Origin of the sequence: Lactobacillus sp. ESL0260 (genome assembly GCF_003692935.1) — a bacterium.
Lineage (GTDB): Bacteria > Bacillota > Bacilli > Lactobacillales > Lactobacillaceae > Lactobacillus > Lactobacillus melliventris.
Genome location: NZ_REHO01000011.1, coordinates 57,672 through 115,342, shown reverse-complemented (window position 1 = coordinate 115,342; position 57,671 = coordinate 57,672). Strand labels below are relative to the sequence as shown.

Here is a 57,671-nt window from a genome sequence, read left to right as displayed (position 1 = left end):
CTACATCAGTGGTCATGACAATTGCTAATATTGGTACATTAGTTGCTCCATATACCGCCCAAGGCTTTGGGGCACTATTTAAAAATAACAGTGCTGAATTTACTTTCATTTGTGGAACTGTAATTTTTGGAATATTGTTAATATTTGTACTATGGATTGGCTTTAACTATAAAAAACTAGTTTATCATTCAAATAAATAGGGAGTAAAAATGATTAGTGAACAAGCAAAAAAGGCGATTGATTTCTCTAGAAATAATATTAAGCCTAGTCAAAATGAACCGCTAACACCAGAAGTTGTAAGAGTAGCAAGAGCAAATGCGGATATAGGGAATCAATACAAAATACCTGACGATGTAAAAGTTAAGAAAGTTAATAAAGAATTCGTAAAAGGTGAGTTTTATTTAATTCAAAATGCGCAAAACAAAAATAATGTTATTATGTTTCTTCATGGTGGTGCCTATGCTACAGGAACAGTTTTTTCAAGAAGAAAACTTGCAATAAGTTTGGGTAAAAGCAGTAAAGCAGATGTTTTTTCAGTAGATTACCGACAGTATCCAGAAGGAAAACATCCAGATGCTCAAATAGATGTCTACAATGCCTATATTTACTTAAAAGATAAATATGATAAAATTTTGTTGTTTGGTGAGTCAGCAGGAGCTACACTAGCTCTTACACTTACTATTCAATTGCGAAATGAACATAAAAATTTACCTGAAAAAATTTCAGTATTTTCTCCGATTATTAGTCAGCTTAATATTTTTCCATCTGAATATTATAGAAATGAACGAGATCCTATGCTCATTGGGGCAACTGCTCCCGTTCCATACTTTGATAATCCCGAAAAGAAAGATCCCTTAATCTCACCAATATATGACGACTTCCATGACTTTCCTCCAATTTTAATTAATTGTGGCAGTGAGGAAGTAAAATACGATAACTCAGCAATACTAAATTTCTTATGTCAAAAAGCTGGAGTTGATGTACAGTGGCATGTTTGGCAAGATCTTTTTCATGTTTTTGTTTTATTTGATTGTCCAGAAACCAAATTAGCAATAAAGCAAATAGGTGATTTTTTTAATTCGCATGTCAAATAGTTGTTTAAGGTGAGTATTTGAGATAATGTATTAAAGTTGTTTGCAGTATTGTCGTGATTTATATGGAAGAGATTTATGAAAAATTATTTGAGCATTGATATTGGCGGAACTGAAATTAAATTTGCTAAATTAGATTCTGCAGGAAATATAATTGAAAAAGATAAAATTGCTACTGATCAAGATAAAGCAAATTTTTTAGAAAGTATTGATAAAATTGTCAATCGCTATATTTCAGATATCAAGGGCATCGGCTTTTGTGCTCCTGGTAAAATTGAAAATACTAAAATAAGATTTGGCGGGGCCTTACCATTTTTAGATGGCATTGACTTTGCCGAAATATATGGTAAAAAGTATCACATAGCGGTTGCTGTTATTAATGATGGTAAAGCCAGTGTTCTAGCTGAAAACTGGTTGGGGAGTCTAAAAGGTGAACAAAATTGTGCCGCTATTACTTTGGGAACAGGAGTTGGCGGTGGTATAATTATTGATGGTCACTTATTAAGAGGAACACATTATCAGGCTGGTGAATTAAGTTTTATGATTAATGATTTGTCTCACCCAGATAATATGCAGGGCTCTTTGGGTAACATTGGCTCTGCCGTCAATTTTATTAAAAAGATAAACCACAAACTTAATTATCCTAAAGAAAATGATGGACTTCATGCTTTTGAGGCAATTAAGGAGAAGTCACCTGACGCGGTAAATATCTTTCAGAACTATTGTCTTACAATAGCTGGTTTAATTCTCAATATCCAAACCGTAGTAGATGTTGAAAAAATTGCTATTGGTGGTGGTATCAGTGCCCAACCAATTTTAATAAGTGGTATTAACAAAGAATATGACAAATTGGTACAGGAAAAGAACCCTATTATAGGAAATACTTTAACTAAGCCTGCCATTGTTTCTGCTCATTTTAGGAACGATTCAAATTTGTATGGGTCACTTTACAATTTATTGCTGCAAATTAATAGGGAAAATAAATATTAATTATATTTTGAAAATCTCGAAGTAGATAACTTTGAGATTTTTTGCTTTTCCCGTTAATTTTTAGTTCAAAGAATTTTTTTAAGAAATCCCTCTCTTTTATTTCTAAGTCCACATTTGCGCTTTTTATATGGTAGAATAACTAAAGTTAATAGAGGAGGCTGTCATGACTAAAGTTAAGTATAAGCGTATAGTTTTAAAAATTTCTGGTGAAGCTCTTGCTGGTGCTGAAGGAACTGGAATAAATCCCACGGTCATTAGTCATTTAGCAAAAGAAATCAAATCAGTTCATGAACTCGGTGTTGATATTGGTATTGTCGTTGGTGGCGGTAACATGTGGCGAGGTGAAACTGGTGCAAAACTAGGAATGGAGCGTTCACAAGCTGATTATATGGGTATGCTTGCTACTATAATGAATGGTTTAGCTCTTCAAGATGGCTTGGAACATGTAGGCGTACCTACTAGATTACAAACATCGATTGAAATGAGACAAATAGCAGAACCATATATTAGAAGAAAAGCAATTCGTCATTTAGAAAAAGGGCGAGTAGTAATTATGGGTGGTGGCACTGGTAATCCTTACTTTTCGACTGATACCACTGCCGCACTAAGAGCCGCTGAAATAGGCGCGGATGTCATTCTGATGGCTAAAAATGGAGTTGACGGAGTTTACTCTGCTGATCCGAAAGTTGATCCCAATGCCAAAAAATATAGTGCACTTTCTCAGTTAGATCTTATTTCTAAAAACTTAAAAGTCATGGACAGAACGGCAAGTTCACTTTCAATGGACACGAACATTCCTCTTATTGTATTCAACGTTAATACTGAAGGTAATATTAAAAAAGTGGTTTTAGGTGAAAATATTGGAACAGTAATCGGAGGAGAAAATAATGAATAATGATGCTATTAAAAAAGCACAAGATAATATGAATAAATCAATTACCGTTTTTGAAAAAAACTTGGGCTCTATTCGTGCTGGTGTTGCTAATGCAGCTTTACTTGAAGGTGTAAAAGTTGATTATTATGGTGCCCCGACACCACTAACGCAAATGTCCAGTGTCACTATTCCGGAGCCGCGAGTATTATTAATCACGCCCTATGACAAAAGCAGTCTTGATAACATTGAACATGCTCTTTTGGCTTCAAACTTGGGCTTAACACCTGCAAATGATGGTAAGGTGATCCGTTTAGTGATCCCGCAACTTACTGGTGAAAGACGACAAGAAATTGCCAAAGAAGTCAACAAGATGGCTGAAGAGAGTAAGATTGCCATTAGGAATGTTCGTCGTGATGCTATGAACAGTCTGAAAAAACAACAGAAAGACGACGAAATCACGGAAGACGAACAACGCAATTTGGAAAAGAACGTGCAGAAAGTTACGGATGATGCTACTAAAAGAATCGACAAAATTGCGGAAGAAAAGCGTAAGGAAATTACACAAGGCTAATTAAATGGCAAGTAAAAAAAATCAATTAAACCATTTAGCTATTATAATGGATGGTAATGGTCGTTGGGCAACTAGGCAAGGGAAACCACGAATAGCAGGCCATTACGAAGGCATGAATAATGTCGAAAGAATAACTTTGGCAGCAGATCAGCTTGGTATCAAAGTCTTATCACTATATGCATTTTCTACAGAAAATTGGGCCAGACCTAAGGACGAAGTAGCATATCTGATGAACTTGCCAGTGCGTTTTTTTGATAAATTTATGCCTACCCTGATGAAGGAAAATGTCAAAGTGAATATTATGGGCTACTTGGATGAGCTGCCGCCTAAGACTTATGATGTCGTCCAAAGAGCAATGGCGGAAACCGCCACAAATAGCGGTTTAATTTTGAACTTTGCTTTCAATTATGGCTCTAGAAGAGAGATTACGACTGCAGTAAAAGAACTTGCCACGCTCGTTGAAACAAATGCGATAACAAGCGAAGAAATTGATGAGGAAATGATTTCTCACAGATTGATGACTGCGAATTTTGGCGAATATAGCGATCCTGATTTATTAATTAGAACATCTGGTGAACAAAGGATTTCTAATTTTATGCTTTGGCAGTTAGCTTATTCAGAACTTGCTTTTAGTGAGAAAAATTGGCCAGATTTTACTAAAACTGATTTAGAAAAATTTGTTAATGATTTTCAGAATCGTCATCGTCGTTTCGGCAAACTTGATGAATCGGATAGTTAGGTATTTATATGAAACAACGTATAATCACAGCAGTAATTGCTTTAATTTTATTTATTCCTATTGTAATTATGGGTGGGCTCTGGATGGAATGGCTCACCGTCATCTTTGCAGCCGTTGGTATTAGTGAATTCTTTTTAATGAAAAAGCAAATTCTGGTTTCAGTCAATTTTTTATTGGCGTTACTGGCTACAATCACTTGGGCTGTACCAGATAATTTTATCCAGTCAATGCCATTTCACTGGACGAAATATGGTATTTATTTTGCCCTTATCATGCTAATGCTTACCTGGACTGTTTTAACTAAAAATAAAACCACTTTTGACGATGTAGCCGTTTATACTTTAGGCTCATTATATGTCGGCACAGGCTTTCATTATATGGCAAGCGTCAGAAATGCAAGTAATGGTCTTGCACTTCTTTGCTACGTTTTTGTCGTTGTATGGCTTACTGACACAGGTGCATATATGATTGGCCGAAAAATTGGTAAACATAAGTTATGGCCTGTGATAAGTCCCAATAAAACATGGGAAGGATCAATTGGAGGCACAATTTGTGCAGTGATTTGTGCGGCAATTTATGTTTATTTTGTCAACTTAAATCATTCTCAAGTTGAAATGATTATTTTTGCCTTTGTGCTATCAATTGTTGGCCAAATGGGTGACCTAGTTGAATCAGCTTATAAGAGATATTACGGGGTTAAGGATTCTGGCAAAATACTACCTGGTCATGGCGGTATTTTAGATCGTTTTGACAGTATGCTCTTTGTTTTGCCTGTATTTGCTGCTCTAATGGGAATCATGCACTAGGAGAATTCTTGTGAAAGGTATACTAATCTTTTTAGTTGTATTTGGAATATTGGTTTTTGTCCATGAGTTTGGGCATTTTATTGTTGCTAAAAAATGCGGCATTTTAGTGCGTGAATTTTCAATTGGGATGGGACCTAAACTTTTCCAAGTACGACGCAATCCTACTACTTATACCATTAGATGGCTGCCTTTAGGTGGCTATGTGCGTTTGGCAAGTAAAGATGATGAAACTACGTTAGCTCCTGGTATGAGAGTAGTTTTGCAACTTAATCAGCAAAATGAAGTAGTCAGGATTGATGCTTCTGAGTCGGATGTCCCGCTTGAAGGAATTCCATTGCAGATCACTAAGTTTGATCTAGTTGATAAACTCTTTATTTCAGGGTATGAAAACGGCGAAGAAGAAAAACTAGTAACATATCATGTTAATCATGATGCCACTATCATTGATCAATCAAATACTGAACTGATCATTGCTCCCCGTGACACGCAGTTTCAAGAAGCAAATGTCTGGCAAAAATTAGCTACTAACATTGCTGGCCCTTTGATGAATATTATTCTGGGTTTTGTTGTTTTTTTGATTTGGACCTTTACCGTTCCTGGACCAGCTACTACAGAAGTAGCAGAAGTGGCACCAAATTCGCCGGCTGCGCTTGCAAAACTTGAGCCTGGTTCAAAAATAACGGCTGTTAATGGTCATAAAATAACCTCTTTTGAACAAATATCTGCAGAAATTTATCAAAGCAAAGGCAAAAAAACTAATATTGCGGTGGTCAAAAATAATCACCAAAAAGTGATAAGTGTTCAACCACAAGTCGTTAAGGTGCAGGGGCAAAAAGTTTATCAAATTGGAATTAGAGCAAAAAGCGATGATAGTTTTAATGCTAAGTTTAAGCGTGGCTGGGATACAGCCGTTTCCACAACGGGGATGATTTTTAACGCAGTTGGTGGTTTATTCCGTCACTTCAGCTTAAATAAACTTTCTGGCCCAGTTGGGATTTATTCACAGACATCACAGGTTTCTAAAATGGGCTTCACCTATATTTTGGCTTTTTTGGCAATGATTTCTATTAACTTGGGTATTGTCAATCTAATACCAATTCCTGGCTTAGATGGTGGTAAATTTTTACTAAATATTATTGAAATCTTTCGTGGTAAACCAATTTCTGAAAATCATGAAGCTATAGTGGAATTAATCGGTTTCGGTTTACTGTTAGTTTTAATTATTGCTGTAACGGGCAATGATATCTACCGTTACTTTATTAAATAAAAAAATTAAATAAAAAACAATTTGGGAGAGAGAATTAATGCGTCAATCTAAATTATTTATGCCGACTTTAAAAGAGGCACCAGCTGATGCTGTTGCTGAAAGTCATAAATTAATGTTGCGAGGTGGATATGTTCGCCAAGTAACAGCTGGAGTTTATGCCTATTTGCCCTTAGGATATCGCGTCTTAAGTAAAGCCGAGAAAATAATGCGCGAAGAAATGGCAAAAATCAACGTGCCGGAAATGGCAATGCCAGATCTTTTGCCTGCGACTCTATGGGAAGAATCAGGTAGATGGCAAAAATATGGACCTGAAATGTTTAAATTAAAGGACAGACATGGCCGCCAAAGTTTACTGGGACCGACTCATGAGGAAACCTTTACTGATATTGTCGCTAAAGATTTAAAGAGCTATAAACAAATGCCAATTGCTCTTTTCCAAATTCAATCAAAGTTTAGGGACGAAAACAGACCTCGTTTTGGTTTATTAAGGTCTCGTGAATTTATAATGCTTGATGCCTATAGCTTTGCTGCCACTAAAGAGCAACTTGATCAGCAGTTTGAGGATGAAAAGAAAGCTTTTACGGCCGCTTATCATCGGTGTGGTTTAAAGGTTACCCCAGTAATTGCTGATTCTGGTACTATGGGTGGCAAAAATTCGACAGAATTCCAAGCTCCTGCAGCAATTGGTGAAGATACTATTGCCACTAATGAAACAGGAACATATTCAGCTAACTTAGAAATGGCTTCAAGTGTCGATACTTTCAAGCCAGAAGAAGAACAATTAAAGCAAGTTGAAGAAGTTGCTACTCCAGGTAAAGAAACTATTTCTGATCTTGTTCAATTCCTGCAAGTGCCAGCTACACGGATAGTTAAAAGTATCCTTTACCTTGCTGATGAAAAAGCAAAGGTATTGGTTTTAATTCGTGGCGACAAACAGATCAACGAAGTAAAATTAAAGCACCTGTTAGATGTAAATTCACTTAGAGTAGCTACAGATGATGAACTAGAACAGATAACTGGTGTCACTAAGGGTAGCGTCGGACCAATTAATGCTGACTGGGCAGATCAAGTTGTTGCAGATAACACGGTAAAAAACTTGTATAATGTTGTTGTTGGTGCTAATAAAACTGGTTTTCAATTTAAAAATGTGAATTTAAAGCGTGATATTAATCCAGACAAGTTTGGAGATATTAGGGTAGCCAATGAAGGTGAACCGGATCCGGTTGATCATCTCCCTTTAAAATTCACTACTTCTATTGAAGTTGGTCATATTTTTAAACTGGGAACATATTATACCAAAACCATGGGTGCAGACTTTTTAGATCAAAATGGTAAAGCCCAGCCCGTTATAATGGGTTCATACGGCATTGGCGTTACCAGAGTATTATCTGCAGTCATTGAACAACATTTAACCAAAAATGGTGTAGCCTGGCCCAAAGAGATTGCACCTTTTAGTCTTCATATCGTTCAAATGAAAATGAAAGATAATGATCAATCTGCTCTGGCTCAAAAACTTGAAGAAAAATACAGTGCTAAGTATGATGTATTATATGATGATCGTAATGAACGTGCTGGCGTGAAGTTTGCGGATGCTGACTTACTAGGCGCTCCAGTTAGGGTTACAGTCGGTAAAAAAGCAGCTGAAGGTGTAGTTGAAGTCAAAAGACCTGCTGACGAAAAAGCTACTGAAATGACACTGTCTGAATTAGATGATTTTGTTAATAAAGAGTTAGGATAATTTTCGTGACTGATAAAAATAAACTATTTTTAAGGTTATTGCAGCAAATAAAGTTTCCGCAAGAATTTGCAGATAATAAATTGTTGCAAAAAGGCGAAATTGAGAACGTGGATGTTTACGCTAGAGAACACAGGTGGGATATCCACGTTCTTTTTACTACACCGTTAAAATTTGCAACTTTTGATGCACTAAATAAGGCAATAACCGCTAATTTTTCTTCTTTTGTAAATACTCGCTTGTATATTCGTTCTCTGGATGGAGCAGATGACTACTTAACCGATTATTGGCACTATGCTGTCCAGAATTCTCAGGCTTTGCAGCCGGTGGCTCGAGAATTTATTTCCAGCCATAAACCTAAAAAGGAAGATGGACGCTGGATTATTCCCGTAGATAATTTGGTTGTTGATGGGCTGCTTGAACAAAAGATGCTTGATGAGCTAGCTGAAGAAATGAGGAATTATGGTTTCTTTAATTTAAAGTTTGTAACTGAAATCGATGATGAAAATTCTCTCAATAATTTAGCCAGTCTTCAAGAATTGCAGCAGCAGCATGAGCAAAACATGCAGGAAGAATATGATGCTGCTCCAACACAAGAGAAAGTCAAAACTCCAAGTTATCCTACTAAAAAAAGTCGTTATGGCAACCGTAAGCTTGATGAAAATCTGCCTATAACACAAATTAAAGATGTTATCGATGGCAGCAGAAATGTTGTAATAGAGGGAAATATTTTTAATATTTCCAGCAGAGAATTAAAAACCGGTTCAATTATATTTACTGGTGAAATAACAGACTATACTGATTCTATCTCATTTAAGAAATTTGTTTCTGATAAAGATCAAATTCAAAGTAAGAAAAACATAAAACCTGGAACCTGGGCAAAAATGCAGGGATCAGCTTCTCAGGACCAGTGGAGTCATGATACAGTTTTTAACATTTCGGCTTTGGAAATTATTGAGCATGTCGGTCGAACGGAAAAGTATCAAGGCGAAGAAAAAAGAGTAGAATTACATCTGCACACCAATATGAGTCAGCTTGATGCAACCAATACGGCAACAGACTTTGTCAAAGCCGCCAAAAAATTCGGTCAAAAAGCAATCGCGATTACAGACCATGCCGATGTTCAAGCCTTTCCAGAAGCATATAATGTTGGTAAAAAGAATGGCGTCAAAATTATTTATGGTCTTGAAGCTAATATGATTGATGATCATGCTCTGCTTGTTCTTAATCCTGCATCAATGACTTATAAAGATCGTGAATTTGTCATTTTTGACGTTGAAACAACTGGTCTTTCTTCTGTTTACGATACTATCATTGAAATTGGCGCCGTTAAGATGAAAAATGGTGAAGTTCTGGAAAGATTCGATAAATTTATTAATCCCCACCATCCATTAAGCGAACAGACAATTAACTTAACTTCAATTACTGATGAAATGGTTGGGGCTGCTGATGACGAAGCTGTAGTAATTAAGCAATTTCAAGATTTTTATGGCGATCGACCACTTTGCGGTCATAATGTGCAATTTGACGTTGGATTTGTTAATGCTGCATTAAGACGGGCAGACCTCAGCGAAATAACTCAACCGGTAGTGGATACACTTGAAGTATCGCGTTTGCTTCACCCAGAACAATCAAGACATACGCTTGATTCACTGGCTAAAAAATATAATGTAGTCTTAGAGCATCATCATCGAGCTAATCAGGACGCTGAGGCTACGGGATATTTAATGTTTAAGCTTCTGGAAGCTTTTACCAAAAAGTATCATGAAGATGATTTAGGTAAGATGAACGAATATGCTGCTCAAGGTCAAGTATTTAAGAGAGCACGACCACAACACATGACTATCTTAGCTAAAAATCAGACTGGTCTTAAAAACATGTATAGGTTGGTTTCAATCGCAAGTACAAAAGATTTTTATCGGATACCAAGAACGCCAAAGTCTGATTTGGTGAAAAATCATGAAGGCCTGCTATTCGGTTCAGGTTGTTCTGAGGGCGATGTTTTTGTCGCAATGATGCAGAAGGGCTACGATGAGGCTCGTAAAAAAGCCCGCTTTTATGATTATCTTGAAATTCAACCTCCCGCAAATTATTCCATTATGATTGAAGATCATTTGATCGCCGATGAAGCAGAACTTGAAGAAATTCTGACTAACATTTATAAATTGGGTAAGGAATTGAATAAACCAGTGGTAGCTACTGGTGACGCTCATTACATTGAGGAACATGATGCTATTTACCGTACAATTTTAATTTCGGCACAACGCAGCAATCCTGATAGAAACAAAAAGCAGCCTGATATGCACTTTTACACCACTCAGGAAATGCTGGACGCATTTAGCTTTTTAGGTGAAGATGTTGCTAACGAAATAGTCATAACCAACCCTAATAAAATAGCTGAATCAATTGAAGAAATTTCACCTATTAAAGATGGACTTTATCCTCCTCACATTGATAATGCAGATGAAGAAATGAAACGTTTGACTTATGACAAGGCTCATGAACTTTATGGAGATCCGTTACCTAAGATAGTTCAAGACAGACTTGATATGGAACTCAACTCGATCATTTCAAATGGTTATGCAGTTATTTACTTGATTTCACAAAGATTGGTGGCTAAATCTAATAAAGACGGCTACTTAGTTGGCTCCCGGGGCTCTGTGGGCTCCAGCCTTGTTGCTACAATGTCAGGAATCACTGAAGTCAATCCTCTGCCACCGCACTATCGTTGTCCAAAATGTAAATACTCGGAGTTCTTTGAAAATGGTGAATTTGGTTCAGGCTATGACTTGCCTGATAAAAAGTGTCCCAACTGTGGGGCAGAGTTAGTTAAAGACGGCCAGGATATTCCATTTGCAACATTTTTAGGATTCCATGGTGACAAAGTTCCAGATATTGATTTGAATTTCTCTGGTGACTATCAACCAGTGGCTCATAACTTTATTCGGGTAATGTTTGGACCTGATAATTCATACCGTGCCGGTACAATTGCCACAGTGGCAGATAAAACAGCCTATGGTTATGCTAAGCATTATGATGAAGAAAAAGAATTGAATTTGCGCGGAGCAGAACTAGATCGTCTTGCAGCTGGAGTCAGCGGCGTTAAAAGGACAACTGGTCAGCACCCGGCAGGAATTGTTGTGGTTCCCGATGATATGGATATTTATGACTTTACTCCGGTACAATACCCAGCAGATGATGTTAATGCTGCCTGGTTAACGACGCATTTTGACTTTCATTCCATTCATGATAATATCTTAAAATTTGATATTTTAGGCCATGATGATCCAACGATGATTAGGATGTTGCAGGATCTTTCAGGCGTTGATCCGTTAACAATTCCCCCTGATGATCCCGGAGTGATGTCACTTTTTTCAAGTCCCAAAATATTAGGCGTGACCCCTGAACAAATTCAATCAGAAACAGGTACCCTAGGGGTACCGGAATTTGGTACTAAATTTGTTAGAGGGATGCTTGAAGAAACCAAGCCAACTACTTTTTCTGAGCTGTTGCAAATTTCAGGTTTGTCACATGGTACTGACGTTTGGCTAGGAAATGCCGAGGAATTGGTTAATAATGGCACGTGTAAGTTAAAAGATGTTATTGGCTGTCGTGACAATATCATGATGGACCTGATCCACTGGGGTGTTAAACCTGAAGTAGCCTTTTCTACAATGGAATCTGTGCGTCATGGCCGCGGAATTAGTGATGACGATATGGCTGTTTTAAAGAAAAACGATAAGATACCTGACTGGTATATTCCGTCTTGTCTCAAAATTAAGTATATGTTTCCTAAGGCCCATGCTACCGCCTATATCCTAATGGCTCTTAGAATTGCCTGGTTCAAGGTTTATTATCCTGAAATTTACTATACCGCTTATTTTTCAGTCCGTGCCGACTTATTTGACTTGGTCGCTATGAGTCATGGTAAAAATACGGTCAAAAAGGCAATGGCAGATATTCAGAATCAGGGAAACGATGCATCGGCAAAGGACAAGAGTTTGTTAACTGTTCTTGAAATTGCTAATGAATGTTTGGAACGTGGAATTAAAATTAAAATGGTCGATATTAATAAGTCAGAAGCGACCAATTTTAAAATAATAGATAAGCATACTATTTTAGCACCGTTCAATGCTGTTCCCGGATTAGGAAACAATGCAGCTAAACAGATTGTGGCTGCTAGAACTGAGCAAGAATTTTTATCAAAAGAAGATTTGGCTAATCGGGGCAAAGTATCCCAATCGATCATGGATTATTTGGAGGATAACGAAGTCTTAGCAGGTATGCCAGATCAAAATCAACTGTCACTCTTTTAAAATTTTGCAGTATTAATATAAATGTGTTATACTTTCTAAAGAAGTTCGAATAAATGATTCGGAGTGGGCAAATTTGCTCACTCTTTTTATTACGGAGGAAAGTACTTGGCGAAAGTTAAAGATTCTGTTATCGAAGAGATCAAACCAATTATTGCTGCACGAAACGATGAGTTTGTTGATATGGAATATGTTAAAGAAAAAGGTCAGAATTATTTAAGAATATACGTTGACCGTGAAAATGGTATTGATATGGATGAAATTGCAGGGTTAAGTGAACTATTATCTACGAAACTTGATCAGTTGCAACCTGATCCATTTCCTGATCCATATATTTTAGAAGTTTCTTCACCTGGTATCGAGAGACCATTAAAAAATGCTTCCGACTGGCAAAAGGCTTTAAATGACTATGTACATGTTAACCTTTATCAAAAAGTTGAAGGCGAAAAGGAATATGAGGGAACTTTAAAATCTTATGATGATAACGAAATCAAACTTGAAATAAGAGTAAAAACAAGGAAAAGGGTTTTATCACTTCCCCGTAAATTAATTGCAAATATTCGTTTTGCAATTGAGTTTTAGAAAGGTTGATTTAGAAATTATGTCTAAAGAAATGCTTGAAGCGTTTGCTACTTTGGAAAAAACTAAAGGTATAAAACAAGATGTAATTGTTGAAGCAATAAAAGCGGCATTAGTTGCAGCATATAAAAAGAATTATAACCAAGCAACAAATGTCATAGTTGAATTCGACGAACGCAGAGGGGACTTCAAATTAATGACTGAAAAAACTGTCGTTGAGGAAGTTCATGATGAACGCCTAGAAATCAGTTTAAAAGATGCTTTGACAATTAACCGGGCATATGAACTTGGTGATAAAATTCGTTTTGAGGTTGCTCCCAAGAACTTTGGTCGTATTGCTGCTCAAACTGCTAAACAGGTTATTATGCAACATTTACGCGAAGCTGAAAGAAACCATATTATTGATGAATATTCTCAATATGAAGATGAATTGATAACTGGCACAGTTGAAAGACGTGATAATCGCTTTGTTTATGTTAAAATTGGTAATGTTGAAGCAGTAATGCCTCGCAATGATCAAATGCCAGGTGAAACTTATAATCCGCAAGATCAGATTCGCGTTTTAGTGACTCACGTTGGCTCGGATTCTAAGGGAGCCCAAATTACGGTTTCACGCACTGCCCCTGATATGGTAAAAAGGTTATTTGAACAGGAAGTACCTGAAATTTACGATGGAACTGTAGAAGTTGTTTCAATTGCACGTGAAGCAGGAGACAGAACCAAGATTGCCGTGAAATCGAATGATCCTAACATTGATCCAGTTGGTACTTGCGTTGGTCAAAGAGGTGCCAGAGTGCAAAATGTGGTCAACGAACTTGACGGTGAAAATATAGATGTAGTTAAATACGAAGAAGATCCATCAGATTATATAGCTAATGCTTTGAATCCTGCAGAAGTTATTGCCGTGCAATTTGGCGATGAAGACGATGAAAAAAGTGCTTTAGTAATAGTTCCTGATTACCAATTATCACTGGCAATTGGGAAAAAGGGCCAAAATGTTCGTTTGGCTGCACGGTTAACCGGTTATAAAATAGATATCAGACCAGAATCAGAAGTAGAATTTGTTGATGAAAGCAGTGATCAAGCTGAAAAGGAAAATAAAGAAGCTGAATCTGACAATTTAGTAGCAGGCGATGCAAGTTTTGCAAGTGATGTAACAGAAGATTCTGCTGCAGAAGAAGAACCTGAAGCAGAAACTTCATCTGATGAGACCAAAACAGAAGATGGACTTCAAGCTGAAGCTACTAACGGTGAAACGATAGATACTACTGAAGAGTAATGCAAGGGGTGAAACTTTTTGAAAAAAAGAAAGATTCCAATGCGAAAAGACTTGTTAACTAATACTATGCAGCCCAAAAAAGAATTGGTCAGAATTGTGGTAGACAAAGAAAAAAATATCGCAGTTGATCCTACTGGAAAGAAACCTGGTAGAGGAGCATATGTCTCACTTGATCCAAGTCAGATCAAAAACGCTCAGAAAAAGGGATTGATTGAGCGCAGCTTAGGAACAAAAGTGCCTGAAGAGTTTTACCAAGAGCTTTATTCATATGTTGACCATCAAAAGGCAAGAAAAGAATTGTTTGGTGATAAATAGGTTTGCAAAATAGACAAAAAGCATTAAATTTAATAGGACTAAGCCAAAAGGCAGGTAAACTGGTTTCAGGATTTGAAATTGTGTCAATAAGCGTAAAGGCTAAAAAAGTTAAGCTGATTATTTTAGCTCAAGACGCACAGACGGATACCACCGCAAAGATTACCAAGATTGGAAAACAAAATAACGTATCTGTGATTACGGAATTTAATAGTAGTGAAATTTCCCAAGCTATTGGTAAAAAGCGTAAAGTTTTGGGAATTACTGATACTGGTTTTGGCAAAGCATTGTTACAAAAAATCAAAGAAGGAGTGTGATTTGATGACTAAAACAAGAATTTATGAATTGGCGAAAGAATTAGGCATCGATAATAAAACTGTGGTCAATAAAGCAAAGGACCTGGGGTTTGATGTTAAAAATCATATGTCATCACTTGAAGATACACAAGTAGAGCAAATAAAGGGTAGTTTCCGCAGTAGCTCCGCTCCCGCCAAAAAGCAAGAAAGACCAGCGAAAAAGAGCAGTAAAATCAAAATTTCTGTTACTTCAATTCGTAAAAATGAAAAAAAGCATGATGAAACTAAGAATGGTAAAAGTAATAGAAAAAACAATAACTTTCACAAGTCAAATAATAGATCTAGACAAAGTCAAGATCGCACTAGACAACATTCCAATTTGAGTCAAAAAACTTCTAAACCAGTAGCCCAAGATTTATTAAAGCAATTAAAGCAAAAACAACGAGTGGAAGAGAAAAAATTAAATCGGCAAACAGAAAGAGCACAAAAGTCTTATAAGGAAAATCAGACTAAAACTAAACCAACGTCTGCTGAAACTAATAAACCTGTTTCTAAGAATGAAAATAAAGTAGTTAAAACTGAAACTACTGCTCCTAAAGTGACGGGACCTAAAATTCTTAAACCTTCACCAGCCAGGTTTAAGAATAATCAAAAGTCTACACCTGTTCGTCAACCTAAAGTTTTAGATACTGCTGCCCCTGAACCCGAAAAAGAGGAAAAACGTCGTGGCAACGGTCATGGTCGTAACTCTGGCAAGCCAGGCAGAAAAGGTAAAAATCAAACCTATGGTGCAAATAATTATTCGAAACACCAAGAAAAGCGTAAGCGTAAAAATAGGAAGAAGCAGTTTGAACAAGTACCTAAAAAGCAGCCAACGCAAAGAAAAGAGCGGCCATTACCAGATACTCTGGTTTACGAAGTGGGTATGAATGCTCAAGACTTAGGAAAAATTTTGCACAGAGAGCCAGCTGAAATAGTCAAAAAATTATTTATGCTGGGTGTCATGACTAATCAAAATCAATCCCTTGATAAAGATGCAATAGAATTAGTAGCGGCTGAATATAATATTAATGCTCAAGAAAAGGTTCATGAGGATATATCTGACATTGATAATCTTTATGACAAGAGAATGAAAGCTTCTCTGAAATCTAAGCATTTAATTAAACGCCCACCAGTAGTTACTATTATGGGACACGTTGACCATGGTAAGACAACACTGCTTGATCGTTTACGTCATACGCATGTTTCGGCTCATGAAGCTGGAGGAATTACGCAAAAAATTGGTGCTTATCAGGTAAGAGTTGATAATCAGCCAATTACTTTCTTGGATACACCAGGACATGCCGCATTCTCAAATATGCGTGAACGTGGAGCAGAAATTACCGATATTGTTGTCTTGGTTGTTGCTGCAGATGACGGTGTAATGCCTCAAACTGTTGAAGCAATTGATCATGCTAAGAGTGCTAAAGTTCCAATTATTGTTGCCATTAACAAGATGGATGTTCCGGGAGCAAACCCTGAGCATGTTACTGAGCAGTTAATGAAGTACAATTTAATTCCGGAAAATTACGGTGGTGACACAATATTTGTTAACATTTCTGCTAAAACTGGTGAAAATGTTGATGAACTTTTGCAAATGATCCTTTTGCAAGCGGATGTGATGGAATTGAAAGCAGACCCAACGCAAAAAGCAATTGGTACTGTTATTGAAGCCAGACTTTCTCGTGGACGTGGTCCTGTTGCCGACCTTTTGGTTCAACAAGGAACACTAAAAGTTGGCGATCCAATTGTAGTTGGGAACCGCTTTGGTAGAGTTCGTGTTATGACTAATGACCGCGGTCGTCAAGTCGAAAAGGCTACTCCGTCAATGCCAGTAGAAATTACCGGATTAAATGATGTTCCAGAATCTGCTGATAAAATAGTAGTGTTCGATGATGAAAAGACGGCTAGAAGTGTTGGTGAACAAAGAGCGCAACAAGCTTTGCAACAATCTCGTGAAAATGTTCAACATGTTACTCTTGATAACCTGTTTGACACAATGAAAAAAGAAAACATGAAGGAAGTAGATGTTGTCTTAAAAGCGGATGTTCAAGGTTCTGTAGAGGCTTTACAGCAGTCACTTGAAAAGATAGAAGTTGAAGGTGTGCGTGTAAACATCATTCATGCTGGAGTTGGTGCTGTAAATGAATCAGATGTTACCTTGGCTGGCGCTTCGAATGCCTTCATAATTGGCTTTAATGTTCGTCCAACAGCTACCGCAAAGTCACAAGCTGAAACAGATGGTGTAGATATTCGTCTGTATAGCATCATATACAAGGCTATTGACGATGTTAAAGCAGCCATGAAGGGTATGCTTGAACCAACTTATGAAGATAAGGTTGTGGGCAATTTGACTGTACGGGAAACTTGGAAGGTTTCCAAGGTAGGAACAATTGCTGGTGCCTTTGTCGATTCTGGTTATGTTTCAAAAGATTCTGAAATCAATTTGATTCGTGACGGTGTTGTAATATATACTGGAAAAGTGGCTTCACTTAAAAGATTTAAAGATGATGCTAAAATGGTTAAACAAGGGTTTGACTGTGGTTTAACAATTGAGGGCTACAATGATATCAAAATTGGTGATGAGATGGAAGCCGTTGAAAAGCAAGAAGTCAAACCTGAGTAATTAACAGGGAGGAAAGCATGAAACACAGAATTGGTCGTGTTGAAGGAGAAATCCTCCGTGAATTAACGAAAATTTTGCGCAAAAATATTCGTGATCCACGTGTTAATGACGTTACTATTACAGCAGTTGAATGCACTAATGATCTCTCGTATGCTACTGTTTACTACAGTATTCTTTCAGAAGATGCTAAAAAGGAAGAAGAGGCTGCAGCTGGTTTAAATAAGGCAAAGGGCATGATGCGGCATTTGTTGGGTCAAGTCTTAACTGTCTACAAAGTTCCTGAATTAATATTTAAACGAGATAATTCAGTTAAATACGGTAGCAAAATTGATCGGTTAATTGCTGAAGTTAAAAAGCAGGATGAAAATCGAAATAATTAATAAAAGCGCTGTTAGGCGCTTTTTTCATGGTTAAGGTACGGGAAAAATGTTAAATGGTATATTGGTGATAGACAAAGAAAAAGGCATGACGAGTGCTGATGTTGTCTATCAATTACGCAAAGTCTTGCACATTAAGAAAATAGGTCATGCTGGTACTCTTGATCCTGATGTTACAGGTGTTTTACCAGTCGCAATAGGACAGGCTACTAAACTAATTGAGTTAATGCATACTCAAAATAAAAGATATATCGGACAGGGAATACTTGGTTTTGCCACCGATAGTTGCGATATTAGCGGCAAAATAACAGCTAGCAAAAAGATCACGAATAAAGTCAAATCAACTGAGATAAAAGATGCAATGCAAGAATTTGTGGGACAAATTGAACAGGTGCCGCCGATCTATTCTGCTGTGAGGGTTAACGGTAGGCATTTATATGAATATGCACGAGCTGGTATAGAGGTAGAACGACCTAAAAGGCAAGTTAAAATTTTTGCTTATAATCTTGTAAATGAACCTATCTTTGATAAAGAAAAAGGCCAAGAAATGTTTGACTTTGAAATTGAATGTAGTAAAGGAACCTACGTTCGTTCTTTAATAAATGATTTAGGTACCCAACTGAAAATACCAGCAGTAATGAAAAGTTTGCGCCGCACATCTAGTTCAGGTTTTGATATTAGTCAGTCTGTAAAACTTTCTGAAATTACCGAAGATCCTAAATTAATTGATCAAATTATTCAACCAATTGATTCTTTTTTTAGAAATTACGTGCAAATGAATCTTGATGAAAAATTATGGTCTAAAGTTAAAAATGGTGTAGCTATTTCTTTGAAAACGAATGCAAATAATGTGGCATTACGTTACAATAATAAAGTTAAGGCAATTTATCGCAAAGATGGTACCATTTATCGCCCGTATTTAATGCTTTTACAAAATGAATAGGTGAATGAAGGTCTTATTATGGAAATTATCCATTTAACATACCCCTTTAAGGAAAACATAATTCCCCAAAATATTATTCTTGCTTTAGGTTTCTTCGATGGAGTTCATCGCGGACATCAAGAATTAATCAAAATTGCAAAAGAAAAGGCAACGCAAAAACATTTGCCACTAGTGGTAATGACGTTTGATCGTCATCCAAAAGAAGTCTATCAAAATAAAAAAGTTACTTACATAGATACGCTTGCAGAAAAAGCATACAAGATGCAAAAACTCAAAGTTGATTATTTGTTGGTGATGCATTTTAATGAGGCATTTAGTAAACTTACGGCTCAGGAATTTGTTGATAATATAATAGTTCAATTACACGCAGACACTGTAGTTGCTGGCTTTGATTACACATATGGCCCTAAAGACACGGCTAATATGAAAAATTTCCCTAAGTTTGCTCAGGGAAGGTTCAATATAATTAATGTCCCTAAGCAGTCTTATGATGGTCAAAAAATTGGTTCTACGGAAATCAAGAAAGCGATAACTAGTGGAAATATGGAATTAGCCGCTAAGTTGTTGGGCTTTCCCTATGTTATGTCAGGCTATGTAGGTCACGGTTTGCGCAATGGGCATAAACTAGGTTTTCCCACAGCTAATTTGGTTTGGAGTGAAGACAAGGCTGTTCCTAAAATTGGCGTATATGCGACTAAAACCAAGATTTGTGGTAAGTGGTATGACTCAATGACAAGTGTAGGCTATAATGTGACTATCAATCAGGGGAAAAAGCTTTATATTGAGTCAAACTTATTTGGCTTTGATCAGGAAGCCTATAATGAGGAAATGGTAATTAAATGGTATAAGTATACCCGTGGTGAAATTAAATTTGCAAATTTAAAAGAGCTAACACAACAAATGAGTCAAGACGAGGCTGAAATTAAAAATTATTTTGCTGCGATGAATTAATTAATGATACTAAAAAATGATTGACGTTTTTTAAGAAAAAAGTTAGCACTCAACTTGACATTCTGCTAAAAGCTAGTATCATATAAATTGTTAGCACCTAATCAGATTGAGTGCTAAAAGTGAGGGCGATATTTATGTTGACCGAACGTCAAGAATTAATTTTAAAAACAATTATCAATGATTTTACGCAGACACATGATCCTGTTGGGTCCAAGACTGTTATGAATCAACTGCCTATTAAGGTTTCAAGTGCTACTATTCGTAACGAAATGGCTGTTTTAGAAGATAAGGGTTTGATTGAAAAAACTCATTTGTCCAGTGGCCGCGTACCTTCAACTGAAGGCTACCGCTACTATCTTGACAACTTGGTTGAACCTTTACAAATTTCATCTTCTGTATATAAGCGAATCATTAGTCAGCTTGATCAACCGTTTCATCAGGTTAACGACATCGTTCAGGCAGCTGTAAAAATTTTATCGGATCTAACCAATTACACAGCATTTGCGGAAGGTCCTGAAAATAGTGAATTAACTATTACTGGTTTTCGTATCGTGCCATTGTTTAACAGACAGATTATGGCTGTCTTAGGAACTAGTGATGGTGACGTTCATGACCAGGTTTATACTTTACCTTATAATGTTAATGGTGATGAAATTGAACAGGCTGTGCGCATGATTAACGATCAGCTGGTGGGCAAAACTTTAGATCAAGTTACTCCAGACTATCTTAAAAAGACTTTGGGCAATAAACTTAAAGTTGCTCATGTCTCTGAACTGATTAATTTGGTCGAGGATGTTATTAACGATGCTGCCAGTGAGCAAACCTATGTTGATGGCCAGATTAACCTGCTTAACAACATTTCTCTGGACGATATTTCAAACTTAAGATCGCTCTATGAAATGATTGAGCATAATGATTTGATTTCCAGTATTTTGGACAATAGGCAAAATTTGAAAAGCGACAGGTATCCGGTTCGAGTTAGTTTAGGATCCGAATTATCAAATGATTTGTTAAAGGATTACAGTCTGCTTACGGCAGAGTACAGCGTTGGCTCTCATGGAAAGGGCATAATTGCTTTACTTGGCCCTGATAATATGCCGTATTCTCAGGTGATTGGATTACTCGAGTATTTCAGAAACGAACTATCTAAAAAATTACTTGATTATTATGGTAGATTCAAATAAAGGAGGTTAGCCGTGAGTAAAGAAGAAAATAATAGTAAAAACTCAAAAAAAGAGCCAAAAAAAGATGAGCATAAAAAGTCAAAGACAGAAGTAGAAAATTCTAAGACTAAGGCTAACGAAGAAAAGAAACCAGAGTCTTTGGAAAGTAAATTGCAGCGTAATTTGACTCAATTGCAAAAAGAAAAAGACGATCTGGAAGATAAGTATTTGCGCAGTCAAGCTGAGATGCAAAATATGCAAAATCGCTACAATAAAGAAAGAGCGCAGCTTATCAAATATGAGTCTCAATCCTTAGCTAAAGATGTTTTGCCAGCGATGGATAATTTAGAAAGAGCTTTAGCTACTAAAGTCGATGACGAAGCATCAAAACAGCTTAAAAAAGGTGTACAGATGACACTTGATTCACTGGTTAAAGCGATGAAAGATCACGGTATCAGTGAAATTATAGCTGAAGGTGTCAAATTTGATCCCAATTTACACCAAGCTGTTCAAACCGTTGCAGCTGAAAATGATGATCAAAAAGATCATGTTGTACGAGTTTTACAAAAGGGATACTTGTACAAAGATCGTACTTTAAGACCAGCTATGGTTGTTGTAGCACAATAATTGAAAGGAAGCATATCAATGTCAAAAGTTATCGGAATTGACCTCGGAACTACTAACTCAGCAGTTGCCGTTTTGGAGGGTAAAGAACCCAAAATTATTACTAACCCAGAAGGAAATCGCACTACCCCTTCAGTAGTTGCCTTTAAAGATGGAGAAATCCAAGTAGGTGAAGTTGCCAAAAGACAAGCAATTACCAATCCCAATACTATTTCTTCTATTAAACGTCACATGGGCGAAACTGATTATAAGGTCAAAATTGGTGATAAAGCTTATACACCACAGGAAATTTCAGCAATGATCTTGCAGTATATCAAGAAATTCTCTGAAGATTATTTGGGCGAGAAAGTAACCGATGCTGTTATTACTGTACCTGCATACTTTAATGACGCTCAGCGTCAAGCTACTAAGGATGCTGGTAAAATTGCCGGCCTTGATGTTAAGAGAATCATTAACGAACCTACTGCATCTTCCCTTGCATATGGTCTTGACAAAGATGCTGAAGACGAAAAAGTTTTAGTTTACGACCTTGGTGGTGGTACTTTTGATGTTTCCGTTTTGCAATTAGGTGACGGTGTGTTCCAAGTTCTTTCAACTAATGGTGATACTCACCTTGGTGGTGATGACTTCGATAACAAGATTATTGATTGGTTGATTAAGAACTTTAAAGATGAAAATGGTGTTGACCTTTCTAAAGATAAAATGGCTTTACAAAGGTTAAAGGATGCTGCCGAAAAGGCGAAGAAAGATTTGTCTGGTGTTTCAGCAACCCATATTTCATTGCCATTTATCTCTGCAGGTGAATCTGGCCCATTGCACCTTGAAGCCGATTTAACTCGGGCAAAATTCGATGAATTAACTTCTGACTTAGTTGAAAAGACTAAGATCCCATTTGATAATGCTTTAAAAGATGCTGATTTAACAGTTAATGACATTGATAAAGTCATTTTAAATGGTGGTTCTACTCGAATTCCTGCCGTACAGGATGCAGTTAAGAAGTGGGCTGGTAAAGAGCCTGATCACTCAATTAACCCAGACGAAGCTGTTGCTTTAGGTGCTGCTATTCAAGGTGGTGTCATTTCAGGTGACGTTAAGGATGTTGTTTTACTTGATGTAACCCCATTATCACTTGGTATTGAGACAATGGGTGGTGTATTTACCAAACTTATTGAAAAGAATACAACTATTCCAACGTCAAAGAGCCAGATTTTCTCAACTGCTGCTGATAATCAACCAGCTGTTGATGTGCACGTTTTGCAAGGTGAACGCCCAATGGCTGCCGATGATAAGACTTTAGGACGGTTTGAATTAACTGATATTCCTGCAGCCCCTCGTGGTGTACCACAAATTCAAGTTACTTTTGATATTGACAAGAACGGTATCGTTAATGTTTCTGCTAAGGATATGGGAACTGGTAAAGAACAAAAGATTACTATCAAGAGTTCATCCGGCTTATCTGATGAAGAAATTAAGAAGATGCAAAAAGAAGCTGAAGAACATGCGGAAGAGGATAAGAAGAAGAAAGAAGAAGTCGACTTACGTAATGAAGTTGATCAATTAATCTTCTCCACTGAAAAGACCTTGAAAGATGTCAAAGGCAAAGTCTCTGATGATGATACTAAGAAAGTTCAAGATGCACTTGATGCTTTAAAGAAAGCTCAAAAAGACAACAATTTGGATGAAATGAAAGCTAAGAAAGATGAATTATCCAAGGTTGCACAAGACTTAGCAGTCAAATTGTACCAAGCTAATGGTGGAGCTCAAGGTGCACAAGGACAAGCTGGACCTCAAGCCGGACCACAAAATCCTGGTTCACAAGATGGTAATAATGGTTCTGCAGGTGAAGGTGAATTTCATAAGGTAGACCCAGATAAGTAAAGGGTTTATAATTGAATAAATTAGAAAAGAACTGCCAGGAAAAGTAGTTCTTTTCTTTTGTAAGGTTAAGGAGCTTATAGATGGCACAAGAAGATTATTATGAAGTGCTGGGAGTAGATCGCAATGCCAGTGACAAAGAAATTACCTCTGCTTATCGCAAACTTGCCAAGAAGTATCACCCCGATTTAAACCATGAGCCTGGTGCTGAGGAAAAATATAAAAAGGTTAACGAAGCCTATGAAGTATTACATGACAAGCAAAAAAGAGCCCAATATGATCAATTTGGTTCAGCTGGAGTCAATGGTCAAGGAGGTTTTGGCGGTGCTGGTCAAGGATACAGTGACTTTGGGGGCTTCGGTGATTTTGGCGATATATTTAATGATTTCTTCGGTGGTGCCACAGGTGCCAATCAACAACATGTAAATCCCACGGCGCCAACTCGCGGTGAGGACTTAGATTATACGTTGTCTATTGATTTTATGGATGCAATTACGGGTAAGAAAACACAAGTTTCCTATACTAGGAGTGAAACCTGCCCAACTTGTGGGGGCAATGGTGCTGAAAAAGGCACACATCCGATAATTTGTGATAAATGTAATGGCTCAGGTTATATGACTATCACTCAAAAATCCCTGATAGGTATGATTCGACAGCAAGCTGTTTGTGACAAATGCCATGGAAAAGGTGTAATTATTGAACATCCATGTCAAACTTGTCATGGTAATGGCGTAATTGACGGTAAGAATACCATTGAAGTTAATATTCCTGCTGGAATAGACAATGGCCAGCAATTGCGTTATGAAGGTCAAGGCGAAGCTGGTAAAAATGGTGGTCCTTACGGTGATTTGTACATCAATTATCGGATTAAACCATCAAAGGAATTTGAGCGTAAAGGTACAACTATTTATACGACCGTTCCAATTTCATTTGCCCAGGCAACGTTAGGCGATGAGATTAATGTTAAAACTGTACACGGCGAAAAGAAGCTAAAAATTCCTGCAGGTACTCAACCAAATAAGAAATTTACCATCCACGGACAAGGTGTTCCGTATTTGCGTGGCAACGGTAACGGCGATCAGATTACCACCGTTCAAGTTCAAATTCCAAAATCAATTAATGAGAAGCAAAAACAGGCTCTAGTTGATTTTGTCAAAGCAGGTGGAGGGTCAATAATGCCGCAAGAAAAAGGATTTTTTGAAAGGCTAAAAGAAAAATTGCAGTGATAATTACGTTATCATAACTTCACTGATTAGATCTTTTTGATTAAAATAGAAGAAAAATTGCAATGTTAGAATGTCCTAAGGGTTATAAATATTGGAATAAAAATGATACCGGGATAACTATATCGGCGGATGCACCTCAATGGGCAAAAAAAGAATTTCATAAATATATGAAACTTTTTGCAAAAAATGGAAAACCTGATAAGCACGGTATAGTCAAGTATTATTAACATTTTTGGCAATTTGAACAAGAGCTGATTCCTAAAATATAAAGGAATTAGCTCTTTAATTTTGTCATGTTTCTTAATTCGTTTTATACAGTCTGTTGAATTTGCTATAATAATAAAGATAGAGTAAAGGGTGCAAATTATTTATGGACATAACAAAATTACAAGATTATCAAAAACATATTCGCAACTTTTCCATTGTTGCTCATATTGATCATGGAAAATCAACGATTGCGGACCGTATTTTAGAGTTGACCGATACAGTATCTGAACGCCAATTAAAAAATCAGATGTTAGACGACATGCCGCTTGAGCGCCAACGCGGTATTACCATTAAGATGAACTCGGTTGAAATTAAATATCATGCTCAAGATGGCGAAGACTACATTTTTCATCTAATTGATACACCAGGACACGTGGATTTTTCATACGAAGTTTCACGTTCTTTAGCTGCGTGTGAAGGTGCGCTCTTAGTAGTCGACGCTTCGCAAGGCGTACAAGCCCAAACTTTGGCAAATACTTACTTGGCAATTGATGATGATTTAGAAATATTGCCTGTAATAAACAAGATCGATTTGCCTTCGGCTAACCCAGAGCAAGCTAAAGAAGAAATTACAGAAATGCTGGGACTTGATGCATCCGACGCTGTTGAAGTTTCTGGTAAAACTGGTCAGGGCATTAAGGAGTTGCTTGAACGAATCGTAAAAGACATTCCGGCACCGCAGGGTAATTTGCAAAACCCACTTAAAGCATTAATTTTTGATTCTAAGTATGATGACTATCGCGGGGTAGTTCTCTCTGTCAGGATTGAAGAAGGGACGGTTAAACCTGGCGATAAAATAAAAATCATGAATACGGGTAAAGAGTATGAAGTAACTGAAGTGGGAGTTTCTAGTCCACATCCAGTTAAAAAGGATATTCTGATTGCGGGGGATGTTGGTTACCTAACGGCTAACATCAAGTCCGTTCGTGAAACTCGTGTTGGTGATACAATTACTGCAGCGGAACATCCCACAGCTGAGCCATTACCTGGGTATCGGCAGATACCACCAATGGTGTATTCTGGTATGTATCCCGTAGACAACTCTAAATATGATGATCTTAAAGAAGCTTTGCAAAAATTGCAGCTCAATGATGCTGCTTTAGAATTTGAACCTGAAACTTCAACCGCTTTAGGCTTTGGCTTTAGGTGTGGCTTTTTAGGTTTACTCCACATGGATGTGGTGCAGGAGAGACTTGAACAGGAATTTAACCTAGACTTGATTATGACTGCCCCTTCTGTAGATTATCATGCAATTATGAATGACGGTACGACCAAAGTAATTGATAATCCTTCTGATTTACCGTCTGCAGGTGAATATAAGGAAGTGCAGGAACCTTTTGTTAAAGCAGAAGTAATGGTACCGAATGATTTTGTCGGTCCTGTGATGGAATTATGTCAACGCAAACGAGGCGAGTTTGTGACAATGGACTATTTAGACAAATATCGGGTTAACGTAATTTACAATATGCCATTGGCTGAAATTATTTATGACTTTTTTGATGATTTGAAGTCTTCTACTAAGGGTTATGCTTCTCTTGATTACGAAATTACGGGTTACCGCGCAACAGATTTAGTTAAAATTGATATTCTGTTAAATAAGCAAGTTGTTGATGCTTTAAGTTTCATAGCCCACCGGGATGAAGCACAAAATAGAGCAAGACAAATGACCTCGATGCTTAAGAAATTAATTCCGCGGCAAAACTTTGAGGTTGATATTCAGGGAGCAATTGGTGCTAAAATAATTTCGCGTGCCACTGTTAAGCCATACCGCAAGGATGTAACTTGGAAAATTCATACGGGAGACCCTGATAGAAGAGCTAAATTACTAGAAAAGCAAAAGAGGGGTAAAAAGCGGATGAAGGCTGTAGGGCATGTTGAAATTCCTCAAGATGCTTTTATGGCAGTTTTAAAAATGAATGATGATGATTTAAATTCAAAATAGTAGGAAAATAAAAAGGCTGAATTAATTAATGATTGAATGGCGTGAGCGCAAGGGTGAAAAATTAGCTCCAGAATTGATTGAAAAGTATCAGCTTAGTCCGATTACGGCTAAGCTGCTTTCTTTGCGCGGAATAAATACTGACGCAAAACTTGCATTTTGGTTTAATGCAACTGAAGACGATTTAGCAGACCCTTACTTAATGCACGATATGCAAAAAGCTGTTACAAGGATTAACCAGGCAATTGATGCAGGTGAAAAAATTACTATTTATGGTGATTATGACGCAGATGGTATTACTGCCACCAGTATCATGATGGAGACGCTGGGAATTTTAGGAGCCGATGTTCATTTCTTTATTCCTGATCGCTTTAAAGATGGCTATGGACCAAATCTTGAATCCTACAAGAAAATTGTAGCAGACGGTACGAAACTAATTATTACTGTTGATAATGGTGTTACAGGGGTTGAAGAAGTAGACTATGCTAAAAGTATGGGTGTTGATACAATAATTACTGATCACCATAAATTTCAAGATAAATTGCCTGAAAGTTATGCCCTAGTTCATTGTAATTACCCCGGACAAAAATATCCGTTTGATGACTATTGCGGCGCTGGAGTAGCCTATACAATTAGCCGAGCCTTGATGCAAGATTCAATGCCAGAATTACTGGAGCTGGCAATGATTGGTACAATCGGTGACATGGTTAAAGTCTCAGGGGAAGGCCACATTCTCGTCAAGCGGGGCCTTAAAATGCTCAACGAAACTGAGCGACCAGGTTTGAGAGCTCTAATAAAAAAAGCTGGCTTACAAATGGGACACATAGACGAAAATGATGTTGGTTTTAATATTGCACCAAGACTGAATGCGGTTGGCAGACTGGATAATGCCAGTTTAGCTGTAGACCTTCTCTTGTGTGAAACTGATGATGAGGCAGAAAAGATTGCAGATAAAATTGAAGAATTAAACGCTAAACGTAAAAATTTAACTAGTAAAGTTTACAATTCCTGTCTCAATCAAATTAAAAATAATGGCTGGGAAAGAAAGAAAACCTTAGTTTTATATAATCCTAAGTTTCATGAAGGCGTTTTAGGATTAGTTGCCAATAAACTGGTAGAAAAAACTCACAAACCAACTATAGTATTGACTAAAAATGACAAGGGAATCATAAAAGGTTCTGGGAGGTCTGTAGACGGTTTTAATCTTTTTAATGCATTAGAACCTTTGAAAGATAAACTGTTTCTCAAATTTGGCGGTCATGACTTTGCCTGTGGTCTGTCAATGACAGAAGACAAGATAACTTCATTGCGTGCCACTTTCGAGAAAAGTTTTAAAGGAATTTATAATCAAAATATTCGCTATTATGATTGTGAATTACCATTTTCTAATCTTGACTTGAAAATAATTACTGACATTAAAAAGGCGGGGCCGTTTGGCAGCGATAATGTAACTCCTGTTTTCAGCATATTGCATCCTGCAATAAATAGCTGCTTTTACATGGGAAAAGAAAAAAACCATATTAAGTTAAATATTGGAAAAAATAATAAGAATATTGATGTTGTCGGCTTTAACAAAAAATATTTGACCAAGATTCTCTTACCATATGTAGATCAAATATTTATTGAGCTGCAGGAAAATTGTTATCGTAATCAGATAAAACCACAAGGAATAATCAAGGGCATCATTTTTGCTGCGCCAAAATTAGCAGTTCCTGCACCTGTTATTGATTTGCGGAATGAAAAATACATAATGGGATTTGCCGATAGGTATTTGATTTTTGATAAAAGAAATAAAAATATTGCTTCTAGCCTGTATGATATTGATCCAGCTAAAATTACTTTGGTAAATGATTATAAGAATGAGGGTGAAGTAGCTGCTTTTCTTGATGTTCCCCGTAATCTGCAGGAACTCAATTTAGCTTTAACTAATAATTACGACCAACTTTATTTGCGCTTTATTATGGATCAATTGCCTGTTAAGCAACTACCGCTAAAAGCTGATTTTGTGAGGCTGCTGAAATACGTGTATTCTCACCCTGGTTTGGCTGTAGCCGATTATCGTGCGGTAGGTTTATTTTTACAAATCACTTATGATAAGATTCTTTTCATTTTGCGGGTGTTTTTTGAACTAAAATTTGTCAAATTAGAAGATGACAGAATATTCGGCGTTGCCAATCCCATAAAAAGAAAATTAACAGATTCTAATTATTTTAGGGCAACTAATTCCCAAATTAAATTTATAACTGATTTAAGACAGATGCCAAGTCAAAAATTACTAATGTACGTGAATGAGCAATTAAAACAACATTAATTTCTCACGGATTTAATGCTTTTAAGTTCAAAATCTGTTAGAATATTAAGGTCGAGTAAGCTTTAGCAAGAAAGTTAAGTTTTGGAGGTTTTTTCTTCTTATGGCAAACGATTTTGAGAAACATATTGCAAGTGTTAAGGATTTCCCTAATAAGGGTATTATCTTTCGTGACATTACCCCTGTTCTGCAGGATGGCAAGTTGTTTCAAGCAGCTACTCATAAGTTAGCTGAATACGTTAAAAGTAAAAATGCTGATGTAATTGTTGGTCCGGAGGCCCGTGGCTTTATTGTTGGTTGCCCTGTGGCTACAGAGTTGGGTATAGGTTTTGTTCCAGCTAGAAAGCCGCATAAATTACCGCGGGAAGTCGAAAGGGCTTCATATGATCTGGAATATGGTTCAAACAGCTTGGAAATTCATAAAGATGCTATTAAACCTGGTCAGCGTGTAGTAGTCTGTGATGATTTACTCGCTACTGCAGGAACTTTAAGGGCATGTAAAGAGCTAATTGAAAATCTTGGTGGAGAACTAGTGGGTTCAGCTTTTTATATTGAATTACCAGATTTGAAGGGAAAAGAAAAATTACCAGGACTTGACGTATTTTCACTCGTTAAATATCATGGTGCTTAAAATCACCAAAAGCTAGCAATTTATGGTGAATTCATGAATTACAATTAAATACTGCTTTTATCTCAAGTGCTCTTAATAGTTAGACCATAAAGTCAACTATTAGGGGCACTTTTTTCATGACTAAAATAAATTGCTGACGCAAAACTTAAAATTTAAGGAAAGCGATTTCTGAAAAATGAAAACTTTTATACTCTTTTTGAGTGCAAATTTTTTACAAGACAAAGTCAAGTATATATAATGATACAGTATTTTTAAAAAAGGAGAATAGAGTAATTTGCAATTAAGAAGAGCAACAATGGCCGATTTTGACCGAATTATCGCTATTTTAAAAGACGGGGCCAATCAACTGGCTGAACGTGGTGTTGATCAGTGGCAAGGAGATTATCCGTCAAAAGCACAAATTAAAGAAGATATTGAAAACGGCTGGGCCTTTTTAGCTGTTTCTGAAGATCAGGAAACAGTTGGTGCTATTGCCATAGTGGACGGACCAGACCATGTTTATGATCATTTAGATGGCAAATGGTTGTCTGATACTAATAAATATGTGGTTATTCATCGTGTGGCAATTCATTCTCAGCATTCTGGTAAAGGCTATGCTACCAAGCTGTTACAGGCTGTTATCAATGACATCAAAAACAACAGGGACGATATTGACTCAATCAGAATTGATACTCACGAAGACAATAAAGCCATGCAACATTTGATTGCAAAGATGGGTTTTTCTAAAGTAGGTTATTTGCATGGCGCTTACCGACCAAATGAAACCTCATATGTTTATGAACTACTTAAATAAAAGAAAAAATTGTTATCAAATATCACAATAACAATCTATTCAAAACTAAAAACCTGATAATGGAGTTTTTCCATTACCAGGTTTTTCTATGCTTTTATTTAATTAGCGATTCTTCATAATTGGTTGGTAAAAGAGATCAATCACTATGGCAGCCACTAGGGCAACAGCGAAAGTGAGTAGCAAATTCGTCCAGCTAATTTTCGTCATAGCAATTCCCAGTAAAGCTAATATTATGGTTAAGAGTACATCAGCTAGTTGGGTTAAGCCAACAGCTTTAGAAGGATAATCCTGCCAGAAAAACTTTTTAGTTCTGGTGATCAGGACAATAAACATTGCGCTTAAAACCAAATAAACATAAACCATTGTTGATATTGTGCCGTGGCTCCAGCCATGAGTATTGAGATAAGCAATACCTGCTATTCCAATTACGGTCCAGCCGAAAGCTAATGAAAAAGCAATTTTAGCCAATTTAGCCATGTTCCAATTTTCAGGTTTATAGGTGATATGAGTTCTGTCAGTACCGATCATCATCGTCACCATGTTATTCATGATTGTATAAATAACCATGGCGTTTAGTGCCATCGGAATATAATTGAAGAATAAATAACCAAAGGTCAAGAGCATGGTTAGTTGTGCAGTTCTGGCCAGTTTGGTTAAGGACCAAGTCGTCATTCTTTGATAAACTCTGTGTCCAGCATCAAGTATTTTTACTATCGAAGATAAGCCATCATTTAAAAGAACCATTTTGCCAGATCTTTTTGCGACATCTGCCGCATTCGAAACGGCAATTCCAACCTCTGCTTGTTTTAAGGCTGGCGAGTCATTTACACCGTCACCCGTCATCCCCACAATATAGCCTTGCTTTTGAAAGAATTTAACCATGCGCAATTTATCTTCTGGTAAAACATCTGCAATTCCAGCTAGTTTACTAGTATCAGTTTGATCAGTAAAATCATGAATAGAAATTACCTCACCTTGCAAGTCAACCTGTTTAGCAACTGCAACGGCCGTTTTTTGGTTATCGCCAGTTAACATAATCGGTTTCACTCCACGTTTTTTGAGTTCACCTAAGGCTTCTTTAGAATCAGATCTCACCATATCTTGCAAGATGAAAACACCGGCTAATTTATCATCAATTAATAAAGCGACTGAACGACCGGCACTAAAATCAACTTCCTTAGCTTTTTCGTTTGCATTTCTATCAATTAATGATAGTTGTTTAAAAGAGCCAAGTTTAATATTATGACCGTTGTAATTTGCCATTGAATAGCCTGTACTAGAGGTAAAAGGAGTAAAGTCAGAACCTGATTTGACGGTTAAACCCTGCTTTTTTATGTATTCATCAATCGCAGTGTCTATTAGCTTTTTATTTCTTTGATCTGTAGCTGCTGAAGCTAATTCAAGGGCTTCTTTATCACTAAATGAGCTGAAATTTGTCCATTGACCAACTGCTGTTTTATTTTCGGTAATGGTGCCCGTTTTATCGAGCAAAATCAGATTTAGGTTTGCGGCATCTTGAATTCCAGTTAAATCTGAAGTTAATACGCCTTCTTTACTTAGACGAGTAGCTTCAAATGAATTGGAAAGGGCAAAGGTAGAGGGCATTGCCACTGGAATGGAAGCTATAAACATCATTGCCAAAAATGGCAGCATATTTATGAGATTATTAATGTCTCCTCCTTTGAAGAAAGAAGCAATAATAATTATTAAAGTTAAAATACCGTCAAGAATACACAAATAATAGATGATTTTAGTAAGTAGTTGTTGCAAGTGACCCGGGGCAGCGGAATTATTAATTAAGTTAATTGTTTTACCAGACCGTGAATTAGCCCCGGTAGCCGTAACAACTGCAAGGCCATTACCTTCCGTAACAGTAGTTCCCGCGTAGGCTGTATCTTGGGGATTTTTGCGGACGGTTCTGGCTTCACCAGTAATTGAGCTCTCATCGGTAGAAATTTGGCCATCAATTAGTTTTACATCTGCTGCTAAAACATCTCCAGCTTGCATACTGATTAAATCTCCGGGAACTAAATATTTAGAGTCAATGTTTTGCCATTGACCGTCCCTCTGAACAGAAATAGTAGGAGTCAATTTGTGCGAAATATTATTTAAAACGCGTCTTGACTGCTTTTTCTTGGAAGCCCCGTTCCAAGCAGCGAAAAGAAGCATTAAAAGAACGAATAGAGATTGTATCCATTTTCCCAAAATACACTCCAAAAGTAGAGCAGCTTCGAGAATCCAGGCTGATAAATTCCACAACTTTGACAAAAACTCTTTAAAAAAATTGAACTGGGGTTCCGGTACCTCATTTAAGCCATTTTTTTGCAAAAGTTTATCTGCTTGGGCCTGAGTTAAACCAGTGATTTTTTCCGACATAATTTTACTTCCTTAGTTTTAATACTTTAATTAAAGTAGCATAAAAAGACCGCTTTTGCTATAAATTTATACCCAATTTTGTTTTAAAAAATCCCAAAATAGTGTACACTAGGTATAGTAGTGTATTAGTACACTTTTCTTAAACATTTATAATTATTCCCAAGTCTGTCGGATGTATGCAGTTATACCTAATTTAATCAGGTGAGTCCCATGTCCTTTAAAAAGATACTTTTAGTTTCATTGCTAACAATTACAGCTTTCTTTTGTTTTCCTTTTTTATTCATAATGAAATTTTGGATTACTTTAACCCTGCGCTTCCGGATACCAAAAGTTATGCTCAAGGATCGCAAAATGTTCAACAATATTATAACGTGCAAGCATACGATTCAAACTGGAAGTTAAGCATCCCTATAAAATAACCAGGTTAGGAAGATATAATAATTGATCATAGAGGTCAGTATGTTAAGAAAATTCAATACGTTTCTAAAAAAGAATTTTTAAAAGTTGTAAATAAATAAGAAATTCTATCGATTTTAGTGCAGCAGTAAATAAACTTGTTATCTTTAAAAATTGGACAAAAAGTATAAATATCGGCTAGCAGAAAGGAAATACCATGTTTGAAAAAATGTTAGTACCAATATATGTTTGTTTTTTAATTATCACTAACCAAATTCCTTTAAACCATAATTCATGGACTGATAGAGCAGATCCCACAATTGACGAAGCTATAAGTTATGCGAAAGTTCCGGGTAATACTCAAGAGTACCTAAATGTTCAAGCAATAGATCCAGAAACTGGTAAAAAATTGCCATATAAAATCAAGAGAGTGGGCGGCTATGAACCAGGTAGGCAATATATAAGGATTGACCACAAAGGTCAGTATGTCAGAAAAATTGACTACATTTCAAAAACCACTTACCTAAAAGCAATTAAACAAGGTAATGAGTAACCACTTTGTTATCAGCTTAAAAAGGCACAAAAAAAGTCTGCAATTATTGCAGACTTTTTGAATTGACAAATTAATCTTTATCAACACTGTCTGGGAAGGTAGCTAAACGCTCGCCTTCGCCAAGTTCTTCTTCGATTTCAAGTAAACGATTGTACTTTTCAACACGTTCTGAACGAGCTGGAGCACCAGTCTTCAATTGACCACCGTTAACAGCAACGGCAAAGTCAGCGATGAATGTATCACCAGTTTCACCTGAACGGTGAGAAATCATAGTGTTGTAACCATTCTTACGTGAAAGACGGATAGTTTCCAAAGTTTCAGTAACAGTACCAATTTGGTTTAACTTAATCAATGAAGCGTTACCAGCACCTTCCTTAATAGCTTTAGTCAAAAGCTTAGGGTTGGTACAAATGAAGTCATCCAAAACAATTTGAATTCTGTCTTTGTGGCTTTGAGTAAATTTAATCATGCCGTCAACATCATTTTCATCGTATGGGTCTTCAATTGAGATTAATTCTGGGAATTCGTCAAGTAACTTATCATAGTATTGAGCTAATTCTTCATCGTTAAATACTTTACCTTCAAAGTGGTACTTGCCATCTTCTTTGTTGTAGAAGTAAGAAGCAGCACAGTCACAAGCTATGGCAATGTCTTCACCAGGCTTGTAACCAGCCTTAACGATGGCGTCGTGTAAAGCTTGTAAAGCTTCTTCAGAGTTCTTCATGTTAGGAGCAAAACCACCTTCATCACCAAGGCCAGTTTCGTAACCCATATCTTCAAGCACTTTCTTCAAAGTGTGGTAAGTGTTAACGATCTTTTCAAAACCATCACGGAATGAAGTCTTCTTAACTGGAGTGATCATGAATTCTTGCACGTCAATACCGTTATCAGCATGCTCACCACCGTTAATAACGTTGTGGAATGTTTGAGGCATTTCAAGATCAGTGCCGCCAAGGTATCTGTATAAAGGTTGGTGGCTGTCTTTTGCGGCAGCAGCTGCAGTAGCCATAGATACACCTAAAATAGCGTTAGCACCAAGCTTAGCTTTGTTAGGGGTACCATCTAATTCAATCATTACGCGGTCAATGTTTGCCTGATCGTGTGGATCCAAACCCTTTAAAGCATCAGCGATTTTAGTATTGACGTTTTCAACGGCTTGGGAAACACCTTTACCGCCTACACGGCTGCCACCATCACGTAATTCAACTGCTTCATTTTCACCAGTTGAAGCACCTGATGGAACTTCAGCTTTACCAACGACACCATTTGATAAGGTTACAAAAGCCTCAACAGTTGGGTTACCACGTGAATCATAGATTTCCAGTGCATGAACATTTTCAATGACTGATTTTAACATCTAAAAACCTCCTAAATAATAAATGCTGTACTATTTTGTGTAAGTACATACATTAGTGGAGCACAAGCTCCATATCTACATCACAAATTTTAGCCTAAGTTTGTGATTATGTAAACATTTGTAAACGATTTCTAATGTTAAAAAATATTAAAAATATTTTTGTCGCTTTTTTTGCAGGTTTGATTTATGATTTAGCTATATATTTTTTAAAAAGGATAGTTTATTTCTATAAGGACATAAAATATGGATAAAGTAAAGTTAATAATCGACTCTGGTTCAAACGACAGAATGAATGATGATTTAACTGTCGTACCATTAACAATGACGATTGCCGGACAAGATTTTGTCGATGACGAAAATCTTGATCTTGATAGTTTTATTGCTAGTATGGAAAAGAACACTGAAGAAGGCAAAACATCTTGCCCTAGTATTAGTCAATGGCTAAATGCTTTAAAGGGATCAGAATTAGCGATCATTATGACGATTACCAGTGGTTTGAGCGGAAGCTTCTCCTCTGCATTTCAGGCAAAACAAATTTATGAAAAAGATCATCCAGGAAGCCACGTGCTTGTAGTTGATTCCAGAACAGCCGGACCGGAAATTTCTGTTATTTTACGGGAAATTAAAAGGTTAGTTAATAGTAAGACCCGCTTTGTAGATTTAGAGCAAAAAATTTCGGATTACAAGACACATACACATTTACTTGTTGTGTTGAAATCGCTCCATAACTTAGCCCTAAATGGCCGAATAAACATGGCTGTTGCCAAAGTAGCAAAAGTTTTAAATATTGATGTGGTTGGCACCGCCAGTGATGAGGGTAAATTAGAGCCATTATCAAAAGTTAGAGGGATAAAGCGTGCTTTTAAAGAAATTCTGAAATTAATGGCCGAAATGAAATACCAAGGAGGCCGTTTGATCATAGATCATTGTAAAAATGAAAAAGATGCCCAAACGTTAAAAGAAAAAATTTTAGCAAGTTACCCTCAAGCAGAAATAGTAATTCGTTCAATGAGAGGGCTTTGTACCTTTTATGCCGAAGAGGGAAGTTTAATGATAGGCTTTGATGATTTGTGATTTTTCAATAGCAGATAGTCTGCTTTTCTTCTGTATAAGATAAAAATAATTTTGTATGCAAAAAACAGCTCTAACTTTTTTAGTTGAGAGCTGTTTTTTAAATAATCATTAGTAATAATTGTTGAGAAATGCTAAAACAGAATACTGCAAGCGATGTTGCTCCGATAATGTCCGATGGGAAATGGGCTTTAAGACTGATACGGGAAATGACCACCATGAGCCAAATTATCAGCAAAACCCAAAGCAGCCTGTTTCCCAGTTGGCCTGCAAAGAGGTGCCAGATAATTAAAGCCATGACAGTACTTCCTAAAACATGTCCACTAGGGAAACTATAACCGTCTTCTAAATCTGAATGCAGAATTGGACGTTTTCTGCGCATCCATTTTTTTAAAAAGATCCCAATCAAATCGGTAAAGCCTAATGTAAATAAGGCCCAGAAGGCAAGTAAATTTTCATTATTACTAATTAAAAAACTTGCTAAAAATACATCCAAAACAACCAGCAGTTTAGGATCGTTAATAAATGCAATTATTTGCCAGCCAATGCCATCACGCCTTCTAATCAGTTTGTGGTGCAGCCAGTGATCGAATAGATTGAAACGCCGTGAATTTCTGACATTAAAGATAAGTAGTATTAGTATTAGAGCAGATAATAAAGATATCCAAAAATTAATATTCAAAACACATCCCTACCTATAATTTATATTCGCTTGTATTTTAACAGCAACGGGGCAAAGCATAAAAATTAAAATCTACTCTTGAGTAAAACTTAAGAATTGTAATTTAAAGGAGATTCAGAATTATAACTTTCGCTAAGATAAGTTCTAGCAAGGTAATTATTTTTAAAAGAAAGCTTGACTTTAATTAAAACCAACTTAAAATTATTCTTATCAAGTTAGGGCGTAATTTAGGAGGAAAAAATGAGTAAAAATCACACTTCTAAGCAAGAGACTGTGGGTGAAGCTATACGTGATATTGCGCACCATGAACATAACTTTGCTTTAGCTGATAATTCTACCAATCATATTGGTGATCTCGTGGTTTATGGCACCCTTTATCTTCTGGCAATTTTATTTTATGTCATTTGGTTTGAATGGCTATTTGTATTGTTAGCAGTTGTTGCAATCATTAGCGTAATCCGTTATCAAAACTTCTTGCGACACAAGGTTAATTCCCAAAAAATGACATCGTTTTTCGTAAATACTAGTTTGATTTCAACTGGGATTAGGTCTTTCGTAATTGGAAACGCACCATTACTAGCTCTTAGTATGCATACTCAGGGAAGATTTAACCTCTTTATTTCTTTGCTGGTTGGTCTAGTTGTAGCTTTGATTGGAATAACTTGTCAGTATCATTACCTAACTAATCATCAAGTCATTGACAGGCAAAAGGAATCACTAGGAAAGACCTGCAAAAATGCTGTTGACTTTAGTGTTAATAGTTGCAAAAAGGGTTATGTTAGCCATGGCTTTTTCTTTGATATTGCGTGTGGTTTTGCACTTTTGGCAAATCATTTTTCCTATAAAGAACTCATCTTAGTTAAATTTGAAGCTTGGCAATTTGTTTTAATTACTATTTTAATAGTATTGGGTACAGTTATATTTCAAAGGTTTTTACACAATAAAGTTGTTACAAATAATATAAGTAAAGGCTTTAAGTGGGGTACTTTATTAATGACGGCTGCGCGCGGCTATCTGATAGCCATTGTACCATGGGTTGCAGTGTGTCTGTTTACAGGTAGTGCAATCAATTGGTTAGAAGCAAACTTGTTAGGAGCATTGGTAGCAATAGTTGGCCTAGGATTGCAATATAAATATTTACATAATGTCAGAGTCTTTTAATTATAAGATTAATTTGGATAATTTTAACAGTTGTGACGCTGATACAAAGAGAAGCCAGTAAAAGTAATTTCTTTCACTGGCTTTTTTTAATACCGAAAACAGATTTGGTTATAAAGCTTGATTCTATTCATTTGCTCTTTTTCAGAAGGATTTGAAAAAAGAATTTATTTTTTTAAATTAGAACTTGGACACCTTTTGAATACTTTTTCCGTATAAAAGTCTGTAATAGCAGCAATTACAGAGCAAAATAAAAGGAGAGTACAGGATTTGAACCTGCGCGCCAAGGAAAAACTTGGTTCGCCGGATTTCGAGTCCGGTGCATTACCACTCTGCCAACTCTCCGTAACGAATAACATTATACCTTATCTAAAAATTTTTTCAACTTGTTGTTTATCCATAAAACTGGGTAATAGTCAGTATTCTGCAGTTTTTAGCTATCGTGCAATGCAAAAGATGTTGTTGTAAAAAATAATAATAAATGTTAAGCTACAAATTAATTTAAAATTAACTTAATTAATATTTTATTTAGACAGCTTGCAGAAAAGGGTGCAGCAATGGACGGTTACCTAACTAAAAAAGCAGCAATTAAAGAAGCACTTCCTACTATATTTGGCTACATTGGTATTAGTACAGCTTTTGGAATTATTGGTAAGGCAAGTGGCTTTTCTACCATCGAAGTATCTTTAATGTCCCTTATTATTTACGCTGGATCGGTTCAGCTGACAACTCTCAATATGCTGGTTGCCGGCAGCCCTATAGCCTCAATTGTATTAGCGGCTTTTTTAGTAAATTCACGAGTAATCCTGATGAGCACAACTGTCGCAGGCTATTTAAAACAAGAAAATTTAAAAAGAAATATTTTGATTGGAACTTTCCTCACCGATGAGAGTTTTGCTCTTAGTATGAATAAAATAAATTACACCAATGGTAAATTAAACTTTACCTGGTTTAATACTGTCAATATTATTTCCTATTTGACTTGGCAAGCTGGAACACTTCTCGGTGCAATATTGGGCGGCTTTATTACAGATCCTAAAAAGTTAGGACTGGATTTTGCCATTGTAGCAATGTTTATCGGTCTACTTTATTTGCAAGTGCGGGGTGACAAAAACCTTAATAAGATATTACAGATAATTGTAATATTAATATCTTTTGCGCTGACCTACTTATTGACAATTGTTTTGCCCGCTAATTTAGTAGTAATAGTTGTTACTTTGATTGGCTGCAGTTTAGGAATGGTGCTCAAACATGTCTTCTTCTAAATATATCTTAATAACGATTGTTTTGTGCGGAGTGACCACTTTACTTTCAAGAGTGATACCATTTGTTTTATTGAAAAAATTCTCATTGCCGCCAAGGTTGGTTGAATTTCTTTCTTTTGTTCCCATAGTAATTATGGCTGCACTCTGGTTCAGTAATTTAATTATAGCTAGGCCAGGTCACTTGCCTGAATTTAATTGGCAGTATGTTCTAGCATCCCTGCCAACCTTTGTAGCTGCAGTCATTAGTAAGTCTCTATTAGTCATTGTGATAGTGGGAATGATTTCCCTAGCGGTTCTGCGTTTAATTTAAAAACAGATTATAAGACTATACGATCCCCGAAATTAAGACAATTTCGGAGGCCATATTTTTATTTCTAAATTAGCTAAATAAGATAAGATTGAAATTCATGAAAATCCCACTCTTATTCCTTTAAGTCTCCAATTGTCTTGAGGTAGGTTTTGATTTTTTGTTCTACAAACTCAATATTATCTTCAATTTTCTTTTCTTCTTCATGTAGATTACCTAATTGATTAAATAATAAAACTAATCTTTCGGGGATAGTTTGATCGCCCGCATAACGTAATTTGGCATATTTTTGCATTTCTCTAATGCTCATGCCTGTCTTTTTTAAGCGTGAGATAAAACTGATCCAAGCTACATCTTTTTCGCTATAAACCCGGCGATTGTTCTCATCTCGCTTCGGGAAAAGTAATTTTTGCTTTTCATAATAGCGTAATGTGTCAATTGAAAAACCACTAAGTTCTGAAAATTGACCAATTGAATACTTCATCTAATTTCCTTTCAAAAATAATTTTGACTTCAATAAATAGTATATCGTCATATTTTATTACTTCAAAATTTTTTGAAAAGTAGTTGACATGGACTATACTCCAGCAATTATTCTGAAACTTGTTAAATATCAGAAAACAAAATGAAAAGGAGAAAACTATGACAAACGATGAACGCTATCAAAGGGGTCTGGAAAATTTAGAGAAAGTGGACAGGGAAGGAGGGCAGTCAGTTATTGATTCACTTGCTGGCTTATCAGAAGATGTGGGCCGCTATATTATTGAATTTGCTTTCGGTGACATCTATGACCGGAAAGTTTTAGATTTGAAGCAAAGAGAAATGATTACTATCACAACTTTGTTGACGCAAGGTGACACTGAACCACAATTGAATGTTCATATTAATGGCGCCTTAAATGTTGGCTTAACTCCTGAAGAGGTAATTGAAACCTTTATTCAAACGATTCCCTATGTTGGATTTCCTAAAGTCCTGAATGCGATTACTGTTGCAAAACAAGTATTTAAAGACCGCGGAATTGATTTCACTAAGTCTCATAAGAGTGAATAAAGTTATGATAAAAACTAGTTGCTGTTAACAAGTACGCTAGTTTTTTAATTTCAGACCTTTAAAATGTAAACGAATGTGCTTTTTTAGCATTAAAGACCAGAATATTTGAATTTAGGTTAATTAATATTTTGTATTAATGATTAAAGAAAGTGTTATATGGGAAGTTCATTATCAAAACGTACTGCTGTGTCTGATACTATTCCAACTGTTTGTGGTTATCTGGGAATTGCAACTGCTTTTGGCGTGATCGGTCGAGCCACTGGTTTTTCGACTATTACTGTAATTTTAATGTCGCTTATTATGTACGCTGGCTCGGCAGAATTTACTACTGTTAATATGCTGGCGGTGGGTAGTCCAATAGGTTCAATTATTTTTGCCGCATTTATGGTCAACTCAAGAATGATTTTAATGAGTACGACTGTTGTCCCCTATTTTAAAAAAGATAGTTTGGGTAAGGGCGTTTTAATTGGTACGCTTTTAACTGATGAAAGCTTTGCTTTAGCTATGAATAAAATTAATTATACAAACGGGAAAATGAATTTTTACCTGGTTTAATACCGAAAATATCATTTCTTATGCAGCCTGGGTTAGTGCAACAATGATCGGTGCGGTGCTGGGCAATTTTATTAAAAATCCCCAAAAATTAGGACTAGATTTTGCAAATGTGGCAATGTTTATTGGGTTATTATATTTGCAAATAAAGGGTGATAAAAATCTAAATAAGCTGCTGCAAGCAATAGTAGTTTTATTGATATTAGCGTTAACATACGGTTTAACGATATTTTTGCCCGCCAATTTAGTTATTATTGTTGTTACGCTTATCGGATGTACATTAGGGATGGTAATAAAACGTGTCTTCTTCTAACTATATATATTTAACAATTATCGGTTGTGGAATTGCAACTTGGTTATCCCGGGTACTGCCTTTTTTTCTATTAAAAAAATTTTCTTTACCAAAAGTGGTAATTGAGTTTTTATCATTTGTGCCAATTGTCATAATGTCAACTATGTGGTTTTGCAATTTATTCATAGCTCAACCAGGACAATTACCCAAGGTAAGAGTAGATTTTTTAATTGCTTCGGTACCAACTGTGGTAGCAGCAATTATTAGTAAATCTTTGCTAGTGATTGTAATTGTAGGCATAATATCTTTAACAGTCCTACGCTTAATTTAGAAAATTTAAGTTAAAAATGGTAGAATATTAATATTATAAATATTTTGGTTGGAGTTTAAGGCTTTCAAGAATTGTTCTTTGGTTTGGGTTGCCAAGGCAATATTTGAAGGCCTTTTTTTGCTGTAGAAAGTGGGAGTGCAAATGAGGTTTTTAGGTATGCTGAGCGTTATTTTATTAGCCACGTTAATTGGAGGACAATTTAGTGCCAGATTAAAATTGCCGGCAGTTGTTGGTGAATTGCTGGCTGGAATAATAGTTGGTCCTGCAGTTCTTAATTTTGTGCAACCTACAGGAATTATAAAAGTATTATCCGATATTGGGGTAATTTTTTTAATGTTTTTAGCTGGTCTTGGCAGTGATCTGAAAACTTTAAAAAAGTTACTACGTCCGAGTGTCTTGGTAGCCGGATTCGGTATGATCGTACCAATTATTATTGCTTATTTCACTGGTATTCTTTTTGCATTTTCTCAAGTGGAGAGTTTATTTTTAGGTTTAACGTTTTCAGCCACTTCTGTTTCGATTTCTGTTGCTGTTTTGCAAGAAATGGGGCGCTTAGAAGGAAAAGAGGGCATGACAATTTTGGGCGCAGCAGTAGCAGATGATTTGCTCTCAATAATACTTTTGAGCATTGTTAGCGGACTAACGGGTGTATCTGAACCCGGCTCAAATAAGGGTAAAGATTTAATTCTAAGCATACTGATCCAAACTGCGTTTCTCATCTTTTTAGTTTTCGTTAGTGTTTATATTTTACCCCGCTTGATCAAGTTAAGTCAGCGTCTGACACTGCCGGTCCCGGAGACATTAGTGGCAATGATTATTGTAGTATTGGCTTCTTGGGGGGCTGAGAAGGTAGGTCTTAGTAACGTGATTGGAGCCTTTTTTGCCGGACTGGCATTGAATCGTACTTCAGCGCAAAAAACTCTCAAAAAGAATTTTACGGTAATTGGCTACAGCAGCTTTATTCCCATCTTTTTTGTTAGTATTGGCTTAAACATGAGTATTAAAGGTATTTTAAATGACTTTATTTTGTTTTTTATCTTAGTAATTGGCAGTGTTTTTTCCAAATTGGTGGGAGCTGGTTTAGGAGCCAAAATTGCTGGTTTTAGTAATTCTAGTGCATTACTAGTGGGAACCGGAATGGTTTCGCGCGGTGAAATGGCTCTTGTGGTTGCGCAAATGGGCTTAACCAACCATTTACTTGCACCTGCGGCTTATTCAACTGTAATCGGAGCAATCATTATGACCACTGTAGTCTCGCCTTTTCTCCTAAAATGGTCAATATCAAAAATGTCTCAGAAATAATGAAGCTCCAAAATACCAATTACTAAGGCTATAATCATTTGCCTAGCCATCTAGTCAAATCTCTTAAAATTGCTTAAAAGTTATGATAATATGGAAAACATGTTTTTTTCATTGTTAAATTTAAGCAGAAGGTAGGAAGGTCGAATGAAAATTCAGCCAGGAGCTGAAATATTTAAATTAAGATGGTATATTAAGCAAATGCGGGGTTGGAGCTTTAAAACCTATTTATTGTTAATGTTGGGAATAGGCATTATCATTGGTGCTACTGTGGCATCGCCCATCACCCAAATTTCTTTGTTAACGATGATTGCTGCCATTTTGGGCTTTACGTGCACCCTTGCTATTACTAACGCTAGGCAAATTAACGGCATCTTGGGTTTAGTTTCCGCTGCAATTTATATTATAATTTCTGTCTATGCGAAAAATTACGCTAATGTGATTTTGCAAACTATTTATATTTTGTTATTAGATCTGCCAGTCTTAATGTTATCGTCATGGTCTAAAGATACGGAAAAACATATTCATGGTTTAACGCTGAAAAAATGGCTTATGACAGTTAGCTTTTTTACTATAGTTTTAGCTTTACTTTATCTGTTGGACACTAAAATTTTTATTAGTCCACGTCCTGTAATTGATGCAACTGCGGGTGCAATAGGGATTACCGGCTCGCTTCTTTGTATGTTGCATTTTCGCGAGCAGTATTACTTTTGGACTGTGCAAGGAATTTTTTCAATTATTTTATGGGGAGTCACTGCCTTTCAAGGTGATGCTAATCTCACATTGTTCTTAACATATATTTTGTATTTAACCAATGATTTACTTGCTTTTACTGATAAGCATGTTCACTGGTTTCATTAACAAAAAAGAAGTCTTTTGTGTACAAGACTTCTTTTATTTTTCCAAGTGGTTTTTCACAATTTTACTTAAGATTTTGGTTGCACCTTTACCGGCTTTATCATCATAATAGGATTGATAGCGTGTATCATTATCATAGGCATTAACAATAGCCAGGTGAATTTTGGTAGAATAATTTGGCATGATAATCTGCAGCCATTTCTGGTGATTTTTAAAAATAGCAGCACTTAAAACTTTTTCTTGCTTGGGATCATTAACAACTGCTTGTAAATCTCGTACAAGATCGGCTTCTGTTTCTTTCATTTTATGATATTTTTCTTCAGTTAGTTGATTTGTTTTAGCCATGTTTCCCTCCAACGAATTATTCAGATACTTAAATTACTATAGCAACAAAATAGGTAAAAATCACATAAAAATACGTAGATTTAATTCCAGATAATTGGTAAAGCTAAGCAGATGCTAAGAAATCCGCTAAATAAAGCGCTATAATAAAGAGAGAGGCGAATTAATGATTACTTTTGTTTGGGCAGAAGATCAAAAACACCAAATTGGTATAGATGGACATTTACCTTGGAAATTGCCTGCAGATCTACACCACTTTAAAAAAATTACTTATGGACATCCAATTATCATGGGTCGCAAAACTTTCGTGAGCTTGCCTCATCTTTTACCGGGGCGCAAACACGTTGTTTTGACGACCAGCTTAACATTAAAAAATAAATATCGTAATAATAACCAGGTTTCAATTATTAAATCTGTCAAAGAATTACAGGACTGGATCAAGGAGCATAAACAGCAAAACCTCTGTGTGATAGGTGGTAATTCGGTTTTTAACGCTTTAAAAAATCAGGTAGATTGTTTAGAAAAAACTGAAATAATAGCAACTTTTAAAGCTGATGTCACAATGACGAAAATTAATTATGATGACTTCATTTTAGTCAAAAAAGAATTTCATCAGCCTGACAACGTTAATCTTTATCCTTATAAATTTCTAACATATATGAGAAAGGAGAAATAACATGAAACAAGTTATTACTTCAACGATCACTTTTATAATCTGTATTATGATCTTAATTAGCAGCTTTTTTCTGGCAGAAAACTTAAATCATAACTATTGGTGGCAAGTAATTGGCATGGCCATTGTCACTTTTGCTGTTGGACAATATTTTTTCGCAATAATAAAATCATACCAATCGACCAAAAAATAATTTACTTTTTTGGTTGACAGAATATTTTTTCAATGTTAAATTAATAAACAATTAAATAATTAATACATCTTGAAAAGCAGAGTAACTAAGTTTTTGTTAATAAAGAGAGCTGATGTTTGGTGAGAGTCAGTTAACAAGACCTAGTGAACATGGGCTTGAAATGATGACTGCTAGTGATATTTAGCTAGTGGCGGAATTGCATCCGTTATAATTGCAAGCTATTGTTAGATAGCTGTTGAGGTTTATTACGTGAGTAATAGACAAATTAAAGGTGGTAACACGAAGCACTCGTCCTTATTTGAGGAAGAGTGCTTTTTTTATTGAAAAATTGGGAGGTTTTTCTGATGACAAAAAAGAGTCGCAATATAATTATCGGAGTGATTGCAGCAATTATAATTATTGCTGTCGGTTGGTTTAGTTTTGGTAAAAAAAGTGGTGACCAAAAGAGCAATCACGTTGTTACTGTAGGTATTGTTAGTGAAACAAAGCCAAAACAAGTTATTTGGAACAAAGCTGCAAAATTGGCTAAAGAAAAATATGGAGTAACAATCAAGATAAAAAACTTTACTGATTATAATCAACCTAACAAGGCAGTTAAAAGTGGCGATATCGATCTTAATTCATTTCAACACTATGCATTTTTGAAAGCGTGGAACAAAGCAAATCACGGTGGTGTAGTTGCAATTGGTCGAACCGAAATTAACCCTATTAGACTATATTCGAAGAAGTATCACAAACTCAGTGATATTCCAAAGGGCGCAACTATAGCTGTGCCTAATGATGCAAGTAATGAATCTCGCGCACTTTTCGTTCTTAAAAATGCTGGTCTGATCAAGTTACGCAAAGGCAAGATTTTAGTTTCTGCTGCTGATGTAATTAAAACTTCTAAAAACATTAAAGTTAAAGAAGTTAGTGCCGATCAATGTGGTCGAGTAATTAATTCAGTTGATGCCGCCGTTGTTAATAATGACTTTGCGGGTCCTGCTGGTCTAGGTAAAAAACAGACAATTTTTGTTGAGCCTGTTAACAAAGATTCTCTGCAATGGGTAAACATCATTTGTGCAAAGAAAGGTCAGGAAAAGAATAAGGATTACCAGGCAGTGGTAAAGGCATATCAAACAGCTGAAACTAAGCGTCTGGACAAAAAATATTATGGTGATATGACTAAACCTGCTTGGGACGTTAAGTTTTAATGATCGGAGAAGATTGTAAATGGGTATTATTGATTTAGAACACGTTAGTGTGGATTTCCCTAGTAAAAAAGGCAAAATTGTTCAGGCTGTCCATAATGTCAGCCTAACAGTTGAAAAGGGTGATATCTATGGCATTGTAGGCTTTTCCGGAGCAGGTAAGTCTACACTAGTTAGAACAGTCAACCTTTTACAAAAACCAACTGCAGGCAATATTAAGGTAAATGGTACTGACTTTGTCAAAGATGGTAAGCAAGTAATTGCTAATAAGGATTTACAACTAGCTCGCAGAAAAATCGGCATGATTTTTCAAAATTTCAACCTATTAAACGAAATTAGCGTAGTTGATAACGTGTCTTTTGCCCTGAAACATTCCGGCTTAAAAGAAAAAGAAATTAAAGAAAAGTCATTAAAATTGTTGGACCTGGTGGATTTAAAAGATAAAGCAAATTCATACCCAGCTCAACTTTCTGGGGGTCAGCAGCAAAGAGTTGCTATTGCCAGGGCTTTAGCAAACGAACCAGATATATTGATTTCTGATGAAGCTACGAGTGCACTTGATCCTCAAAATACATTGCAAATTTTAACTTTATTAAAGAAGTTACAAAAAGATCTTAACCTAACCATCGTACTGATCACACATGAAATGGCTGCCGTCAAAAAAATCTGTAACAAAGTAGCGCTAATGCAATCTGGTCAGGTGATCGAAAATGGCAATCTCCGTAAAGTAGTCTTGCATCCGCAAAAAGATTTAACTAAGAGTTTTGTTGGTGGATCTTTGGAAGTTATTAATACTCTAAGGTCTCTTAAGATTAATAAATTAGATAACGATAATGAAGCTATTTATCAACTTGTTTATAGTATGGCTAACGTTACTAAAACTATCATTATTGATTTATACCGTAAAGTCGGGGTTGAAGCTAGTATGCTATATGGTAACGTAGAACTGCTTGATGATGAGCCAATTGGAACTCTGCTTGTTCAAGTTAAAGGTGATAAGACAAAACAGCAAGAAACAGTAGATTATTTGAGAAAAGAAAAAGTCGCTGTTACTCGTTTGAACGAAAAGGGGGATCTTTATGAGTAGTTGGTTTAGCAGAGTTTTTCCCAATGTTGTGCAACTGGGCTGGCTAGGTGATACTGGCTGGGGAACCAGCATTTTTCAAACATTATATATGACTTTTTGGTCCGGAATATTTGGGGGAATCTTAGGTTTAATTTTCGGAGTAATTTTAGTTCTGACCAAAAGTGATGGCATTAGACCTAATAAATTCTGGTTCAATGTATGCGATAAAATAGTTTCAATTTTTCGTGCTATTCCGTTTATTATCTTACTGGCATTTATAGCACCTGTTACTCAAAAAATTGTCGGGACTCAGATTGGTATAAAAGCAGCTCTGGTTCCATTAACATTGGGCGTGTTTCCTTTTTATGCTCGTCAAGTTCAAGTGGCTTTAGAAAGCGTTGATCACGGTAAAATTGAGGCAGCACAGAGCTTGGGTGCTACGATTTGGGATATTATTTTTAGTGTTTATTTAAATGAAGCGAGATCAGAACTTGCTCGTGTTTCTACCGTTACAATTATTAGTTTAATTGGTTTGACTGCAATGGCAGGAGCCATTGGTGCAGGTGGCTTGGGTAATACAGCAATTTCATATGGATATAACCGCTTTAACAACGATGTAACACTTGTTGCAACGGTACTAGTCATCATTTTGATATTTATCGTTCAAGTGATCGGTGACTTTTTCGCTAAGAAATTAAATCATCAAAGCCGCTAAAAAATATAAAAAAATAAAAACAACGAGGTAAACTCGTTGTTTTTTTCGTATTTAAATATAGAGCTATTTAACTGCATCTTTCAAAGCTTTACCAGGTTTAAACGCAGGAACCTTAGTTGCAGGAATAGTTAAAGTTTCGCCAGTTTGTGGGTTTCTGCCTTTTCTAGCTGCACGATTACGTACTTCAAAAGAACCAAAACCTATAATTTGTACTTTTTCACCTTTAGCCAAGTTATCCTTGATTGATCCGATTAAAGCATCGATGACTTTTTCTGCCACGTTTTGCTTAAGTTCTGCTTTTGCTGCAACCTCTTTAGTGAGTTCAGATTTGTTAATTGAAGCCATAATTCTTCTCTTTTCTATAAAAATTTATACATATTCAATGCTGTTAAATAGTTCGTATTTTTTCTATACTAATCCACCTAAAGCATTGTGTCGCTTGATATCCGGCAACTTTTATTATTTTAGCACAGATAATGCTACCTTCAATAGTAAAAAGCTAAATGTTAACTTAATTTTTGCTGCTCTAACAAGCGGTTGACCATTTGTAGATAGTTTAAATAAAGAGGCTTGAAGCGAGAATGTTTTTCTTTTTGCCAGGGCTTGGGTTTACCGCAAAAATGCAAAATTGAAGTGTTTTTCATGACCCATTCTGTGTTAATTTCACCAGTGCTTCTCGTCAAGTAAACTGAAAAAGCCCTTGCATCATAGTTCCACCGTGTTTCAGGAATTTTGAGTATATCCTCGCCATATAAGTAGTTTAGAATATCCTGATCAGGCAAAATCAAAGTGTCATGATGTTGTTCAATTGCCTGAGTAATATCTTCAATTTTGATCTTTTTTCTCATTTGGTCCAAATCCATTAACATTATTCCTGAGTTGAAGTATCCAGTTGAAGTCCCAAGTCTGATATTATTGATTGAACTCATAATGTCTGTTAAACCCTCATGAACCGAAGCAGCAAACATTTTACCTTCAAGATCTAATTGCCATAATGGCACTACTGAGTTTATAACTAATATGTCCGGGTCGAGGTAAATAATTCTATGTAAGTTTGCAGGTAAAATTTTGCTTGAAAGTAGCCTAAAGTACATTTCCTTGGGGTAATCATGCAGGTTTAGCAATGAATTTGGAAATTTGATTTTTCTGTTCATAGTTAGAGTCGATACTTTAATTCTGATTTTTGTACCAAACTTTTTAAGTTTATTTAGAGCATGTTGATCAATATTATCATAAATTAACCAGACATGGAATTCCTCAGTCATATTGTTAAGTCTGAGGGAATACATCATCACTTCAAGTGGTTTGATATAGTTTTGGTCAATAGTAACCAATATTTCGATCGGTTCTTTTAGAGGATTATTCATAAAGTCTTCCTTTACCAGTTTTTTGTTTATTTTCACTATTTATTAGTATAAAGCAAAACATGTTAAGATACCTCATAATATAAGTTGTAAAAATAACTTAGTGTGCAAACGTTATAAATAAATTACTTATCTTAGATTTTGCCAAAGAAATTATTTATTCAAAGTAGTAGAATGTATATAAATAAAGTTTTAGCAAAGAGGTATTAACATGAAGAAAAAATTATTGCTAAGTTTAACTGGAATTACTGCTTTAGTATTGGGGCTATCCGTTAGTAACCCAGTTGCAGCTGCAAGTTCGTCAATTCAAGGACAGAATCCTGCTACAGCTAAAGAAACAAATACTGCGACTCAAAGTGATAGCAATAAGGAACAAACTAGCCCAAACGAAACATCTGCTGCTGGCAATTCCTTCAAAAATACTAATAATTTAAATAAAGTTTTAAAGTATTTGCAAAAAAGTGTCATATTAAAAAAGCCGGCATATATTTATGATAATAAAGGCAAAAAGATAAAAAATAAAAAATTGAAGAAAGGAACAATTGTATATGTTTCCGGCCTTAATACTGCCAAAGGACACAGTTTTTTACAGCTAAGTACTAAAAGTAAGAAAAAACAATATATTAAACCGGGAAATGTTAAAATTCTTAAAATTAAAGTTTACAAGGTTAAGACGAATGCCAAAGTTTACGACAAAAAGGGTAGACTAGTGGTAATAGGAAATAAATATCCGTTTGTTAAAAAAGGAGTAAAAATTCCGGTCTATTATGTGAGGAAAATCAATGGCCAAAAATTTGCGGGAATTTCTAATACCCAATTTCTAAAATGGTCTGATATAGTTCATAAGACTAATTAAAAATTGCTTTACAATAATGGTAGTTAAAGAATTTACAGAAAGAGGTACTAAAATGACTGATGCAGTTTTAAAAAGAGTAGCTATCAGGAAATATACGGCTGAAAAAGTCTCTGAAGACGACGTAAAAGCATTGATAGCAGCATTTCAAGCTTCACCTTGTGGTATGCACCAAGCTGATGTGATGCAGATGACAGTGGTTGAAGATGAGAATTTGTTATCTGAAATTGAACAGGTAACAAGCAATGCTTGTTACAATGCTCCTTTATTGTTTATTATTAATGTCAAAAAAAATAATGAATTTGGTGAGAGAGATGCTTCAGTTGCTGCAGAAAATTTGATGGTAGAGGCAGCAGCACTTAACTTGGGTTCAGTTTATCTAATGAATGCGGCAAATGTGTTAAATTCTGCTAAAAGTTTAGAACAAAAGTTGGAAGTTCCAGAAGATTTTGAAACTAGTGTCATTGTGGCATGCGGACATGCTGCAGAGCAACCAAATGATGACAGATCAAATAGATATAAAGTTGTCAGAAAATAACTGCTTTAAAAGACTTAATATTAAAACTGTAGTCCTATTTTTAACTGATGTGGCTACAGTTTTTTTGACAAAAAAATTAAATTTATTAAAGCCAGAATGGTTTATGGCTATCTTACTTGATATAATAATTATGTAAGCGTTACATTTTTTACTTAAGGAGCAAGTTTCATGAAAAAGATTATTAATGATCCAGCAAATGTTGTACCGGAAATGGTTGAAGGAATGGTCAGATCATATCCCCAGTATATTGCCAAGGTTAAGGATACTGAAGCTGTTATGAGAGCAGATAAAGATTCTATGACGGGCAACGTCGGTATTGTCAGTGGCGGAGGTTCAGGTCATGAACCTACTCATGCTGGTTTTGTGGGCAAAGGAATGCTTAGTGCAGCTGTTTGCGGACAAGTTTTTACTTCCCCAACTCCAGATCAAATATATGAGGCTATTAAGGCGGTTAATCAAGGTCAGGGCGTTTTTTTAGTAATTAAAAATTATTCAGGCGATGTGATGAATTTTGATATGGCTAAAGATATGGCTGATATGGACGACATTAAGGTCAAGTCAATTGTGGTAGATGATGATATTGCCGTCGAAAATAGTACATTTACCCAAGGAAGACGGGGAGTAGCCGGAACTTTGTTTATGCACAAGATTTTAGGGGCAATGGCTCAAAATGGTGCCAGTCTAGACGAGATTGATGCGACAGCCAAAAAGGTATTGCCTAATATTAAAACAATTGCGGTTGCTTTGTCTGCTGCTACCAATCCTGAAACAGGTAAACCCGGTTTTGTTCTCAAAGATAATGAAATCGAATACGGTGTTGGTATTCACTCAGAGCCTGGATACCGGCGTGAACAGATTAAACCTGCTAAAGATTTAGTAACGGAATTAGTGGGCAAATTAAATGATGAAATGCATTTAGACCAAAATAAGAAATATGCTGTGTTGGTAAATGGTATGGGCGCTACACCATTAATGGAACAGTACATTTTTAGTAATGATTTACTTAACAAACTAGCAGAGTTCAATGTCAAGCCAGCTTTCATGAAAGTGGGTAATTACATGACTTCGCTTGATATGGCAGGTATTTCACTCACAATATTTGAATTAGCTGATGACAAGTGGCTTGATTATCTCAATCAGCCAGTAGAAACAATCGCTTGGTAAAAGGAGAAGTTAATATGGGCTTAACAGTTAAAAATGTGATTGAATGGATGAATAATTTTTCTGCTAAAATTGAACAAAATAAGCAATTTTTAAGTGATCTGGATACTGCGATTGGCGATGGTGACCACGGTTTTAATATGAGCCGAGGTATGACAGCGGTTAGTCAAAAATTAAGTACTGAGCCCAAAACCATCACAGATGCTTTTAAGCAAATCGCTATGACTCTCATTTCTACAGTTGGTGGTGCCTCTGGTCCACTTTATGGAACTGCTTTCTTGGAAATGGCGAAGAAAAGCAGCACAAGTTCAGACATAGGAGACTTACTGGCTGCTGCATTGACAGGTATTAAAAAACGTGGTGGTGCTGAACCTGGTGATAAAACCATGGTTGATGTGTGGACCGCATTAGTTCCAGAAGTTAAAACCAATAAGCTAACACAGGAAAAAATCGCTTCAGCTGTAGAGGCAACTAAAGACTTAGTTGCCAAAAAAGGTCGTGCTTCATATTTAGGCGAAAGATCAAAAGGCCATGTTGATCCTGGCTCGCAATCAAGTGGGTACCTTTTTGAGGCGTTACTTGAAACAGAAGGTATCTTATGAGTTTAGGCATTACTTTAGTATCCCATGTTCCAGAGATTGTAACCGGTTTGTCTGAGCTATTGGGACAGGTTGCAAAAGATTTGTCAATTACCACTGCGGGTGGAACTAACGCTGATGATATTGGCACCAGTATGGACAAAATTTTGCATGCTTTTTCTGAAAATAAAGCTGATGAAATATTGGCATTTTATGATTTAGGTAGTGCCAAAATGAATCTTGAACTAGCAACGGAAATGACTTCTAAAAAGATTCATCTATATGATGTAGCCTTTATCGAAGGGGCTTATACTGCTGCTACTTTAATTGAGGCGGGGGTCGAGTTAACGGAGATAGAAGGACAGCTTAAGCCCCTAGCCCTAAAGAAATAGAATAAATACCAGATTTATATTGAGTAAAAATAACATTAAACGTATCTTAACTTAATTTTAGCCGAAAAATTTAGAAACTCTTTTAAATCTTATGTTATAAAATAACAACAAATTGAGATTTTTTGGAAAGATAGTTTTATTTAAAGAAAGGGTTTACATAGGTAGAATTTTATAATATATTGGATCTGGGAGTAATTTACTACTAAACATTATTTTGGGTTTCAAAAGGAAGTCCAATAATCGAAGTAGGAGATTAAAAATGAATAATAGCTTAACAATGCAAGTAGTGGGAGAGTTCCTCGGAACTATTATCTTGGTGTTGCTTGGAGATGGCGTTTGTGCCGGTGTCAATTTGAATAAGTCGAAGTCAAAGGGCAGTGGCTGGATCGTTATTTCTTTTGGCTGGGGCTTTGCCGTGACGTTTGGTGTATTCTGTGTTAGCTGGCTTTGCCCGGGTCACTTTAATCCTGCAGTGTCACTAGGTATGGCAATTGCCAATAAGTTGCCATGGTCTTCCGTTCTGCCATATATGCTGGCCCAAACAGCTGGAGGCTTTATCGGTGGTATCTTAGTATGGCTAACCTATTTTCCTCACTGGCAAGAAACAACTGATCAAGATGGCATTTTAGGGTCGTTTGCTACGACACCAGCTATAAGAAATTACGGTTGGAATTTCTTTACTGAGACGATTGCTACCTTTGTTTTGGTATTTGGCTTGTTAGGATTGACCAATACAAAATTAGCTCCAGGATTTAATCCATTGTTAGCTGGATTTTTGATTACAGCGATTTGTTTGTCTTTAGGAGGACCGACTGGAATCGCGATTAATCCAGCCCGTGATTTGGGACCTAGACTGGCTCACCAATTTATGCCGATTGCCAATAAAGGTGGTTCAGATTGGGCTTATAGCTGGGTTCCAATCTTTGGCCCACTTTTAGGCGGAGTAATTGCTGCATTATTGTTCAAAGTTATTGTATAAAAGAAAAGCATTAGCTTATAGTAACACCTTCAAATTTGTAAAATTTGAGGGTGTTTCTTGTTTCTCAATCCATTTTTCCTTTCCAATTTGATTTCATAAAAATCTTCTAGTTCCAAAATAATTATCGAGTAAACTTTTAATGCTTATGTGCTAAATATTTTTGATTGTTCTGTTGAGCTTATTCTGCTAACATATTTTAATTTTTTTATAGAAAAGAGTTTAGCAGCAACGATTTTCACTAGAATGGGTTACATTCTCCTTAAAATTGCCTTGGGTGCTTGTTTTCTGCTGCTCTAGTTTAGTATTATTAAAACTATATTGAATTAAAAAAGGCGGTTTAAATGAATAATTGGGCTGTAATATCAACTTGGAGTATGTCGTATGACGGATTGGTGAAAGCGGCAGAATTGCTGCGAATGGATGCAAGTGCTGGGGATGCTGTTGAAAATTTGATAAAAGAAGTAGAATCATATCCTCTTTATAAATCTGTAGGATATGGCGGACTTCCTAACGAAGATGGAGTTGTCCAAATGGATGCTGCATTCATGGACGGTGACACATTAGCGCAAGGTTCTGTAGCGGCAATTGAGAACGTAAAGCACGCTGTTTCGGTAGCCCGTAAACTAAGCTTAAATAAGACTAACAGCTTTTTAGTCGGAGAAGGAGCGACTAAATATGCAATGCAGAATGGCTTTGAAATGACTAATATGTTGACTGAAAGAGCCAAAACTATCTGGCAGAACAAAGTAAAACAGCAACTTCAATCAGACCTGCATCCTTATGATGGTCATGATACCGTAGGAGCAATAACTCTTGATCAAAATAATTCGCTGGCAGCTGCTACATCAACCTCTGGCTTATTTATGAAGAAAAATGGTAGAATCGGCGATTCACCTCTGTCCGGATCAGGATTCTATGCAGATAGTCACATTGGAGCTGCGACTGCAACTGGCCTAGGAGAAGACATCATGAAGGGCTGCCTTTCATACGAAATAGTCCGTAAAATGGCAGAAGGAAAGTCTCCCCAGGAAGCCTGTGATGCTACAGTTTATCCGTTTTGTAATGATTTAAAGAAGCGTTATGGTCAAGTAGGCGAAATTTCCCTCATTGCCTTGAATAAAAAAGGCGAGTGGGGCGTAGCAACTAACGTGGAGTTTCCTTTTTGTATTGCTGCTAAAAAGCAAGGCCCTCAGATATTAATGGCAAATCCGGGGCTGCACAATAACACCAAAATTGAACCAATTTCTCAAGCCTGGTTAGATGACTACCAAAACAAAATCAATGCACCGGTAAAGTAACCAAAGTTAGGAAGAAAGTGAAGTTAAATGTTAAAAGAAGCCTGTGTAGAAAATTTTGCTAAAATTCCTTATGTTATTAATAAAGGTGCTGACAGAATTGAACTGAATAATAATTTAGCATTAGGTGGCACCACGCCTTCTTATGGAGTTATCAAAAAAGCAGTTAGTTATGCCTCTAATTTTCACATACCAGTTATTGTGATGATTAGGCCAAGGGGTGGAAATTTTTGTTATTGTGAAAGTGAAATTGAAATAATGGCCAGTGATTTAGAAATAGCAGCTAAATTAGGTGCTCAAGGAGTGGCTTTTGGCTGTTTAACCTCCCAAAATCATTTGGATAAAGCAAAAATGGAGCGTCTTATATTTCTAGCCAGATCTTTAGATATTGATGTTCTTATGCACATGGCTTTTGACGCAATACCTTTAACTGAGCAAGAAGATGAACTAAACTGGTTAGCGAATAAAGGTGTCAAGAGAATTTTGACACATGGCGGAGAGTTATCAACTCCTGTTTTAAATACCATTTCTCATCTAAAAGAAATTATTAACTGGGCAAACGGCAAGATAGAAATATTACCAGGTGGTGGCATTACCGCCAAAAATAGCACTTTAATTGCTGAAAGATTGCAGGTAGACCAGTTACATGGTACAAAAATTGTTGAATGAAATTAATTTTTAACATAGCTCAAAGTCTGATTACTGAAAAATAGTTGCACATCAAAATATACAGCCACTTTAAGCAATAAGGCATTAGTTTTATTTGTCTACAGTAGCTAAATTAAAAGCATTAGGATCTGACTTAATCATTTTCACTAAAATATAGTTGACAGGAAATAAGTCATTGATTAAAATATCTTTAATATTGATAAAGCGATGAAAAGATAAGTAAGTTTGCAAGTAACGTTTTAGAGAGTCCTGTTGCTGAAAAGGGACCGTGATGGTAAGCTGAAAGTAACTTTGAGCTATATGGTGAAAGTTAGTAGCTATTATTGGGTACACCCATTAACGTGTTAGCGTATCGCAGTATGCCGTACGTGAAGTGACTGTGTTTTTGTCATCTTTAATGATAATTATTGCAGTAATATAGGTGGTACCGTGCTTAAGCACCCTTGATTTTCAAATCAAGGGTGCTTTTTTATTACCTAAATAAATTTATCAAGGCCCTTTATCTATATTAAGTGTTTATATTTTTCAGGAGGAACTGTAATGGAAGAAATCGAAAGAGATGTTAATACCAAGCCTTTATCTTGGAAACAATATTTAGTAGTTGCATCATTGCTATTCGGTCTATTTTTTGGTGCCGGTAATTTAATTTTTCCACTTCATTTAGGCCAGCTTGCAGGAGCAAATTGGGGAATGGCCACTTTTGGCTTTTTAGTAACGGCTGTGCTTTTGCCACTATTAGCCGTTTTAGCTATTAGTGCCAGTCATGCTAAGGGGGTTTACGATATTGGCAAACCTTTGGGAAATAGTTTTGCTCTCGCGTTTATGGTTTTAATCCATTTGACCTTAGGACCATTATTTGCCACACCGCGGACCGCGAGTATTTCCTTTTCAGTTGGCTTGCAGCCGGTATTGCCGAAATCAGCCACTAAGCCGGCACTTTTAATATTCTCGGCAATATTCTTCATTTTGGCTTTTATTATTTCTTATAAACAATCTACGATTTTGACCAGTATCGGCAAAATTTTAAATCCTTTGTTTTTATTGCTGTTATTTTCAATTTTTTTATTAGCGGCTATTTCTCCAATGGGTGCTGCCCAAAATCAAAATGTTACTGCGGCTTATCAAAGTGCACCTTTCTTTAATGGTTTTTTGGAAGGGTACAACACTATGGATGCACTGGCTGGATTGGCTTTTGGCTACACAATAGTTTCGGCCGTACGCCAACTTGGAAAAACTTCGGCGAAAAGTAACGCAAAAGTGACTGCCAGAGCCGGTGTGATTGCCACAAGTGCAATTGGTGTCATTTACGTTGGTTTAATTTGGGTTGGAGCAACGACATTAAATCAATTTAAAATTTCTGCTGAAGGCGGTACTGTCTTTAACCAAATAGTGACTTATTATCTGGGTTACTTTGGTCATGCTTTACTTGCTACATTAGTTACACTAACCTGTTTAACTACAGCTGTCGGTTTGATTGCCGCTTTTGCGCAAGACTTTCACCG

56 protein-coding genes, 1 tRNA gene, 1 pseudogene and 2 other annotated features (2 of these 60 cut by a window edge) are annotated in these 57,671 nt (G+C 36.3%); of the genes and pseudogenes, 50 read left to right on the top strand and 8 right to left on the bottom strand.

From position 1 onward, the window contains the following. From F5ESL0260_RS05390 to F5ESL0260_RS05265, 26 genes are all read left to right on the top strand, one after another. Nucleotides 1-200, top strand: the 3' portion of a protein-coding gene (locus F5ESL0260_RS05390) for an MFS transporter (protein WP_110446189.1). 988 nt of this gene lie to the left of the window's left edge; the window shows 200 of its 1,188 coding nt (coding positions 989-1,188); its start codon lies off the left edge, out of view; it ends in the stop codon at nt 198-200. Nucleotides 201-209: 9 nt separating this feature from the next. Next, a complete protein-coding gene (locus F5ESL0260_RS05385) occupies nt 210-1,094 on the top strand; it encodes an alpha/beta hydrolase (protein ID WP_110446188.1) in 885 nt (294 codons plus the stop codon). 75 nt (nt 1,095-1,169) lie between these two features. After that, nucleotides 1,170-2,081, top strand: coding sequence for an ROK family protein (locus tag F5ESL0260_RS05380; RefSeq protein WP_122026159.1), 912 nt, complete (start codon nt 1,170-1,172; stop codon nt 2,079-2,081). Nucleotides 2,082-2,244: 163 nt separating this feature from the next. Next, the gene (gene pyrH / locus F5ESL0260_RS05375; protein WP_122026158.1) at nt 2,245-2,976 is read left to right on the top strand and encodes a UMP kinase; all 732 of its coding nucleotides are present in this window, start codon (nt 2,245-2,247) and stop codon (nt 2,974-2,976) included. After that, nucleotides 2,969-3,526, top strand: a complete 558-nt coding sequence (frr, locus tag F5ESL0260_RS05370) for a ribosome recycling factor (protein WP_122026157.1) — start codon at nt 2,969-2,971, stop codon at nt 3,524-3,526. Before pyrH ends, frr begins: the two co-directional genes overlap by 8 nt. 4 nt (nt 3,527-3,530) lie before the next feature. Then, entirely contained in the window at nt 3,531-4,265 is a 735-nt protein-coding gene (locus F5ESL0260_RS05365) for an isoprenyl transferase (RefSeq protein WP_122026156.1), read from the top strand. 8 nt (nt 4,266-4,273) lie between these two features. Continuing rightward, nucleotides 4,274-5,071, top strand: a complete 798-nt coding sequence (locus F5ESL0260_RS05360; protein WP_046324999.1) for a phosphatidate cytidylyltransferase — start codon at nt 4,274-4,276, stop codon at nt 5,069-5,071. A 10-nt stretch (nt 5,072-5,081) separates the two neighbouring features. Further along, complete coding sequence (gene rseP / locus F5ESL0260_RS05355; RefSeq protein WP_122026155.1) at nt 5,082-6,338, top strand: RIP metalloprotease RseP; 1,257 nt, start codon at nt 5,082-5,084, stop codon at nt 6,336-6,338. A gap of 37 nt (nt 6,339-6,375) precedes the next feature. Then, nucleotides 6,376-8,076, top strand: a complete 1,701-nt coding sequence (locus F5ESL0260_RS05350; RefSeq protein WP_122026154.1) for a proline--tRNA ligase — start codon at nt 6,376-6,378, stop codon at nt 8,074-8,076. Nucleotides 8,077-8,081: 5 nt separating this feature from the next. Continuing rightward, entirely contained in the window at nt 8,082-12,389 is a 4,308-nt protein-coding gene (locus F5ESL0260_RS05345) for a PolC-type DNA polymerase III (RefSeq protein WP_122026153.1), read from the top strand. A 105-nt stretch (nt 12,390-12,494) separates the two neighbouring features. After that, nucleotides 12,495-12,968: a ribosome maturation factor RimP gene (rimP, locus tag F5ESL0260_RS05340; protein ID WP_122026152.1), complete on the top strand. Its 474-nt coding sequence runs from the start codon at nt 12,495-12,497 to the stop codon at nt 12,966-12,968. A 19-nt stretch (nt 12,969-12,987) separates the two neighbouring features. Then, nucleotides 12,988-14,244: a transcription termination factor NusA gene (nusA, locus tag F5ESL0260_RS05335; protein ID WP_122026194.1), complete on the top strand. Its 1,257-nt coding sequence runs from the start codon at nt 12,988-12,990 to the stop codon at nt 14,242-14,244. Between the two features lie 18 nt (nt 14,245-14,262). Further along, entirely contained in the window at nt 14,263-14,559 is a 297-nt protein-coding gene (rnpM, locus tag F5ESL0260_RS05330; RefSeq protein ID WP_110446180.1) for an RNase P modulator RnpM, read from the top strand. A gap of 2 nt (nt 14,560-14,561) precedes the next feature. Beyond that, on the top strand, nt 14,562-14,873 hold the full coding sequence (locus tag F5ESL0260_RS05325) for a ribosomal L7Ae/L30e/S12e/Gadd45 family protein (protein ID WP_046324994.1): 312 nt from the start codon (nt 14,562-14,564) through the stop codon (nt 14,871-14,873). 4 nt (nt 14,874-14,877) lie between these two features. After that, nucleotides 14,878-17,517 carry a translation initiation factor IF-2 gene (infB, locus tag F5ESL0260_RS05320; RefSeq protein WP_122026151.1) on the top strand — a complete coding sequence of 880 codons (2,640 nt, stop codon included), beginning with the start codon at nt 14,878-14,880 and terminating at the stop codon, nt 17,515-17,517. A 17-nt stretch (nt 17,518-17,534) separates the two neighbouring features. Beyond that, nucleotides 17,535-17,897: a ribosome-binding factor A gene (locus F5ESL0260_RS05315; RefSeq protein ID WP_046324992.1), complete on the top strand. Its 363-nt coding sequence runs from the start codon at nt 17,535-17,537 to the stop codon at nt 17,895-17,897. A gap of 46 nt (nt 17,898-17,943) precedes the next feature. Next, nucleotides 17,944-18,837 carry a tRNA pseudouridine(55) synthase TruB gene (truB, locus tag F5ESL0260_RS05310; protein ID WP_122026150.1) on the top strand — a complete coding sequence of 298 codons (894 nt, stop codon included), beginning with the start codon at nt 17,944-17,946 and terminating at the stop codon, nt 18,835-18,837. Nucleotides 18,838-18,855: 18 nt separating this feature from the next. Continuing rightward, a complete protein-coding gene (gene ribF / locus F5ESL0260_RS05305) occupies nt 18,856-19,788 on the top strand; it encodes a riboflavin biosynthesis protein RibF (RefSeq protein ID WP_122026149.1) in 933 nt (310 codons plus the stop codon). A 134-nt stretch (nt 19,789-19,922) separates the two neighbouring features. Continuing rightward, complete coding sequence (gene hrcA, locus F5ESL0260_RS05300) at nt 19,923-20,972, top strand: heat-inducible transcriptional repressor HrcA (RefSeq protein ID WP_046324989.1); 1,050 nt, start codon at nt 19,923-19,925, stop codon at nt 20,970-20,972. Between the two features lie 12 nt (nt 20,973-20,984). Further along, the gene (gene grpE, locus F5ESL0260_RS05295) at nt 20,985-21,578 is read left to right on the top strand and encodes a nucleotide exchange factor GrpE (protein ID WP_046324988.1); all 594 of its coding nucleotides are present in this window, start codon (nt 20,985-20,987) and stop codon (nt 21,576-21,578) included. Nucleotides 21,579-21,596: 18 nt separating this feature from the next. Then, nucleotides 21,597-23,453 (top strand): molecular chaperone DnaK, encoded by a 1,857-nt coding sequence (gene dnaK / locus F5ESL0260_RS05290; RefSeq protein WP_046324987.1) that lies wholly within the window; start codon nt 21,597-21,599, stop codon nt 23,451-23,453. Between the two features lie 80 nt (nt 23,454-23,533). Then, complete coding sequence (gene dnaJ, locus F5ESL0260_RS05285) at nt 23,534-24,676, top strand: molecular chaperone DnaJ (protein ID WP_046324986.1); 1,143 nt, start codon at nt 23,534-23,536, stop codon at nt 24,674-24,676. Between the two features lie 370 nt (nt 24,677-25,046). After that, a complete protein-coding gene (gene lepA, locus F5ESL0260_RS05280) occupies nt 25,047-26,885 on the top strand; it encodes a translation elongation factor 4 (RefSeq protein WP_122026148.1) in 1,839 nt (612 codons plus the stop codon). Between the two features lie 31 nt (nt 26,886-26,916). Continuing rightward, nucleotides 26,917-29,193 carry a single-stranded-DNA-specific exonuclease RecJ gene (gene recJ, locus F5ESL0260_RS05275; protein ID WP_122026193.1) on the top strand — a complete coding sequence of 759 codons (2,277 nt, stop codon included), beginning with the start codon at nt 26,917-26,919 and terminating at the stop codon, nt 29,191-29,193. A 100-nt stretch (nt 29,194-29,293) separates the two neighbouring features. Next, nucleotides 29,294-29,821, top strand: coding sequence for an adenine phosphoribosyltransferase (locus tag F5ESL0260_RS05270; RefSeq protein WP_046324984.1), 528 nt, complete (start codon nt 29,294-29,296; stop codon nt 29,819-29,821). 274 nt (nt 29,822-30,095) lie between these two features. Then, on the top strand, nt 30,096-30,614 hold the full coding sequence (locus F5ESL0260_RS05265; RefSeq protein ID WP_122026147.1) for a GNAT family N-acetyltransferase: 519 nt from the start codon (nt 30,096-30,098) through the stop codon (nt 30,612-30,614). A 102-nt stretch (nt 30,615-30,716) separates the two neighbouring features. Here F5ESL0260_RS05265 and F5ESL0260_RS05260 read toward each other — a convergent pair whose 3' ends face one another. Beyond that, a complete protein-coding gene (locus F5ESL0260_RS05260) occupies nt 30,717-32,990 on the bottom strand; it encodes an HAD-IC family P-type ATPase (RefSeq protein WP_122026146.1) in 2,274 nt (757 codons plus the stop codon). 613 nt (nt 32,991-33,603) lie between these two features. Here F5ESL0260_RS05260 and F5ESL0260_RS05255 point away from each other — a divergent pair. Further along, a complete protein-coding gene (locus F5ESL0260_RS05255; protein ID WP_122026145.1) occupies nt 33,604-33,939 on the top strand; it encodes a hypothetical protein in 336 nt (111 codons plus the stop codon). Between the two features lie 70 nt (nt 33,940-34,009). On the opposite strand, the gene eno is transcribed toward F5ESL0260_RS05255, so the two are convergent. After that, nucleotides 34,010-35,296 carry a phosphopyruvate hydratase gene (eno, locus tag F5ESL0260_RS05250; RefSeq protein ID WP_046324981.1) on the bottom strand — a complete coding sequence of 429 codons (1,287 nt, stop codon included), beginning with the start codon at nt 35,294-35,296 and terminating at the stop codon, nt 34,010-34,012. 243 nt (nt 35,297-35,539) lie between these two features. Between eno and F5ESL0260_RS05245 the strand changes: the two genes are divergently transcribed. Further along, nucleotides 35,540-36,370: a DegV family protein gene (locus F5ESL0260_RS05245; RefSeq protein ID WP_122026144.1), complete on the top strand. Its 831-nt coding sequence runs from the start codon at nt 35,540-35,542 to the stop codon at nt 36,368-36,370. 97 nt (nt 36,371-36,467) lie between these two features. On the opposite strand, the gene F5ESL0260_RS05240 is transcribed toward F5ESL0260_RS05245, so the two are convergent. After that, on the bottom strand, nt 36,468-37,043 hold the full coding sequence (locus F5ESL0260_RS05240) for a phosphatase PAP2 family protein (RefSeq protein WP_370448587.1): 576 nt from the start codon (nt 37,041-37,043) through the stop codon (nt 36,468-36,470). A 246-nt stretch (nt 37,044-37,289) separates the two neighbouring features. On the opposite strand from F5ESL0260_RS05240, the gene F5ESL0260_RS05235 reads away from it, so the two are divergent. Next, nucleotides 37,290-38,210, top strand: coding sequence for a hypothetical protein (locus tag F5ESL0260_RS05235; protein ID WP_122026142.1), 921 nt, complete (start codon nt 37,290-37,292; stop codon nt 38,208-38,210). Nucleotides 38,211-38,462: 252 nt separating this feature from the next. On the opposite strand, the gene F5ESL0260_RS05230 is transcribed toward F5ESL0260_RS05235, so the two are convergent. Then, nucleotides 38,463-38,552 (bottom strand) — tRNA-Ser (locus F5ESL0260_RS05230). Nucleotides 38,553-38,764: 212 nt separating this feature from the next. Between F5ESL0260_RS05230 and F5ESL0260_RS05225 the strand changes: the two genes are divergently transcribed. Next, nucleotides 38,765-39,472: an AzlC family ABC transporter permease gene (locus F5ESL0260_RS05225; RefSeq protein ID WP_122026141.1), complete on the top strand. Its 708-nt coding sequence runs from the start codon at nt 38,765-38,767 to the stop codon at nt 39,470-39,472. Beyond that, a complete protein-coding gene (locus F5ESL0260_RS05220; RefSeq protein WP_122026140.1) occupies nt 39,459-39,782 on the top strand; it encodes an AzlD domain-containing protein in 324 nt (107 codons plus the stop codon). The genes F5ESL0260_RS05225 and F5ESL0260_RS05220 overlap by 14 nt, the downstream gene beginning before the upstream one ends. Before the next feature lie 112 nt (nt 39,783-39,894). Here F5ESL0260_RS05220 and F5ESL0260_RS05215 read toward each other — a convergent pair whose 3' ends face one another. Next, complete coding sequence (locus F5ESL0260_RS05215) at nt 39,895-40,263, bottom strand: MerR family transcriptional regulator (protein WP_122026139.1); 369 nt, start codon at nt 40,261-40,263, stop codon at nt 39,895-39,897. A 158-nt stretch (nt 40,264-40,421) separates the two neighbouring features. On the opposite strand from F5ESL0260_RS05215, the gene F5ESL0260_RS05210 reads away from it, so the two are divergent. From F5ESL0260_RS05210 to pnuC, 5 genes and pseudogenes are all read left to right on the top strand, one after another. Next, nucleotides 40,422-40,829: a carboxymuconolactone decarboxylase family protein gene (locus tag F5ESL0260_RS05210; RefSeq protein WP_122026138.1), complete on the top strand. Its 408-nt coding sequence runs from the start codon at nt 40,422-40,424 to the stop codon at nt 40,827-40,829. A gap of 156 nt (nt 40,830-40,985) precedes the next feature. Further along, a pseudogene (locus tag F5ESL0260_RS05205) lies at nt 40,986-41,694 on the top strand (AzlC family ABC transporter permease). Then, nucleotides 41,681-42,004, top strand: a complete 324-nt coding sequence (locus F5ESL0260_RS05200) for an AzlD domain-containing protein (protein ID WP_084619550.1) — start codon at nt 41,681-41,683, stop codon at nt 42,002-42,004. The pseudogene F5ESL0260_RS05205 and the gene F5ESL0260_RS05200 overlap by 14 nt, the downstream one beginning before the upstream one ends. Nucleotides 42,005-42,145: 141 nt before the next feature. Further along, nucleotides 42,146-43,306, top strand: a complete 1,161-nt coding sequence (locus F5ESL0260_RS05195) for a cation:proton antiporter (RefSeq protein WP_122026137.1) — start codon at nt 42,146-42,148, stop codon at nt 43,304-43,306. Nucleotides 43,307-43,450: 144 nt separating this feature from the next. Continuing rightward, nucleotides 43,451-44,164: a nicotinamide riboside transporter PnuC gene (pnuC, locus tag F5ESL0260_RS05190; RefSeq protein WP_122026136.1), complete on the top strand. Its 714-nt coding sequence runs from the start codon at nt 43,451-43,453 to the stop codon at nt 44,162-44,164. A 33-nt stretch (nt 44,165-44,197) separates the two neighbouring features. Here the strand turns inward: pnuC and F5ESL0260_RS05185 are convergent, their stop codons facing one another. Then, nucleotides 44,198-44,518, bottom strand: coding sequence for a TipAS antibiotic-recognition domain-containing protein (locus tag F5ESL0260_RS05185; RefSeq protein ID WP_255410402.1), 321 nt, complete (start codon nt 44,516-44,518; stop codon nt 44,198-44,200). 151 nt (nt 44,519-44,669) lie between these two features. On the opposite strand from F5ESL0260_RS05185, the gene F5ESL0260_RS05180 reads away from it, so the two are divergent. The 5 genes from F5ESL0260_RS05180 (at nt 44,670) to F5ESL0260_RS05160 (ending at nt 48,340) form a co-directional block, all read left to right on the top strand. Next, nucleotides 44,670-45,179 carry a dihydrofolate reductase gene (locus F5ESL0260_RS05180; protein ID WP_122026134.1) on the top strand — a complete coding sequence of 170 codons (510 nt, stop codon included), beginning with the start codon at nt 44,670-44,672 and terminating at the stop codon, nt 45,177-45,179. 1 nt (nt 45,180) lies between these two features. Beyond that, nucleotides 45,181-45,369 (top strand): hypothetical protein, encoded by a 189-nt coding sequence (locus F5ESL0260_RS05175; protein WP_046324926.1) that lies wholly within the window; start codon nt 45,181-45,183, stop codon nt 45,367-45,369. A 60-nt stretch (nt 45,370-45,429) separates the two neighbouring features. After that, nucleotides 45,430-45,668: a binding site (T-box leader), on the top strand. A 42-nt stretch (nt 45,669-45,710) separates the two neighbouring features. Further along, entirely contained in the window at nt 45,711-46,562 is an 852-nt protein-coding gene (locus F5ESL0260_RS05170) for a MetQ/NlpA family ABC transporter substrate-binding protein (RefSeq protein WP_122026192.1), read from the top strand. 19 nt (nt 46,563-46,581) lie between these two features. Next, entirely contained in the window at nt 46,582-47,646 is a 1,065-nt protein-coding gene (locus F5ESL0260_RS05165; protein ID WP_122026133.1) for a methionine ABC transporter ATP-binding protein, read from the top strand. Further along, entirely contained in the window at nt 47,639-48,340 is a 702-nt protein-coding gene (locus tag F5ESL0260_RS05160) for a methionine ABC transporter permease (protein ID WP_122026132.1), read from the top strand. Before F5ESL0260_RS05165 ends, F5ESL0260_RS05160 begins: the two co-directional genes overlap by 8 nt. A gap of 63 nt (nt 48,341-48,403) precedes the next feature. Here F5ESL0260_RS05160 and F5ESL0260_RS05155 read toward each other — a convergent pair whose 3' ends face one another. Both F5ESL0260_RS05155 and F5ESL0260_RS05150 read right to left on the bottom strand, forming a co-directional pair. Continuing rightward, nucleotides 48,404-48,685 carry an HU family DNA-binding protein gene (locus F5ESL0260_RS05155; RefSeq protein WP_122026131.1) on the bottom strand — a complete coding sequence of 94 codons (282 nt, stop codon included), beginning with the start codon at nt 48,683-48,685 and terminating at the stop codon, nt 48,404-48,406. Nucleotides 48,686-48,846: 161 nt separating this feature from the next. Continuing rightward, complete coding sequence (locus tag F5ESL0260_RS05150) at nt 48,847-49,707, bottom strand: glycosyltransferase family 8 protein (RefSeq protein WP_122026130.1); 861 nt, start codon at nt 49,705-49,707, stop codon at nt 48,847-48,849. Between the two features lie 208 nt (nt 49,708-49,915). Between F5ESL0260_RS05150 and F5ESL0260_RS05145 the strand changes: the two genes are divergently transcribed. The 9 genes from F5ESL0260_RS05145 to brnQ all read left to right on the top strand — a co-directional run. Beyond that, nucleotides 49,916-50,560 carry an SLAP domain-containing protein gene (locus F5ESL0260_RS05145; protein WP_122026129.1) on the top strand — a complete coding sequence of 215 codons (645 nt, stop codon included), beginning with the start codon at nt 49,916-49,918 and terminating at the stop codon, nt 50,558-50,560. A 52-nt stretch (nt 50,561-50,612) separates the two neighbouring features. Further along, nucleotides 50,613-51,095 (top strand): nitroreductase family protein, encoded by a 483-nt coding sequence (locus tag F5ESL0260_RS05140; protein ID WP_122026128.1) that lies wholly within the window; start codon nt 50,613-50,615, stop codon nt 51,093-51,095. A 168-nt stretch (nt 51,096-51,263) separates the two neighbouring features. After that, nucleotides 51,264-52,259, top strand: a complete 996-nt coding sequence (dhaK, locus tag F5ESL0260_RS05135) for a dihydroxyacetone kinase subunit DhaK (protein ID WP_122026127.1) — start codon at nt 51,264-51,266, stop codon at nt 52,257-52,259. A gap of 14 nt (nt 52,260-52,273) precedes the next feature. Then, nucleotides 52,274-52,858, top strand: coding sequence for a dihydroxyacetone kinase subunit DhaL (gene dhaL / locus F5ESL0260_RS05130; protein WP_110446154.1), 585 nt, complete (start codon nt 52,274-52,276; stop codon nt 52,856-52,858). Then, entirely contained in the window at nt 52,855-53,226 is a 372-nt protein-coding gene (dhaM, locus tag F5ESL0260_RS05125; RefSeq protein ID WP_122026126.1) for a dihydroxyacetone kinase phosphoryl donor subunit DhaM, read from the top strand. The genes dhaL and dhaM overlap by 4 nt, the downstream gene beginning before the upstream one ends. Before the next feature lie 259 nt (nt 53,227-53,485). After that, entirely contained in the window at nt 53,486-54,205 is a 720-nt protein-coding gene (locus F5ESL0260_RS05120; RefSeq protein WP_046324915.1) for an MIP/aquaporin family protein, read from the top strand. A 341-nt stretch (nt 54,206-54,546) separates the two neighbouring features. Further along, nucleotides 54,547-55,503 (top strand): N(4)-(beta-N-acetylglucosaminyl)-L-asparaginase, encoded by a 957-nt coding sequence (locus F5ESL0260_RS05115; RefSeq protein WP_122026125.1) that lies wholly within the window; start codon nt 54,547-54,549, stop codon nt 55,501-55,503. Nucleotides 55,504-55,530: 27 nt separating this feature from the next. Continuing rightward, nucleotides 55,531-56,169, top strand: a complete 639-nt coding sequence (locus F5ESL0260_RS05110) for a copper homeostasis protein CutC (protein WP_122026124.1) — start codon at nt 55,531-55,533, stop codon at nt 56,167-56,169. Nucleotides 56,170-56,367: 198 nt separating this feature from the next. Then, nucleotides 56,368-56,617: a binding site (T-box leader), on the top strand. A 92-nt stretch (nt 56,618-56,709) separates the two neighbouring features. After that, a protein-coding gene (gene brnQ / locus F5ESL0260_RS05105) for a branched-chain amino acid transport system II carrier protein (RefSeq protein ID WP_122026123.1) crosses the window boundary here: on the top strand, nt 56,710-57,671 show its 5' portion. 412 nt of this gene lie beyond the right edge of the window; only the first 962 of its 1,374 coding nucleotides appear in the window; the start codon lies at nt 56,710-56,712; the stop codon falls past the right edge of the window.

Coding starts and splice junctions, on each gene's coding strand:
- F5ESL0260_RS05245 (WP_122026144.1), top strand. CDS start 35,540: ATGGATAAAGTAAAGTTAATAATCGACTCTGGTTCAAACGACAGAATG.
- F5ESL0260_RS05110 (WP_122026124.1), top strand. CDS start 55,531: ATGTTAAAAGAAGCCTGTGTAGAAAATTTTGCTAAAATTCCTTATGTT.
- F5ESL0260_RS05115 (WP_122026125.1), top strand. CDS start 54,547: ATGAATAATTGGGCTGTAATATCAACTTGGAGTATGTCGTATGACGGA.
- dnaJ (WP_046324986.1), top strand. CDS start 23,534: ATGGCACAAGAAGATTATTATGAAGTGCTGGGAGTAGATCGCAATGCC.
- dnaK (WP_046324987.1), top strand. CDS start 21,597: ATGTCAAAAGTTATCGGAATTGACCTCGGAACTACTAACTCAGCAGTT.
- F5ESL0260_RS05225 (WP_122026141.1), top strand. CDS start 38,765: ATGGACGGTTACCTAACTAAAAAAGCAGCAATTAAAGAAGCACTTCCT.
- F5ESL0260_RS05255 (WP_122026145.1), top strand. CDS start 33,604: ATGTTTGAAAAAATGTTAGTACCAATATATGTTTGTTTTTTAATTATC.
- F5ESL0260_RS05260 (WP_122026146.1), bottom strand. CDS start 32,990: ATGTCGGAAAAAATCACTGGTTTAACTCAGGCCCAAGCAGATAAACTT.
- F5ESL0260_RS05195 (WP_122026137.1), top strand. CDS start 42,146: ATGAGGTTTTTAGGTATGCTGAGCGTTATTTTATTAGCCACGTTAATT.
- F5ESL0260_RS05150 (WP_122026130.1), bottom strand. CDS start 49,707: ATGAATAATCCTCTAAAAGAACCGATCGAAATATTGGTTACTATTGAC.
- F5ESL0260_RS05210 (WP_122026138.1), top strand. CDS start 40,422: ATGACAAACGATGAACGCTATCAAAGGGGTCTGGAAAATTTAGAGAAA.
- ribF (WP_122026149.1), top strand. CDS start 18,856: ATGGAAATTATCCATTTAACATACCCCTTTAAGGAAAACATAATTCCC.
- F5ESL0260_RS05360 (WP_046324999.1), top strand. CDS start 4,274: ATGAAACAACGTATAATCACAGCAGTAATTGCTTTAATTTTATTTATT.
- frr (WP_122026157.1), top strand. CDS start 2,969: ATGAATAATGATGCTATTAAAAAAGCACAAGATAATATGAATAAATCA.
- hrcA (WP_046324989.1), top strand. CDS start 19,923: ATGTTGACCGAACGTCAAGAATTAATTTTAAAAACAATTATCAATGAT.
- F5ESL0260_RS05155 (WP_122026131.1), bottom strand. CDS start 48,685: ATGGCTTCAATTAACAAATCTGAACTCACTAAAGAGGTTGCAGCAAAA.
- F5ESL0260_RS05165 (WP_122026133.1), top strand. CDS start 46,582: ATGGGTATTATTGATTTAGAACACGTTAGTGTGGATTTCCCTAGTAAA.
- F5ESL0260_RS05385 (WP_110446188.1), top strand. CDS start 210: ATGATTAGTGAACAAGCAAAAAAGGCGATTGATTTCTCTAGAAATAAT.
- F5ESL0260_RS05380 (WP_122026159.1), top strand. CDS start 1,170: ATGAAAAATTATTTGAGCATTGATATTGGCGGAACTGAAATTAAATTT.
- pyrH (WP_122026158.1), top strand. CDS start 2,245: ATGACTAAAGTTAAGTATAAGCGTATAGTTTTAAAAATTTCTGGTGAA.
- F5ESL0260_RS05160 (WP_122026132.1), top strand. CDS start 47,639: ATGAGTAGTTGGTTTAGCAGAGTTTTTCCCAATGTTGTGCAACTGGGC.
- F5ESL0260_RS05215 (WP_122026139.1), bottom strand. CDS start 40,263: ATGAAGTATTCAATTGGTCAATTTTCAGAACTTAGTGGTTTTTCAATT.
- F5ESL0260_RS05145 (WP_122026129.1), top strand. CDS start 49,916: ATGAAGAAAAAATTATTGCTAAGTTTAACTGGAATTACTGCTTTAGTA.
- F5ESL0260_RS05140 (WP_122026128.1), top strand. CDS start 50,613: ATGACTGATGCAGTTTTAAAAAGAGTAGCTATCAGGAAATATACGGCT.
- F5ESL0260_RS05350 (WP_122026154.1), top strand. CDS start 6,376: ATGCGTCAATCTAAATTATTTATGCCGACTTTAAAAGAGGCACCAGCT.
- F5ESL0260_RS05270 (WP_046324984.1), top strand. CDS start 29,294: ATGGCAAACGATTTTGAGAAACATATTGCAAGTGTTAAGGATTTCCCT.
- eno (WP_046324981.1), bottom strand. CDS start 35,296: ATGTTAAAATCAGTCATTGAAAATGTTCATGCACTGGAAATCTATGAT.
- F5ESL0260_RS05175 (WP_046324926.1), top strand. CDS start 45,181: ATGAAACAAGTTATTACTTCAACGATCACTTTTATAATCTGTATTATG.
- truB (WP_122026150.1), top strand. CDS start 17,944: ATGTTAAATGGTATATTGGTGATAGACAAAGAAAAAGGCATGACGAGT.
- F5ESL0260_RS05315 (WP_046324992.1), top strand. CDS start 17,535: ATGAAACACAGAATTGGTCGTGTTGAAGGAGAAATCCTCCGTGAATTA.
- F5ESL0260_RS05180 (WP_122026134.1), top strand. CDS start 44,670: ATGATTACTTTTGTTTGGGCAGAAGATCAAAAACACCAAATTGGTATA.
- nusA (WP_122026194.1), top strand. CDS start 12,988: ATGTCTAAAGAAATGCTTGAAGCGTTTGCTACTTTGGAAAAAACTAAA.
- dhaL (WP_110446154.1), top strand. CDS start 52,274: ATGGGCTTAACAGTTAAAAATGTGATTGAATGGATGAATAATTTTTCT.
- dhaK (WP_122026127.1), top strand. CDS start 51,264: ATGAAAAAGATTATTAATGATCCAGCAAATGTTGTACCGGAAATGGTT.
- F5ESL0260_RS05220 (WP_122026140.1), top strand. CDS start 39,459: ATGTCTTCTTCTAAATATATCTTAATAACGATTGTTTTGTGCGGAGTG.
- F5ESL0260_RS05365 (WP_122026156.1), top strand. CDS start 3,531: ATGGCAAGTAAAAAAAATCAATTAAACCATTTAGCTATTATAATGGAT.
- lepA (WP_122026148.1), top strand. CDS start 25,047: ATGGACATAACAAAATTACAAGATTATCAAAAACATATTCGCAACTTT.
- F5ESL0260_RS05120 (WP_046324915.1), top strand. CDS start 53,486: ATGAATAATAGCTTAACAATGCAAGTAGTGGGAGAGTTCCTCGGAACT.
- pnuC (WP_122026136.1), top strand. CDS start 43,451: ATGAAAATTCAGCCAGGAGCTGAAATATTTAAATTAAGATGGTATATT.
- dhaM (WP_122026126.1), top strand. CDS start 52,855: ATGAGTTTAGGCATTACTTTAGTATCCCATGTTCCAGAGATTGTAACC.
- F5ESL0260_RS05235 (WP_122026142.1), top strand. CDS start 37,290: ATGAGTAAAAATCACACTTCTAAGCAAGAGACTGTGGGTGAAGCTATA.
- infB (WP_122026151.1), top strand. CDS start 14,878: ATGACTAAAACAAGAATTTATGAATTGGCGAAAGAATTAGGCATCGAT.